34 protein-coding genes, 3 tRNA genes and 1 riboswitch are annotated in these 41,788 nt (G+C 63.6%); of the genes, 8 read left to right on the top strand and 29 right to left on the bottom strand.

Annotated elements, in window-relative coordinates:
• The 14 genes from ABH924_RS20665 to ABH924_RS20600 form a co-directional block, all read right to left on the bottom strand.
• A partial coding sequence (locus ABH924_RS20665) for a DUF3417 domain-containing protein (RefSeq protein WP_404501835.1) occupies nucleotides 1–725 on the bottom strand: 725 nt, incomplete at its 3' end.
• 543 nt (nucleotides 726–1,268) lie between these two features.
• On the bottom strand, nucleotides 1,269–2,285 hold the full coding sequence (locus tag ABH924_RS20660; protein ID WP_404501839.1) for a LacI family DNA-binding transcriptional regulator: 1,017 nt from the start codon (nucleotides 2,283–2,285) through the stop codon (nucleotides 1,269–1,271).
• Between the two features lie 292 nt (nucleotides 2,286–2,577).
• Nucleotides 2,578–2,653: transfer RNA gene (locus ABH924_RS20655), tRNA-Ala, on the bottom strand.
• A 142-nt stretch (nucleotides 2,654–2,795) separates the two neighbouring features.
• Nucleotides 2,796–3,194: a ribosome silencing factor gene (gene rsfS, locus ABH924_RS20650; protein ID WP_059389355.1), complete on the bottom strand. Its 399-nt coding sequence runs from the start codon at nucleotides 3,192–3,194 to the stop codon at nucleotides 2,796–2,798.
• 63 nt (nucleotides 3,195–3,257) lie between these two features.
• The gene (locus ABH924_RS20645) at nucleotides 3,258–4,502 is read right to left on the bottom strand and encodes a hypothetical protein (RefSeq protein WP_404501833.1); all 1,245 of its coding nucleotides are present in this window, start codon (nucleotides 4,500–4,502) and stop codon (nucleotides 3,258–3,260) included.
• 7 nt (nucleotides 4,503–4,509) lie between these two features.
• Complete coding sequence (gene nadD / locus ABH924_RS20640) at nucleotides 4,510–5,139, bottom strand: nicotinate-nucleotide adenylyltransferase (RefSeq protein ID WP_268818916.1); 630 nt, start codon at nucleotides 5,137–5,139, stop codon at nucleotides 4,510–4,512.
• A 46-nt stretch (nucleotides 5,140–5,185) separates the two neighbouring features.
• The gene (locus tag ABH924_RS20635) at nucleotides 5,186–5,419 is read right to left on the bottom strand and encodes a hypothetical protein (RefSeq protein ID WP_234749826.1); all 234 of its coding nucleotides are present in this window, start codon (nucleotides 5,417–5,419) and stop codon (nucleotides 5,186–5,188) included.
• A gap of 79 nt (nucleotides 5,420–5,498) precedes the next feature.
• Nucleotides 5,499–6,869 carry a glutamate-5-semialdehyde dehydrogenase gene (locus tag ABH924_RS20630; RefSeq protein ID WP_404501831.1) on the bottom strand — a complete coding sequence of 457 codons (1,371 nt, stop codon included), beginning with the start codon at nucleotides 6,867–6,869 and terminating at the stop codon, nucleotides 5,499–5,501.
• Nucleotides 6,866–8,056, bottom strand: a complete 1,191-nt coding sequence (proB, locus tag ABH924_RS20625) for a glutamate 5-kinase (RefSeq protein ID WP_404501829.1) — start codon at nucleotides 8,054–8,056, stop codon at nucleotides 6,866–6,868. The genes ABH924_RS20630 and proB overlap by 4 nt, the downstream gene beginning before the upstream one ends.
• Complete coding sequence (obgE, locus tag ABH924_RS20620; protein WP_404501827.1) at nucleotides 8,046–9,635, bottom strand: GTPase ObgE; 1,590 nt, start codon at nucleotides 9,633–9,635, stop codon at nucleotides 8,046–8,048. The genes proB and obgE overlap by 11 nt, the downstream gene beginning before the upstream one ends.
• A 144-nt stretch (nucleotides 9,636–9,779) precedes the next feature.
• Nucleotides 9,780–10,043 carry a 50S ribosomal protein L27 gene (gene rpmA / locus ABH924_RS20615; protein ID WP_003803426.1) on the bottom strand — a complete coding sequence of 88 codons (264 nt, stop codon included), beginning with the start codon at nucleotides 10,041–10,043 and terminating at the stop codon, nucleotides 9,780–9,782.
• Between the two features lie 61 nt (nucleotides 10,044–10,104).
• Entirely contained in the window at nucleotides 10,105–10,413 is a 309-nt protein-coding gene (gene rplU, locus ABH924_RS20610) for a 50S ribosomal protein L21 (RefSeq protein ID WP_028267456.1), read from the bottom strand.
• Between the two features lie 420 nt (nucleotides 10,414–10,833).
• Complete coding sequence (gene thiD, locus ABH924_RS20605; protein ID WP_404501825.1) at nucleotides 10,834–12,354, bottom strand: bifunctional hydroxymethylpyrimidine kinase/phosphomethylpyrimidine kinase; 1,521 nt, start codon at nucleotides 12,352–12,354, stop codon at nucleotides 10,834–10,836.
• A riboswitch (TPP riboswitch) is annotated at nucleotides 12,346–12,442 on the bottom strand. (Overlaps the previous gene by 9 nt.)
• A gap of 148 nt (nucleotides 12,443–12,590) precedes the next feature.
• Complete coding sequence (locus tag ABH924_RS20600; RefSeq protein ID WP_404501823.1) at nucleotides 12,591–15,731, bottom strand: Rne/Rng family ribonuclease; 3,141 nt, start codon at nucleotides 15,729–15,731, stop codon at nucleotides 12,591–12,593.
• 469 nt (nucleotides 15,732–16,200) lie between these two features.
• Here ABH924_RS20600 and ABH924_RS20595 point away from each other — a divergent pair, with 469 nt between their 5' ends.
• Entirely contained in the window at nucleotides 16,201–16,884 is a 684-nt protein-coding gene (locus tag ABH924_RS20595) for a vitamin K epoxide reductase family protein (RefSeq protein ID WP_404501821.1), read from the top strand.
• Nucleotides 16,885–16,974: 90 nt separating this feature from the next.
• Here ABH924_RS20595 and ndk read toward each other — a convergent pair whose 3' ends face one another.
• From ndk to ABH924_RS20565, 6 genes are all read right to left on the bottom strand, one after another.
• A complete protein-coding gene (gene ndk, locus ABH924_RS20590; RefSeq protein WP_404501819.1) occupies nucleotides 16,975–17,394 on the bottom strand; it encodes a nucleoside-diphosphate kinase in 420 nt (139 codons plus the stop codon).
• A gap of 53 nt (nucleotides 17,395–17,447) precedes the next feature.
• A complete protein-coding gene (locus ABH924_RS20585) occupies nucleotides 17,448–17,900 on the bottom strand; it encodes a DUF4233 domain-containing protein (protein ID WP_404501817.1) in 453 nt (150 codons plus the stop codon).
• 2 nt (nucleotides 17,901–17,902) lie between these two features.
• Nucleotides 17,903–19,264: a bifunctional folylpolyglutamate synthase/dihydrofolate synthase gene (locus tag ABH924_RS20580; protein ID WP_404501815.1), complete on the bottom strand. Its 1,362-nt coding sequence runs from the start codon at nucleotides 19,262–19,264 to the stop codon at nucleotides 17,903–17,905.
• Nucleotides 19,265–19,267: 3 nt separating this feature from the next.
• On the bottom strand, nucleotides 19,268–22,588 hold the full coding sequence (gene ileS / locus ABH924_RS20575) for an isoleucine--tRNA ligase (protein WP_404501837.1): 3,321 nt from the start codon (nucleotides 22,586–22,588) through the stop codon (nucleotides 19,268–19,270).
• Nucleotides 22,589–22,917: 329 nt separating this feature from the next.
• Nucleotides 22,918–23,691, bottom strand: a complete 774-nt coding sequence (locus tag ABH924_RS20570; protein WP_404501813.1) for an SDR family oxidoreductase — start codon at nucleotides 23,689–23,691, stop codon at nucleotides 22,918–22,920.
• A 1-nt stretch (nucleotide 23,692) separates the two neighbouring features.
• Nucleotides 23,693–24,631, bottom strand: a complete 939-nt coding sequence (locus ABH924_RS20565) for a hypothetical protein (RefSeq protein ID WP_404501811.1) — start codon at nucleotides 24,629–24,631, stop codon at nucleotides 23,693–23,695.
• A 251-nt stretch (nucleotides 24,632–24,882) separates the two neighbouring features.
• On the opposite strand from ABH924_RS20565, the gene valS reads away from it, so the two are divergent.
• On the top strand, nucleotides 24,883–27,561 hold the full coding sequence (valS, locus tag ABH924_RS20560) for a valine--tRNA ligase (RefSeq protein ID WP_404501809.1): 2,679 nt from the start codon (nucleotides 24,883–24,885) through the stop codon (nucleotides 27,559–27,561).
• A 372-nt stretch (nucleotides 27,562–27,933) separates the two neighbouring features.
• Nucleotides 27,934–28,809 (top strand): Fpg/Nei family DNA glycosylase, encoded by an 876-nt coding sequence (locus ABH924_RS20555; RefSeq protein WP_404501807.1) that lies wholly within the window; start codon nucleotides 27,934–27,936, stop codon nucleotides 28,807–28,809.
• 51 nt (nucleotides 28,810–28,860) lie between these two features.
• On the opposite strand, the gene ABH924_RS20550 is transcribed toward ABH924_RS20555, so the two are convergent.
• The 6 genes from ABH924_RS20550 to ABH924_RS20525 all read right to left on the bottom strand — a co-directional run bounded on the left by ABH924_RS20550 (nucleotide 28,861) and on the right by ABH924_RS20525 (nucleotide 34,085).
• The gene (locus tag ABH924_RS20550; protein WP_404501805.1) at nucleotides 28,861–29,475 is read right to left on the bottom strand and encodes a DsbA family protein; all 615 of its coding nucleotides are present in this window, start codon (nucleotides 29,473–29,475) and stop codon (nucleotides 28,861–28,863) included.
• A 79-nt stretch (nucleotides 29,476–29,554) separates the two neighbouring features.
• Complete coding sequence (gene clpX / locus ABH924_RS20545; RefSeq protein ID WP_059389365.1) at nucleotides 29,555–30,841, bottom strand: ATP-dependent Clp protease ATP-binding subunit ClpX; 1,287 nt, start codon at nucleotides 30,839–30,841, stop codon at nucleotides 29,555–29,557.
• A gap of 183 nt (nucleotides 30,842–31,024) precedes the next feature.
• Nucleotides 31,025–31,684, bottom strand: coding sequence for an ATP-dependent Clp protease proteolytic subunit (locus ABH924_RS20540; protein WP_234749864.1), 660 nt, complete (start codon nucleotides 31,682–31,684; stop codon nucleotides 31,025–31,027).
• Nucleotides 31,685–31,720: 36 nt separating this feature from the next.
• Complete coding sequence (locus ABH924_RS20535; protein ID WP_234749995.1) at nucleotides 31,721–32,332, bottom strand: ATP-dependent Clp protease proteolytic subunit; 612 nt, start codon at nucleotides 32,330–32,332, stop codon at nucleotides 31,721–31,723.
• A gap of 242 nt (nucleotides 32,333–32,574) precedes the next feature.
• Entirely contained in the window at nucleotides 32,575–33,942 is a 1,368-nt protein-coding gene (tig, locus tag ABH924_RS20530; RefSeq protein ID WP_234749868.1) for a trigger factor, read from the bottom strand.
• 68 nt (nucleotides 33,943–34,010) lie between these two features.
• Nucleotides 34,011–34,085: transfer RNA gene (locus ABH924_RS20525), tRNA-Pro, on the bottom strand.
• Nucleotides 34,086–34,239: 154 nt separating this feature from the next.
• Between ABH924_RS20525 and ABH924_RS20520 the strand changes: the two genes are divergently transcribed.
• Nucleotides 34,240–34,313: transfer RNA gene (locus ABH924_RS20520), tRNA-Gly, on the top strand.
• A gap of 82 nt (nucleotides 34,314–34,395) precedes the next feature.
• On the opposite strand, the gene ABH924_RS20515 is transcribed toward ABH924_RS20520, so the two are convergent.
• The 3 genes from ABH924_RS20515 to ABH924_RS20505 form a co-directional block, all read right to left on the bottom strand.
• Entirely contained in the window at nucleotides 34,396–35,337 is a 942-nt protein-coding gene (locus ABH924_RS20515) for an Fpg/Nei family DNA glycosylase (protein WP_404501802.1), read from the bottom strand.
• The gene (locus ABH924_RS20510) at nucleotides 35,337–35,819 is read right to left on the bottom strand and encodes a ribose-5-phosphate isomerase (protein ID WP_284984215.1); all 483 of its coding nucleotides are present in this window, start codon (nucleotides 35,817–35,819) and stop codon (nucleotides 35,337–35,339) included. The genes ABH924_RS20515 and ABH924_RS20510 overlap by 1 nt, the downstream gene beginning before the upstream one ends.
• Before the next feature lie 138 nt (nucleotides 35,820–35,957).
• The gene (locus ABH924_RS20505; protein ID WP_234749874.1) at nucleotides 35,958–36,959 is read right to left on the bottom strand and encodes a hypothetical protein; all 1,002 of its coding nucleotides are present in this window, start codon (nucleotides 36,957–36,959) and stop codon (nucleotides 35,958–35,960) included.
• A gap of 137 nt (nucleotides 36,960–37,096) precedes the next feature.
• Between ABH924_RS20505 and pepN the strand changes: the two genes are divergently transcribed.
• The 4 genes from pepN to ABH924_RS20485 all read left to right on the top strand — a co-directional run bounded on the left by pepN (nucleotide 37,097) and on the right by ABH924_RS20485 (nucleotide 41,577).
• A complete protein-coding gene (gene pepN / locus ABH924_RS20500; protein ID WP_404501799.1) occupies nucleotides 37,097–39,658 on the top strand; it encodes an aminopeptidase N in 2,562 nt (853 codons plus the stop codon).
• Between the two features lie 101 nt (nucleotides 39,659–39,759).
• The gene (locus ABH924_RS20495) at nucleotides 39,760–40,239 is read left to right on the top strand and encodes an OsmC family protein (protein ID WP_234749880.1); all 480 of its coding nucleotides are present in this window, start codon (nucleotides 39,760–39,762) and stop codon (nucleotides 40,237–40,239) included.
• Nucleotides 40,240–40,373: 134 nt separating this feature from the next.
• Nucleotides 40,374–41,102, top strand: coding sequence for a mechanosensitive ion channel family protein (locus tag ABH924_RS20490; RefSeq protein WP_234749882.1), 729 nt, complete (start codon nucleotides 40,374–40,376; stop codon nucleotides 41,100–41,102).
• Nucleotide 41,103: 1 nt separating this feature from the next.
• A complete protein-coding gene (locus tag ABH924_RS20485) occupies nucleotides 41,104–41,577 on the top strand; it encodes a globin (protein ID WP_404501797.1) in 474 nt (157 codons plus the stop codon).
• Nucleotides 41,578–41,788: the final 211 nt, after the last annotated feature.

Raw genomic sequence — 41,788 nt, 5'->3', positions numbered from 1 at the left:
CCGCCGTAGAGCCGGTCCGTGATCCCGCGCGCGGCGTCGTCGTTGGCCGGAACGTTCGAGTCGAGCAGCAGCAGCGGCACGCGCCCGACGTCGGCCCGCCAGATGTGCGCCCGCAGCGTCCGGTCACCGGGCAGGGGAAGTGTGACTAGCGCCGGCGAACCGTCTTCCTCACGCAGCATTGTCAGAGGCAGGCCGTCCGGGTCAAGGACCGGGTAGGTTTCCTGCTGCCAGGCGTCCCGGGAAAGGGACTGCTTGAAGTAGCCCGCCTGGTAAAGCAGCCCGACGCCGATCAACGGCACGCCCAGGTCCGAGGCGGCTTTCAGGTGGTCCCCGGCCAGGATCCCGAGGCCGCCGGAATACTGCGGGAGCACCTCCGTGATGCCGAACTCCGGCGAGAAATAGGCGATGCACGCCGGAGCATCCGGACCCAGTCCCTGGTACCAGCGCGGCTCGCTCAGGTACCGGTCCAGGTCCGCAGCCGCGTGCTGGACACGCTCAATGACTGCGCCATCCGCTGCGAGTTCATGCAGTTCTTCGCGGCTGACCAGGCCCAGAAAGGTCATGGGGTCATGATTGCTTTGCTCCCAGGCCTCGGGATTCAGCGCGGAAAACAGTTCACGCGTCGGCAAATGCCAGGACCAACGCAAGTTCTTCGCCAGTCGTGCCAATGGGGCGATTGCTTCCGGCAGAACCGTTCGGACCGTGAACCGTCGAATCGCTTTCACTTCCGGCCACCTTCGAACGCGGACAGGGCCGGTTTGGTCAACGTTTCCATGCGGTGTACCTCCAAGAGGTTGTTGTGATGATTAGGGTGATGTTGGCTAGGGGTGAGGCCACCAGGGCGCCGGGTGAGGAGGCTTCTACGGCTACCACCGGCACAGGGCAAGCGCTTACATACTGCGAGCGGGCGTCATTGTCCTCTCGGGCGCAGGGTCCTGAAACTCAGACGCAGGCGGCGGTCTCCGGGTCCTGTCCTCGCACTATTCCGGGGCGTGACATCGACCGCATCTTCAACACGCAGTACTGGTACCGAATGATTCCAAGCACGACTTACTTCCTTAGTCTCCGGGAACTCTGATCGGTGACCATCCGCCATGTTGTATCAGGAGGAATCTCATCGCCGTTCGTCGACGCGCCTTGTCGACGCGGGTCGATGGCTCGACAGTAGTTGGCGGCGCAATGGTGTGTCAAATGTCACAATCACGTGTGATCGGACCGCGTAATGATTGCGTCGAATTGGCGGATTACCCCCAACCGGCGAGGTGATTCTACGACTGGGTAGCGCGTGCCACGGCGGTGCTTTCGCGCAACGTCAGCACCGGTTCTGCCAGCCACTGCTGGGCATCCGTGCCTTCACTCTTCAGGCGTCGGGAAAGGAATTGTGCTGCCTCACGCCCCATTAACCTCGGTTCGGCGGACGCCGTCGTCAGGGCAGGCATGAAGCGCTCCGCGGAACCGGCACTGGTGTTGATCGCGACAAGGGAGAGAAACTCGGGGACTCGCCAACCGTGGGCCGCCGCAGCACCCAGAAGGCCAGCAGTAGCCGCTTCGTTGATCATCACGAGTCCGGTGGTCTCCGGGGACACTTCCAGAATTTGTCCGAACACCTCGCGGCCACCGGCGAGTGAGCTCGTGGTTGGGAACAGCCGAGCAGTGATGCCGTGCCGCGACGCGGCAGCTGCCACGGCATCCCAGGATCGGACCATCGGGCCGTAGCCGGTGTCCAGGGACTCACGCGAATGCGTCACGAGGCCGATTTCCGTGTGCCCCAGGCTGACGAGGTGCGAGACTGCCAGCTCGCCCATGGCTTCAAAATCCGCGTCGACGAATGTCAGGCCAGCGGCATCCGCTGGCCGTCCGATCGTGACGAATGGAACACCCGTTTCCAGTAGGACTGGAATTCTTTCGTCGAATGACCTGACTTCCATAAGGAGGATTCCATCGACCAGGCCCTGGGCAACGATCCGCTGCATCTCGCCTAGGTCGTCGGGGTCCATTGGCCACAGAAGAAGATGGTATCCGTCGACGCGCGCTTGTTCGGCAGCACCTTGAACGTATTCGAATTCCGTGGTGTTCATGCCTTGCTCCCCGACCGGGAAAATCAAGGAGACGATGCCCGTCCGCTTGCCGGCCAAACCCTGGGCGAGCAGGTTCGGCGTATAGCCAAGGTCGGCCATGGCCTTCAGGATGCGCTCGCGCGTTTCGGGTGCAATCGGCCGAACACCACTGAGGGCGTAGGACACGGTGCTCCTGGAAACGCGGGCTACCCGCGCAACATCGGCCATAGTTACCAAGGACTATCCCCCTGTATTGTCGGTGGCTGCTCGGCGATGGACCCTCGAATGACCGCGATCCGCCGGACGGTAATGCCTCATAGTAAACCGTAATCGGTTGGCAAAGTGTTGCAGGCGTGCTGAGCCCACTGTTGCATACACTCAACAGCCAAGCGAGGACGGGTCCGGGCCTTCCGCGTCCACGGCACGAAAAAGGGAACCACCCGCTAAGGTGATTCCCTTTCACAAAACTGAGGCCCTGCCCGGAACATGAATCTAGTTCACGTTCCAGGCAAGGCCTCCATGGTGGAGCTGAGGGGACTCGAACCCCTGACCCCCTGCATGCCATGCAGGTGCGCTACCAGCTGCGCCACAGCCCCATATTTTCGCTGCTCCGCGAACCGTGAACTGGCTTGAAATGCCGTCCAGTTTTCGGATTCCTCCGAAGCAACTCAAATATCTTAGAACAGCATTTCCGAAAATTCCAAATCGGGCATATTCAGTTGGTTTGCGGCCTGGAGCCTAGGATTCCTCGACCGCGGGAGCCTTCGCCGAGGCGTCGTCACCGAGCTCCAGATCCACTACCGGGCAGTCTTTCCACAGGCGTTCCAAGGCGTAGAAGACCCTGTCCTCGGAGTGCTGGACGTGCACCACGATGTCAGCGTAGTCCAATAGGACCCAGCGCCCCTCGGAACGCCCTTCGCGGCGGACGGGGCGCAGATCCTGCTTGAGCAGTTCTTCCTCAATGCCGTCGACGATGGCATTGACCTGGCGTTCGGTCGGGGCCGAGGCGATCAGGAAGACGTCAGTCAGGGCCAGACGTTCGCTGACGTCCAAGGCGATGATGTCCTCGGCCAGCTTGTCCGCTGCCGCGCGGGCGGCGTGGCGGGCCAAGAGGACGGATTGTTCATGTGCAGTCACGGGACTCCTTGTATGCGGCTTCGAGAATAAACGAAGCCTGTTTGGTGGCAAAAGCCGTTATGGTCAGCGGGAAAGTCCGCTGGTGATCATGATGATGCCCGCAATCAGGGCGATGGCTCCGATGCCAACGAGTCCCAGGACCAGAAGCCGGGTACGCTGGGCGCGCCCAAGTCCCGCCGTCGCGGCGTCGAGCGGTTCAAGTCCGTAAGCCGAACTTGCCGAAATGGGCGGATGCTCGGCCGCTTCCGCGAACGCTTCGCCATCTGGTGCGGAGTCCGACGCCGGGCGTCGACCTGCCGCTTTCGCAGCGGCCTCCGCGCGCGCCAGCACTCCTGCGCGGCCGCGCAGGCTGCGCGGCTTGCCCGACGCCGACTGCCCGGGCTTCAGTTTCGGCGCAGGGGAGGTCACGAGAGGAACAAAGGTGGTGCCGGGCGGTTTCATGACGGGACGCTCGAGTCCCGGAACCTTCACGAATTCAAGGGGCGTCACCATGGCCAGGTTGCTGGCCACGGAAGGTTCGGCACGGACCGGACCGGAAGGACGGCTGTTCTGCTCGGCTAGCTTCTGCTTGGCGATCGCCCTCTTGTTGAGGATCGCCTCGCGTTCAGCCTGGGCGATTTGTTCGGCCAAAGCCTCTGGGTCCGCCGGCTCAGCGTCGGCACCGGAAACCCCGGATTCAGCGGCCGGGACTTTCTGCACCGCTGATTCCATTGCGGCGATGTGCTCAAGTTTGTTGGACTGATTGTTCGCTTGGGCGGCAAGGAGCTCACGGGCCATCAAGGCCTGCTCCACGGTCATTTCCGGCGCACCGGGAGGAGGGCCCGCCGTAACGCGGACACCGCCGCCAGGCGATATGCCCGGGCGATCCGGGCCAGCCTGCTGCCTGCCGGAAGTCTGGACGGGGACGCTCGATGTCCTCGGCCCGGATCCTGGTGCCGGGACAACGGGGATCGCCGAGGTGCCCGGGGCAACTTCTTCCTGCAATTCCTGGAGGCGCAACTGACGGCGCGTGGGCGGGCCGCCGCGGGAAAGCTGCTGCTCCTTATCCGCGAGTTCCTTGATGGCGCGGAGGGCGGCACGGTCGCGTGCACGCGCCTGGGAAGAACGTTCCGAGGCAGGTTTGGCGTCCAGAGGAGCATCGGCCACCCGGCGCACCCGATTGACCGAAGCGCCACCGGACGCATGGTTGGGATCGTCGGAGGCAACGGCCTCGGCTACTGCGGGACGTGCGCCGGTTTCTTCCAGGCGCGCGTCCCGGGCTCGTCGAAGCTCGCGCCGGCTAGGGATGGGGGGCTGTTCCTGGCTCATTCAAAACTCACTCGGTACGGGCTTGGTGTTCTGGTCCGGTCATAGCATGCAGAGGCTCCCCCATGCCGGGTTTGCCCGAGTACAGCCTGTATTTGGCGATGTACTGCACTACTCCGTCAGGTACGAGGTACCAGACCGGATTGCCTGCACCCACGCGGGCACGGCAATCCGTCGAAGAAATCGCCATGGCGGGCACTTCCAACAGACTGACGTCCTCCCTGCCCATGCCATCAAGAACATGACCGGGCCGGGTGACACCGACAAAATGCGCCAAGGACCAAAGCTCATCGACATCTTTCCACGACAGGATCTGCGCCAAGGCGTCAGCGCCCGTGATGAAGAACAGGTCCGCATCCGGCCGCTGGGTCCGGAGATCCCGCAGTGTATCGATCGTGAACGTGGGACCGGGGCGGTCCACGTCCACGCGGCTCACCGTGAAATTGGGGTTCGAAGCCGTGGCAATGACCGTCATCAAGTACCGGTGCTCGGCTTCGCTGACCTGCTTGTGCGATTTCTGCCAAGGCTGTCCGGTGGGCACGAAGACCACCTCGTCCAAGCGGAACTTGGCAGCAACCTCACTGGCAGCAACCAAGTGGCCGTGGTGAATGGGATCGAAGGTCCCACCCATCACGCCCAAGCGAAGTCGGCGCCCCGTTTCCTCGAAGGGTTTTGCGGCGGAAATGTTAGTGACCCAGCCCTGGGTGCTTGGCCGGGTGCTGGCGGTGCGGATCCGAGTGCTCGTCAACGGCGTCGTGACGGTTGCCAAGGTTCGTGTAGGAGACTGCCACAAACATCAGGACCAGGAGGATGGAGAAGATGGTGATGCCGAAGACGAAAGGAGGAGCCCACAACGGCGCCGGCGCCTCGCTCTCGCCCCCTTGAGTGAGAATTGAAATGGCGATCTGCTGAAACTGCATTTTCTCCCCTAGCGGTTCAAAGGATTTCGACGGCGGATCCTCCCACCGTTCAGGACTTCTGTTCTATGTTACAGCGTCGCTAGCCGCGGACCTGGCCTTCACCCTGGACAATCCACTTGGTGGTGGTCAACTCCGTGAGGCCCATCGGACCGCGTGCGTGCAGCTTCTGGGTAGAGATTCCTACCTCGGCACCGAGGCCGAGCTCGCCTCCGTCGGTGAAACGCGTGGAAGCGTTCACAATGACCGCCGCAGAGTCGATGTCCGCAATGAACTTCTCGGCGTTCGCCAGATTGTTCGTCAGGATGGCCTCCGTGTGGCCCGTCGACCATTTACGGATGTGCGCGACTGCCTCGTCGAGGTTGTCCACCATGGCAACGGCGAGGTCAAGGTCCATGTATTCCGTGGCCCAATCGACGTCGTCGGCAGGGACTGTGTCCACGGAACCGGACAGCGCCGCTTGAATCCGGGAGTCGACATGCAGGGTGACCCCGGCAGAGCGCAAGGCGGTGGCGACAGCGGGCAGCACGGTGGATTTCGAGTGCACCAGGAGAGTCTCCACAGTGTTGCAAACGCTGGGACGCTGGGTCTTGGCGTTAAGCAGGATATCGACGGCCATCTCTTCGCTGGCGGACTCGTCGATGAAGATATGCACATTTCCTTCGCCGGTCTCAATGACGGGCACGGAAGAGTTGTTCACCACAGTCTGAATCAGCTCGCGTCCACCACGGGGAATCAGCACGTCCACCCGGCCGCGGGCACGCATCAGGACGTTCGCGCCCTCGCGGCCGAATTGGTCCACGCTCTGAACGGCGTCGGCGGGAAGGCCCACGGATTCCAACGCATCGCGGAGGATGGTCACCAGGGCTGCGTTGGTGTGGGCAGCAGCCGATCCGCCGCGCAGGATCACCGCATTTCCGCTCTTCAAGGCGAGCCCGGCGATGTCGACCGTGACGTTGGGGCGGGCCTCATAGATAGCCGCGACTACTCCCATGGGCACATTGACCTGGCGCAAGCGCAGTCCGTTGGGGAGGGTCTGGCCTCGGACGACATTGCCCACGGGATCGGGCAGGCCCGCCAGGTTTTCAAGGGCCGCGACAAGGCCGTCGATGCGGGCGGAAGTCAGGGTGAGACGGTCCAGCATGGCTGCGGAGGTTCCGTTGTTGCGGCCGGACTCAACATCCTTGGCGTTGGCAGCGAGAATGGACTCCTGCTGTTCCCGGAGGGCTGCGCCGATCGCGTGCAGGGCGCGGTCCTTCCAGGCACGGTTCGCCTGGGCCATGTGCCGGGCGGCATGCCGTGAGCGGTCCGCAATCGAATGCACGGCCGCCTCTACTTGCTCGGGGGTGAGCGGCGCGTTTCCCGTCTCCGGAGTTTCCGGCACCTGGGCGGCATTGCCGGAAGCCAGGGCGTCAGTCATCAGAGGAGAATCAGGGGTAAGGGCCTCAGTCATTCTCCCAGTTTAGTGGAGCGGGCCTGCTGGACCAGTACGAGGTCGTCAACATGAACAACTACGCGGTCATATCCGCGGCCAAGGTCCTTCGCGAGCTCCTTGGTTGAACGGCCAAGCATACGGGGAAGCTCTTCCGCCGAGTAGTTCACCAGTCCCCTGGCAATCACTGTGCCCTCGGCGGAAACCATCTCCACGGGGTCGCCCGGCTCGAAGTCTCCCTGCACCGACGATATTCCGGCGGGCAACAGCGAGGTGTGGCGGTCGCGCACGGCCTTGACGGCGCCGTCGTCGAGCACCAAACGGCCCCGAACCGAAGCGAGGTGGGCCAGCCACAGCAGCCGGACGGGTTTGCGGTTGCCGTTGATGGCGAACCACGTTCCCACGTCCTCGCCTGCCAGCGCGGCGGCGGCATTGGCCGTGGACGTCACAAGGGCGTGGATACCGGAGCCTGCGGCGATGGACGCCGCCTCCACCTTGGTGGTCATGCCGCCGGTTCCGACGCCGGCCTTGCCGGCCTTGCCGATAGTCACCCCGACGAGGTCATCGGGACCGGTGACGAGCGGAATGCGCTTGGCACCCAACGACGGCGGACCGTCGTACAGGGCGTCGACGTCGGAAAGCAGGACCAGCGCATCCGCCCGCACAAGGTGCGCCACCAAAGCGGCCAGACGATCGTTGTCACCGAAGCGGATTTCGTGCGTTGCCACGGTGTCGTTTTCGTTCACGACGGGCACGACGCCGAGGTTCAGCAAACGGTCCAGCGCCCGGTATGCGTTGCTGTGCTGCGTGCGCCGCATCAAGTCATCCGCAGTCAACAGGACTTGGCTGACCGTGACCCCGTGCGCAGAAAAAGCCTGCGAATAGCGCGCCATCAAAAGCCCTTGACCCACACTGGCCGCAGCCTGCTGCGTGGCGAGGTCTTTGGGACGCTTGGCGAGGCCGAGCGGTGCCAGGCCCGCCGCGATGGCACCGGAAGAGACCAGGATGATCTCCGTCCCGGAATTGCGCTTCTCGGCCAAGGCGTGGACGAGTGCCGTCAGCGCTTTCTCCGAGATGCCGCCTTTGATGCTGGTCAGCGAGGACGAACCTACCTTGACGACGATCCGCTTGGCGCCGGCCAGTGCCTGGCGTTCGGCGGCGTCGTCGCCTTCAGTGACGTCAGCGATTCGGGCCGTGCTAGTCGTCATTTTCGGCTTCCAGGCCGCTTTCCTTCAGGGGCTTGGGTAGACGACGACCGCTGACGGACTCAGTCCAGATGCCCGCCTTGCGCTCGGCTTCAAGCTCGGCCCGCGCTGCAGCCTTTGCCTCGCGGCGCTCGAGCTGCTCATCGCGCTTCTGCGATCGCGTGGGGCGGTCGCCGATGTCGGCAACCCGGATGTCGGTTCCTCGAGGCGTCGCCAGGAGTTCGGCGCCCGCCATCATGGTGGGCTCCCAGTCGAACACGACGCCGTCCTCTTCGCCGATCACGACGGTGTCGCCCGGGATCGCACCCATCTTGAACAGCTCGTTTTCGATGCCGAGCTTCGCCAGGCGATCGGCAAGGTAGCCGATGGCTTCTTCGTTGGTGAAGTCGGTCTGCTTGACCCAGCGGACCGGCTTCTCCCCCAGCACGCGGAAGAGCGGCTCAAGGTTCTTTTCCTCGCGGCGGATCTTGAAGCCGGACTCATTGACCGCACGAGGGCGGAGGACGGGCGCTGCGACCTTGGGAGGCGCAGTAGCAACGGCCTTGCGGGCGGCCATGACGATCTCGCCCATGGCGAAGCTCAGTTGGCGCAGGCCTTCATGGCTCGTGGCGGAGACTTCGAAGACGTGGTAGCCGCGCTGTTCCAGTTCGGGACGGACGAACTCGGCCATGTCCCGACCATCAGGCAGGTCCACCTTATTCAGGACAACAAGCTTGGGCCGTTCGTTCAGGGGGACCACTTCGCCGTCAACGCCGGCGTAGCTCATGTCCACCGCGTACTTGTCCAGCTCTTGCTCGATGATCGCAAGATCCGAGAGCGGATCCCTGTCCGCTTCCAAGGTTCCGCAGTCCAGCACGTGCACCAGCGCGGCACAACGCTCCACGTGGCGCAGGAAGTTGTGGCCGAGGCCCTTGCCCTCGCTCGCGCCCTCGATCAGCCCGGGAACGTCTGCAATGGTGAACCGGACCTCACCGGCCTGGACCACGCCAAGGTTGGGGATCAGGGTAGTGAACGGGTAGTCGGCGATCTTGGGCCGCGCCGCTGACATCGCCGCGACAAGGCTGGACTTGCCTGCGGAGGGGAAGCCAACCAGCGCGATGTCCGCGATGGACTTCAATTCCAGGACGATGTCGCTGGAGTCGCCTTCAGTGCCGAGGAGGGCGAAACCGGGAGCCCTGCGCTTCTGCGAAGACAACGAAGAGTTACCAAGGCCGCCCAGGCCGCCTGCAGCGGCGATGAACTCGGTGCCTTCACCTACCAGGTCAGCAAGGACAACGCCGTCCTTGGTCTTGACCACGGTGCCGTCCGGGACGGGAAGCACCAGGGTTTCACCGTTCTTGCCGCCGCGCCAGTCGCCCATGCCGGGGCCACCGTTGGTTGCGTGGCGGTGCGGTGCGTGGTGGTAGTCAAGCAAAGTGGTGGTCTGGGCATCAACGCGCAGGATGACGTCGCCGCCATTACCGCCGTTGCCGCCGTCGGGTCCGCCGAGGGGCTTGAACTTCTCGCGCTTAACAGAGACACAGCCGTGGCCGCCTGTTCCGCCGGATACGTGAAGTACTACCCGGTCTACGAAGGTCGCCACGTGTTTCTCCTCTATGTGGAAATTACTGCTTGAAGTGCGTGTTGCGGGCTGATGCGCCGCCGCCCGCCCTAGTAAATTCTAGTGCGGTTAAAAAGACAGATGGAGCGGGCCATACGGCCCGCTCCACCCGTTCAGAACGTGTTATTACTCTGCAGCTGCAGCAGCAACGATGTTCACTACGCGACGGCCGCGGCGAGTACCGAACTCAACCGCACCTGCCTGCAGGGCGAACAGGGTGTCGTCGCCACCGCGGCCGACACCGGCGCCCGGGTGGAAGTGGGTGCCGCGCTGGCGGACGATGATCTCGCCCGCGGAAACGACCTGGCCACCGAAGCGCTTTACGCCGAGGTACTGGGCGTTGGAGTCACGACCGTTGCGAGTGGAGCTCGCGCCTTTTTTATGTGCCATTTGAAATGCCTGCCTTTAAAATTCTGGGGAATCTGTTGAAAACCTGAACAGCAACCAGTGGTTACTTGATACCGGTGATCTTGATCTTGGTCAGTTCTTGACGGTGACCCTGGCGCTTCTTGTAGCCGGTCTTGTTCTTGAACTTCTGGATGACGATCTTCGGACCACGGAGGTCTTCGAGGATCTCAGCCGTAACCTTGACCTTGGCCAGATCCGCAGCAGCGGAGGTGACCTTGTCACCGTCCACCAGGAGCAGTGCGGGCAGCTCAAGGGTGCTGCCGGCTCCACCGGGGACGCGGTTCAGGGTTACGTAGTCTCCAACGGAAACCTTTTCTTGGCGGCCGCCTGCGCGGACAATCGCGTACACCACTTGGGCACTCACTTCTCTCGACGTTTATTACTAAATTTGCGTGCGGAACCCCGATCCGAAAACGGGCCTGGTTCACGCTGTGCCTCAACGCCGTGGACTCCGGTACGGAATCCATGAGTCATCCCTCGAATAGTTCCAAATGAAAGGTCAGTTCCAAATGAACGGTTTCTGGGGGCATAACCCAAGTGTTGGCGTAAGCACCGAAGATCTAGATTACGCTAGTTTCGCCTTCGGCTGCAAATGAGGCCAGGTCCGGGGGCTGCCACGTGATGACTGCCACAGACTGGCTATGCGCCACCCGGTACCGTGCCCGTCCACCTTACCCTGCCGGCCGGGAAAAGCTCGGATCCTCAGTCCGACACGCTGCAGCGCCCGCCGGAACGGGCGCTTCATCCTGTCCTTCCCCGGCAGGAACCGGGTTCAGCCGTGCAACCTTGGAGCATCGAAGAACGCCGTTTCGTAACGGCAGGATTGGGCAAACGCCTCCATCATGGCGGCACGCTCCGCAGGTGTTGCGGCCTGCGCGGCGGCGTCTGTGATGTCGATCGCCTTGCGCGTGGCCTCGGCGAACGCCTCGTCTGCGTAGGTACGCAGCCAGTCCGCATAAGGGTGCTCGTCCGACGCTCCCGCCTGTATATAGCCATGGTGGAGCTGCTGTCCCACCTCGGCGTACAACCAGTAGCAAGGCAGCACGGCAGCCAGCAGGACGGCATAGCTGCCCGACGCCGACGCCGCAAGCAAGTGGTCCACGTAGGCCTTGGTGACCGGGCCCAGCTCTCCGCTTACCTGGCGTCCGCTGAGCCAATTCCGATGCAGCTCGGACTCGACTTCAAGGCACATCTGCGAGCCGCGGGCCCAGAACAGCTGTTCGGTTTCGCTTGGGGCGAGGGCGCTTGCCCGCGCCAGGACCCGGGAATAGCCGTTGAGATAGATGGCATCCTGCGACAGGTAATAGCTGAATTGCGCTTCGCTGAGCCCACCGGATTGCAAATCCTGGATGAAGTCCAAGCCATAAATGGCCCCAAGTTCCGTTTGGGCGGCGTCCCACATCCGGACGGCAAAATCGCCCGGTTGAAGGGCGTGCTGGAGCGCGTGGAAATGATGGATCGGCCCGTTGCCCTTCCCCACTTCCAGCACCTCGGACTGGGACAGCGCCTCCTGAAGCCAAGGCTTGACCACACGCAAGGCGGACTCCCAATCGCCGAGCCGCGCCTTGGCCGTCGCCATCGCCGACGACAGGGAACACCCCGTGCCATGGCTGTTGCGGGTCTCCACGCGTTGGCCGGCGAATTCCACCACGTCCTGGCTCAGGACTCCCCCGGTGTTGACCAGGGCGTCGGGGCAGCCGGCTCCCTGAAGATGGCCACCCTTCACCAGGACGGTGTTCCCACAGGCGGCAGCCAGGCGTTTGCCTTGCTCCAACGCCGATGCCCAGTCAGTGGCTTCAGGTTCGCCAAGCAGCATGGCCAATTCAGGAAGGTTGGGGGTCACCAAGTCAGCGAGGGGCAGAAGTTCCCGCAGGGCAGTTTCAGCAGACTCCGCCAGGAGCCGGTCGCCGCTGGTGGCGATCATCACCGGATCCAGCACGACGACGGCGGGACGCGCCTCGCCGAGCCAGCGGCGGACTTCGTGGATGACCGCCGCGTCCCCGAGCATGCCGATCTTGACGGCATCAACCGTGACGTCGTCGCTAATGGCGTCCAACTGCTGGCGCAGGAACTCCACGGGAGGCACGTGGACGGCAGTGACTCCCTGGGTGTTCTGCACGGTGAGCGCCGTGATGACGGCCATGCCATAGCCGCCGTTGGCCGCGATGCTCTTCAGGTCTGCCTGGATCCCGGCACCACCCGAAGGATCCGAGCCGGCAATGCTGAGGACCCTCGGGATAGGTCGCCGGACGGCCTTGAGCGGGTAGACGGCTGATTGCGCCGAAACTGTCATGCGAGACATCCCTTCGCCGGTGCTAACCGGACAGGTTCAACGGGTCTGGTCTCAGCCGGCTTGGTGCGCGGCACCCCGTGTCAGTCCCCTAGCTTAACCCGGATCACACCTCGCCCGCTGAAATCCCCCTTTGCAACCGCACTGTGGGGAGGTCCGGTGGATTGGCCGGCAACGCCGAAGCCCCGGCGGTTTCCACAGGAGCGGAAACGGCCGGGGCTTCGGACAGGGTACTGCGCTTAGAGTTCGGACTTGGGCACGCCGACTCCGAGGATGATCGGTTCCGCTGCCGCCGTCGCCTTCGCGGGAGCCGCGTCCGTCGCCTTGGCCTCGTGCGCGGCCCCACCGGAGGCAGCCGCGGCAACCTCGTGGTGCTCCACGTTGGTGGCGTTGGCGGAACCCTGGGCCCGGCTGGCACTACGGTTGCGGCGGCCTCGGCGTCCACGCGAACCCGATTCCCCGGATTCTCTGCTTGCAACGCCCGCGGGGGCACCTGCGGGCGCTTCCTTGGCTTCTGTTGCCGTCGCCGCGGTGTCCGGAGCTTCTCCAAGGCCCGCGAATGCCTGTGCCAACAGATCCAGGCTCATGGCAGGTGCACCACTCGCCGGCTCCTCTTCGTGGTGGACGAAGGGCAACGCAACTTCCTCGCCGCCGAATCGCAGCACAGGCTTCGAACGTTCCTCGCTACTCGAAGCAGCGGCGGGAGCCTGGACCGGGGCCGCCGGGGCCTGGACCGGGGTGGCTTCCGCTACGTGCCGGTCGGCGAGCAATTCCGCCGCGTGGTGGAGCTCGTCGTCGTGCAGGTGGGCAGCGTGGGCTGCAGCCGCGATGGTGGCAAGGGCTGCGCGGGTGGCCGCCTGGCGATTCGGATCAGTGGATTCCACTGTATGGACCGGAACAGGAGGGGTGATCGGAAGCTCGGCCGTCCCCTGCCCTGTCCCCCTGCCGCGGCGACGCTTGCGCTGCTCCGGGCGGACGGCCGGCTGTGATTCCGTCCGCGGGTGGTGGTGTTCAGCGGCCACCACGTTGGCCCGACGGTGCTCCACAGGCTCGTCGTGCGTGACGATTCCACGACCGGCGCACGTTTCGCACTGCTCGCCGAAGACCTCAAGCAGGCCGGTGCCCATGCGCTTGCGGGTCATCTGCACCAATCCAAGCGACGTCACTTCGGCGACCTGGTGCTTGGTGCGGTCCCGGCCGAGGCACTCGACCATGCGGCGCAACACGAGATCGCGGTTGGATTCCAGGACCATGTCGATGAAGTCGATGACGATGATTCCGCCGATATCGCGCAAGCGAAGCTGGCGCACCACTTCCTCGGCAGCCTCAAGGTTGTTCTTGGTGACGGTTTCCTCAAGGTTGCCACCGCTGCCGGTGAACTTCCCAGTGTTGACGTCAACAACCGTCATGGCCTCGGTGCGGTCGATCACGAGCGAACCACCGGAGGGCAGGAAGACCTTGCGCTCCAATGCCTTGTGGATCTGTTCGTCCACGCGCCATGCCGAGAAAATGTCCTGATCCGAGGTCCACTTTTCGAGGCGTCCCACCAGATCGGGCGCCACATAGGTGACGTAGGCCTCGATGGTGTCCCAGGCTTCATCGCCGGAGACGATGAGCTTGGAGAAGTCCTCGTTGAAGACGTCGCGGACAACCTTGATGGTGAGGTCCGGTTCGCCGTACAGCACTTCCGGGGCCAGGACCTTGGTGGAGGTGGACTGGCTTTCGATGCCTTCCCACTGGGCCCGCAGGCGGTTGATATCGTGCGTCAGCTCTTCCTCGGAAGCACCCTCGGCGGCGGTGCGGACAATGACGCCCGCGTTCTCCGGGAGGCGATCCTTGAGGATCTTCTTCAGACGGTTGCGCTCGACGTCGGGCAGCTTGCGGGAAATACCGGTCATTGAACCGCCGGGCACGTACACAAGGTAGCGGCCAGGAAGCGAAATCTGGCTCGTCAGGCGTGCGCCCTTGTGGCCCACGGGGTCCTTGGTGACCTGGACCAGCACGGAATCGCCTGATTTCAGGGCGTTTTCGATGCGGCGAGGTTTGCCTTCCAGGGTAACGGCATCCCAGTTGACTTCACCGGCGTACAGCACGGCGTTGCGGCCGCGTCCGATGTCCACGAACGCAGCTTCCATCGACGGCAGCACGTTCTGGACCTTGCCCAGGTAGACGTTGCCGATCAGGGAATCCTGCTGTGTCTTCGACACGAAGTGCTCCGCGAGCACGCCGTCTTCCAGGACGCCGATCTGGATCCTGTCGTCGCGCTGGCGGACGATCATTTGGCGGTCGACGGACTCACGGCGGGCCAGGAATTCGGCCTCGGTGATGACCTGGCGGCGGCGGCCGGTCTCGCGGGACTCGCGGCGGCGCTGCTTCTTGGCTTCAAGGCGGGTGGAGCCCTTGACGCTCGTCACGCGGTCGGAGCCGGTGGTGGACTCAACGTGCGCGCGGGGAGCGCGGACACGGGTGACGGTGTTGGGGGGATCGTCGTCTCCGCCGCCCGTCAGCTCCAAGTCCTGATCGCCACGACGGCGACGCCGACGACGGCGGGAAGTCACGCCTTCTTCGAGGACTTCCTCAGTACCGGCTTCTGCCTCGTCCTCGGACTCCGCGGACGTTTCTTCTCCCGCGGCTTCATCACGCTCGTTGCCCCGGCGTCCACGACGCCCACGGCTGCGACGCCGACGGCGGCTGCCGGCTTCGTCCAGTTCGTTGTCCTCGGAAACTTCTTCAGCGTCAGCCTGCGGTTCTTCTTCGACGACGGCCGGCCTGGCAACTGCGCTCAAGTCCGGTGCCTGGAAGATCATGGAGGTGACGGACCCAGGTTCCAGGAACAGCGAAGCGATCGGGCTTGCAGCTTCCGCCTCGACGGCCGGCTCCTCGGTGCTTTCCTCGGGCGCAATCTCCGCAGCCTGCGGCTCCGCAGTGGTTTCCTCGGCCGCAACCTCAGCAGCCGGCGTTTCAACCGGGGCTTCTTCAGCGACGGGCTCGGCGCTCTTTGCCCTCGTCGTACGACGGCGGCGGACTGGCTTTTCGGGGGCAGCTTCGGCCCCCGCCGCCATTTCAGCCTCGACGACGGGAACCTCCGGCGCCTCGCGACCTTCCGTGGAAGCTTCTGCAGCGAAACCTGGCAGCGGCTCGGGAGTTTCGACCTTCTTTCGAGCCCTGGTGCGCCGGACAGGAGCCTTGGGCGCTTCGATGTCCGTCGCTTCGGCGAGGGGCTCAGCGGCGGCTGCGGCAGCTCCGGCGTCGGGGGCTTCATCCGCGGCGACCGTCTTCGGTGCCGCCTTGCGGCGGGTGCGGGTAACCTTTTTGGGTGCTTCGGTGGTCTCGGTGGACGCCGCATCTTCGGCGGCGGCTACAACTTGCTCGTTATCCATATGTGGCAACACTCCTGCCCTTGCGCAACCGCCACATCCGGTGCCCAGAGGGGCAATATTGTCAAAACCCGCAGGCGTTGACAGAAGTCAGTAGTAGTCTTTCCGGTTCGCACCAGCATGGGGGTGCGGCATCCACGGAAAGCCGGCTTCGCTCCAAACCCGTTGTTCTAATGCCACAACCAGGTGCCGTCCATTGCCACTGCGGCCCTACCGGGGATCATTGGATCCTGGGCATGCCCTGCATATGACTGGCGGTCTTGGGAACAAGATACCGGACCGGATTCCGCATGTGGATCGGCTTCCGGCCATGTTCATTCTCTCACACGCCCGCACTCCCGGCAGGAAGCACGCCCTGAAAGCTTCCGTGCCGCCGCCCTGGCTGGACGCGTCCTCCAGCCGTCGCGGCTAGAATCCTCCCAAGAGCAGTCCCCGGTCCTGCGCCGGGCCATCCAGAAAAGGACAGCCAACCATGCCGAGCCCCGCCAGCCCGAACCTGGCCAATAACGATGCCCGCTCCGTCCGGCAGGAGAAAACCGGGAGGAACGCCGCCGACGCAGCCATGCCCCGCATGGTCCGCGACCGCCCCTTTGCGTGGCTCTTGCTCGCCACCGGCGCCATAGCGTGGCTGGCATCAGGGGCGCTCGTGCTGGAAAAGTTGCAGGTCCTGATCGACCCCAACCACATAACGGCCTGCGACCTCAATCCGTGGGTGTCCTGCGGCAGCGTCATGAAGACACCGCAGAGTTCGGTTTTCGGTTTCCCCAACATGTTCATCGGCATTGTTGCCTTCACCGTGATCATCACCACCGCCATGGCGATCTTTGCCGGGGCCAAGTTCGCCCGCTGGTACTGGATCGGACTGCAGACGGGCGTCACACTGGGGTTCATCTTCATCGTCTGGCTGTGGTCCCAGGCACTGTATGTCATTCACATCCTGTGCCCGTTCTGCATGGTGGTGTGGGCATGCATGATCCCGCTCTTCGTCTTCGTGACTATCAGGAACGTGACGCACGGGGTCATTCCAGCCCCCGCAGGCCTGGCCAGGATCCTCAGCGAATCCGGTTGGATCATTTCCGCACTGCTCTACGTTGCCGTGATCGCGAGCATTTTCTTCGCCTTCATCAATGTCTTCATCGGCACGTCCGGTTACTGAGCACTTATCCCTTAACTGAGGCATTAACAGCAGAAGGGGCCCTTGTTCACCTTGAACAAGGGCCCCTTCCGCTTTCGCCTTGGCGGTAAACTACGCGCCGAACCAGATCTTGATCTCGCGCTCGGCGGAATCCACCGAGTCGGAACCGTGGACCAGGTTCTGCTGCACAGCCAGGCCCCAGTCGCGGCCGAAGTCGCCGCGGATGGTGCCCGGTGCCGCCGTCGTCGGGTCCGTGGTTCCCGCAAGGCAACGGAAGCCTTCGATCACGCGGTGGCCCTCGAAGATGGCAGCGACAACCGGGCCGCTGAGCATGAACTCAACCAGCGGCTCGTAGAACGGCTTGCCCAGGTGCTCTTCGTAGTGCTGCTCCAGCAGCTCGCGGCTGGCGTTGACCTTCTTCAATTCGACCAAAGAGTATCCCTTGGACTCGATGCGGGCGAGGATGCTGCCGCTCAAGTTTCGGGCGACGCCGTCGGGCTTGATCAGTACAAGGGTGCGCTCAATGCTCACGGTTGCTCCAATGTTGAGTGTGTGGGTTTCCCAGCCAGTTTACGGGGTTTCGCTCAGGCGGACTGCCCGGCAGAGTCTTCCCCGTGCGAAGCGTTCCACTCGGCTTGCTCACGATCGCGCTGGGCGTTCTCGCGGTCGATCCGCATGCCGGCACGGATGCCGTACCACCAGCAGGCCGCGAAGAGGATTCCCACCACGAACATCGTGGGCTCGACGAAGCCGGACAGAATCAAGACCAGCTGCAATACCCAGCCGAGACCGATGCCCCACGGCTTGCTGAGGACGGCACAAGCCAGGATCAGCACAAGGCTCAGGGTGATTCCGAAAGTCAGGATCAGAGCCGGCTGCACCTCGCCACGCTTCAGTCCGAAGACAGCCAAGGTGGCGAAGAACGCCACGAAGGCCTCCAGAAGCAGAACGGTCGAAGCGAACATCACCTTGGTGGAGCGGCGCTTCTTGGGCATCCCGGGCCGCCATTCGCGCTGGGCTTTGGTGAGTTTGGCCATGCTCAGGAACCAACCTTCCCGAGGAGCATGCGGGCTTCGGCCACCACGGTGATGGAACCCGTGACGAGTACCCCGCCGGCCAGGTCATCGTTGGCTTCGGCGCGCTCCACAGCCCACTCGATCGCGTCATCCAGCTTCTCGGCAATGTGGACGTTGTCCGCACCGAAGCCAAGGTCGACGGCGAGATCGGCCAGTTGGGCGGCCGGGATGGCCCGCGGCGAGCTCGACTGCGTGAAACAGAATTCCTCTGCCAGTCCGCCCAGGGATTCCTTGAGCTGCCGCAGGATTTCTTCCGCGTCCTTTTCCTTCAGGACACCGAGGACCACCACCAGCTTGCTGAAGCTGAAGGCCTCTTCGATTGCCTCGGCTGAGACGCGGATGCCATCAGGGTTGTGTGCCGCATCCACGATGATCGTGGGAGCGGTGCGCACCACCTCAAGACGGCCGGGCGACGTGACGTTGCCGAAAGCCTCGCGCAGAAGGTCGCCGTCGAGCTCTTTTTCGCCTCCACCGAAGAAGGCCTCCAGGGCAGCGACGGCGACTGCCGCGTTCTCGGCCTGGTGGGCGCCATGCAAGGGCAGCAGCAGGTCCTCATAGCGGCCCGCGAGCCCCTGGATGGTCAGCACCTGGCCTCCGACGGCCACGCTGCGGGACTCGACGCCGAATTCGACACCTTCGAAACGGAACGGCACCCCAACCTCGCGAGCCTTCTCCAGGAGCACCTGGGCGGCGTCCACGGGCTGGGCCGCGCTGACCAGGAAGCCGCCAGGCTTGATGATTCCAGCCTTCTCACGGGCGATATCCTCGGTGGTGTCGCCGAGGAGATCCGTGTGGTCGAGCGAAATCGGCGTCACCACGGAGACCTGCCCGTCGCCTACATTCGTGGCATCGGTGATGCCGCCCAGCCCCACTTCAATCACGGCGACGTTGACGGGTTGGTCAGCGAAGATCGCGAAGCCCAGGATGGTGAGGCACTCGAAGTACGTGAGCCTGGGCTGGCCATCGGCTTCGAGTTCCTTGTCCACGATCTCGAGGTACGGACGGATCTCGTCCCAGATCCGGACAAAGGTCTCATCCGACACCGGCTCGCCGTCGATGCTGATGCGCTCGGTGACCTTCGACAGGTGCGGACTCGTGTAGCGGCCAGTGCTCAAGCCGTGGGCGCGAAGCCCCGCTTCGATCATGCGGGCGGTGGAGGTCTTGCCATTGGTGCCCGTGATGTGGATGATCGGGAACGCCTTGTTGGGCTCCCCCAGCACATCCATCGCCCGGTAGAGGGGCGCCAGCCGCGGCTCCATTTTGTTTTCCGGGGCGCGGCCCAGGAGTTCGGCGTAGACGCTTTCTACGGAGAATTCGTCGCTCATGTACTAGGCCTCGATCTTGGTAACGGTGATCTGCGGCTCGGCGGCGTCGCCGGAGACGACGGGGTCGAGCTGGAGGGACAGGGTTTCGGTCTTGACCAAGTCTTCATTGGCGCGCAAGGCATCAACAACGTCGTGGACGGCCAGGACCGTGGTGTGGATGCGGTCGCTCACGTTGAGTCCTGCGTCCTTGCGTGCTTGCTGGATGGCACGGACCATGTCGCGCGCCAGGCCCTCGGCAGCCAGTTCCGGAGTGACTTCGGTGTTGAGGACCACGAAGCCACCGCCCGGAAGGACAGCGACGGCCGCGGACGAACCGTCAGCAGATTCCGCGACGACGGTCTCAAGCGTGTACTCCTGCGGTTCCAGCTCGAGTCCACCCGCCGTGACCACTCCACCATCGGAAACAGACCAGTCGCCGGACTTGGAACCCTTGATGGCCTGCTGGACATTCTTGCCCAGTCGCGGACCTGCCGCGCGGGCATTGACCACGAGTTTCTGCTCGATGCCGAATTCCTCCGGCGACGCCGTAGCGGCATCCAGGAGCCGGACGGAACGCAGGTTCAGTTCATCCGCGACGACGGCGGCGAAGCCTTCCAGCGCATCCGCACCGGGTGCCACGACCGTGAGCTCCTGCAGCGGCAGGCGAACGCGAAGGTTGGCGGCCTTGCGCAGGCTGGAACCGGTGGAGCAGATCTGCTGGACCCGGTCCATGGCTTCTACAAGTCCCGGGTTGGCCGGGAACAGCGAGGCCTCGGGCCAGTCAGCCAAGTGCACGGAGCGCCCGCCGGTCAGGCCTCGCCAGATCTCCTCGGAAACGAGGGGCAGCAGCGACGCAGAGACACGGCAGACTGCTTCGAGGGCCGTGTGGAGCGCATCGAAGGCGTCGGTGTTCTCGTCGAAGAAGCGCTGACGGCTGCGGCGGACGTACCAATTGGTGAGCATGTCCAGGTAGCTGCGCAGTTCATCGCAGGCTCCGGAAATGTCGTATTCGTCCAGGCTGGAGGTGATGTTGCGGACGAGGTCGCCGGTGTTTGCCAGCAAGTACTGGTCCAGGGTGTCCGTGTAGCCGTCGTAGCGCAGTTTGGCGTCATAGCCGGCGCCGCCATTGCTGGCGTTCGTGTACAGCGTGAAGAAGCTGTAGACGTTCCAGAGCGGCAGGATGACCTGGCGGACGCCGTCGCGGATTCCTTGTTCGGTGACCACGAGGTTGCCGCCACGGAGGATGGGGCTGGACATCAGGAACCACCGCATGGCGTCGGAGCCGTCGCGGTCCAGGACCTCGGAGACGTCCGGGTAGTTGCGCAGGCTCTTGGACATCTTCTGCCCGTCAGAGCCCAGGACGATGCCATGGCTGATCACATTGCGGAAGGCCGGCCGGTCGAAGAGTGCCGTGGACAGGATGTGCAGCATGTAGAACCAGCCGCGGGTTTGCCCGATGTACTCGACGATGAAGTCGGCCGGGTTGTGGGTGTCGAACCATTCCTCGTTCTGGAACGGATAGTGCACCTGGCCGTAGGGCATGGAACCCGAGTCGAACCAGACGTCCAGGACGTCCTCGACTCGGCGCATGGTGGACTGGCCCTCTTCAGGAGAGCGCGGGTCGTCCGGGTTGGGCCGGGTGAGTTCGTCGATGAACGGGCGGTGCAAGTCAACCTGGCCGTCGTTGTTCATCGGAAGGCGGCCAAAATCGGCCTCAATCTCGGCGAGCGAGCCGTAAACGTCCGTGCGCGGGTACTCGGGGTCATCTGACTGCCACACCGGGATGGGCGAGCCCCAGTAACGGTTGCGGCTGATGGACCAATCGCGGGCGTTGGCTAGCCACTTGCCGAACTGTCCGTCCTTGACGTTGCCCGGGATCCAGTTGATCTCCTGGTTCAGTTCGGACATCCGGTCCTTGAACTTGGTGACCTCCACGTACCAGGAAGACACGGCACGGTAGATCAAGGGGTTGCGGCAGCGCCAGCAGTGCGGGTAGCTGTGCTCGTAGCTGGCCTGGCGAACCAGGCGACCGCCGGAACGCAGTGCCTGCGTGATCGGCTTGTTGGCGTCGAACACCTGCAATCCGGAGATTTCGGCAAGGGGTCCGTGCGCGAACAGGTGGAGGAATTTGGCGCCTTCGTCGACGGAAAGCACCACGGGGATGCCCGCGTCCTCACAGACTTTCTGGTCGTCCTCGCCGTAGGCCGGAGCCTGGTGGACGATGCCCGTGCCGTCGGTGGTGGTGACGTAGTCCGCCACGAGGAAACGCCAGCCGTTCTGCGTTCCGTACTTCTCGGTGTCGGAGAAGTAGTCCCACAGCGGCTCGTACTCCAGGCCGGCCAACTCGGTGCCCGTGAAGGTGGCGGTGACAGCGGCGGTGGCGGCAGCGCCGTCGTCGTACCCTAGGTCCTTGGCGTAGGTGCCGAGGAGATCGGCAGCCAGCAGGAAGCTGCCCGTCACCGGAGCCTCCGCGGAGGCGGCCTTGATGCCGTGGGGACCGGCCGGAACCACCGCGTAGGAGATGTCAGGCCCGACGGCGAGCGCCAGGTTGGTGGGCAGTGTCCAGGGGGTCGTGGTCCACGCGAGCGCCTGCACACCCTCAAGGGACTTGGAGAGTTCCGACTCCCCTGCCTTGATGGGGAAGGTCACCGTGACGGTCTGGTCCTGGCGGTTCTTGTAGACATCGTCATCCATGCGCAGTTCATGGTTGGACAGCGGCGTCTCGTCCTTCCAGCAGTACGGCAGGACGCGGTACCCGTTGTAGGTGAGGCCCTTCTCGTGGAGCTGCTTGAAGGCCCAAAGGACAGACTCCATGTACTCGACGTTGAGGGTCTTGTAGTCGTTGTCGAAGTCCACCCAGCGTGCCTGGCGCGTGACGTAGCTCTTCCATTCGTCTGCGTACTTCATGACCGAGGCACGGCACGCGTCGTTGAACTTGTCGATGCCCATCGCTTCGATCTGGGTCTTGTCCGTCATGCCCAATTGCTTCATGGCTTCGAGTTCGGCGGGCAGGCCGTGGGTATCCCAGCCGAAGCGCCGTTCGACGCGCTTGCCGCGCTGGGTCTGGTAACGGCCTACCAGGTCCTTGGCGTAGCCGGTCAGGAGGTGGCCGTAGTGGGGCAGCCCGTTGGCGAAGGGAGGACCGTCGTAAAAGACGAACTCGTTGCTGCCGTCGTGGCCCGGATCGCGCTGGTCGATGCTGGCTTGGAAGGTGCCGTCTTCATCCCAGTATTTGAGGATGCGCTCTTCGATCTCCGGGAACTTCACGGAGGCGGACACTCCCGTGGAAGCGCCGGACGGAGCTGTGCCTGAAAGTGCCGCGGAGGCCTTGGGGTAATACGTCATCTCTTCATCCTGGGTTGAGCCGGTGAACACAAAGTTTCATTCAGGATGCGAGGACGGCGCCAGGCCGTTGTTTCCAACAGCGCCGGTACCGCGGTACCACCTCACTTACCGTCGCGCGTCCTGCTCCTCGTGAAGAGGAGCTGTTCCGGCGCCGGCCGCTCATTGCTGCTGTGACGGGCTTACCCGTCCGGTTCTACTGACTCCCATGGTGGCGGGGCGTTCTTCCGGAAGCTCACCGGTGATGTCCGGGTCAAAGCTTGTGCCACAAGTCTAACGGCAGCGGCGCCGCTAGCTCCACTTGAGGGCATGGGGCGCGCGACGCCGGGACCTTAGCCCTTGCGGATCAACTTGTGGGTCGCGGCCTGCGCCACCGGGCGGACGATGATCTCGTCCAGGTTGATGTGGTGCGGCACTGAGACGGCGTACTTGACGACGTCGGCGACGTCCTCCGGCGTGAGCGGCTTCTCGACGCCGGCGTACACCTTGGCTGCAGCAGTGGCATCGCCAAGGCGGTTGAGCGCGAATTCCTCCGTGTGGACGAGGCCGGGCGCCACCTCGATGACGCGGATGTTGTTCTCGGCTTCCTCCAGGCGCAGGGCGCCGGTCATGGCGTGCTGGGCAAACTTGGCCGCGTTGTAACCGCCGCCGCCCTCGTAGGCCGTGAATCCCGCGGTCGACGTCAGGTTCAAAACTGTGCCCTCGCCGTTGGCCCGGAGCATCGGGAGGAAGGCCCGGGTCAGCTTCAGGGTACCGAGCACGTTGACTTGGTACATCCAGTCCCAGTCTTCGGTCTGCGCATTGGCCAGGGTGTCTGCGCCCCGTGCGCCGCCGGCAATGTTGATGAGCGTGTCCGCTCCCCCTGCCTCGGTGACGGCCGAGAGCAAGGCCGCGACGTCGTCGTCGTTGGTGATGTCCGCGGCGAACGGCACGGCGCCGCTCTCGGCGCCGAGTGTCTCGAGCCGCTCCGCACGGCGGGCGACAGCGAATACCTTCCATCCATCGGCGGTGAGGGCCCGCACTGTGGCTTCGCCGATTCCCGTGCTGGCGCCGGTCACTACTGCGATCTTCTGGGACACCGTGGATGACGTTTCAGGAGCAATCATGTCACCAGCCTATCGCCGCCCCCTCCCCCTCCCAGTTGTCCCACTCATTGTTTCCCCTGTGCTGGACGTCAACACCTCGCGCACCAACTCTCTCTGCCTTCACTAAGGCTGGGACAGATGGCGCGGATTTCATCGCCGAGAGTGCCTCGGACACAATGGGCAACACAGAATTCGGATCTTGGAGAATCCACCTCGCCGGAATACGCACCACTGGGATGCCCTGCATGATCAAGGAATTCCAACGCCTGCGGTCGTTCTCGAATTCCTGTGGCCCCGAGTGGAACTTCCGACCATCGACTTCGTAGACAAGTCCTCCATTGACGACACCATCCACTCTTCCCACTCCGGCGATCTGCACCTGCGTGTTCACCTGGAATCCTGCGTCTTCCAGGGCAAGACGAGCCAAGGTTTCCGGCATAGACTGTGAATCGGCGCGGATCCTGCCGATCAGGAGCCGGATCCGCCAGTCGCGGGAACCGGAGAAGTGCGACTCGAGGTCCCGCAGCATGACCCGTCCGCCCGCAACGGCCCCTTCTGCGACTACAAGCGCCTGCCACGCCGGAGCGCACCTGAAGGCCTGGCACACAGCGTCGAATTCCGAAACCACAAGCTGTCTGGCTGAACGTTTGCCCCGATGGACCACGCAGCCGGGAATCTCCTTGGCGCTGTCCCTGACAACGTGGGGCACGGCGGCCGGTTTCCAGACCCATAGGCCCCGGGCCGATGCCGCAGAAAGGCACGCCAAGGACACATTCTGCCCGGCTGCTTTGACAATGTCGGGTCTGGCCGACGGAAGCGCGTAGGTACCTCGCGCAGTCTTCATCAAGAGCCCGTGGTCGACAAGCTCCCGGATTTGGAACCTGTCCAGGCCTATCCGCCGTAAATGGCTGAAACGGCATATACCCCAATTGCGCTGCAGCATGCGCTGTATCTCGTCCATGGCTCAACCGTGCTTCGCGCCGACAAGGCAATTCCAGCCTTCAATTGCCGTATGTGGACATCGCGCAGACCGTGTTCCTCCCCCAGCTGTCCCATCGCCGGTGACGGGTGTGGGCCCCGTCAACACCATGCGCCCCACACTCCTCCCGGGACGCAGACAATGGGACAGCTGGGAGAGGGAGCAGTGGCGGCCCGCATGCTACGGCACGTCCGTGTGCCACGGAACAAAGGGTGCCATGAAACAATTGGCCCATGGCTGAATCAACGCAGGGTACAGACACGCCCGCCACCGCCCCCATCAACGTTCCCGACAAGCCGGCCCTTGAAGGCCTTGAGGCTGCTCTGACGCAGCGCTGGCTTGACGAAGGAACCTACAAGTTCAACCCGGACACCACCCGGGAGCAGGTCTACTCGATCGACACTCCCCCGCCCACCGCATCCGGTTCGCTCCACGTGGGCCACATGTTCTCGTTCACGCAGACGGATGTCCAGGCCCGCTACATGCGCATGACCGGCAAGAACGTCTTCTACCCGATGGGCTGGGACGACAACGGGCTGCCCACCGAGCGCCGCGTCCAGAACTACTACGGCGTCCGCTGCGATCCCGCCATTCCTTACAACGCCGACTACCGGCCGCCGGCACAGCCGGCGAAGAACCAGCGCGACTTCGACGTCGTCTCGCGCCAGAACTTCATCGAACTCTGCGAGGAACTCGCCGTCGAGGACGAGAAGGTCTTCGAAAACCTGTTCCAGACCCTCGGCCTGTCCGTTGACTGGGACCTGACGTACCGCACGATCGACGACACCTCGCGCGCGGTGTCCCAGCGCGCCTTCCTCGCCAACCTGAACGCCGGGGACGCCTACATGGCCGAGGCCCCCACCTTGTGGGACGTGACGTTCCGTACCGCCGTCGCGCAAGCCGAGTTGGAGGACCGCGAGGTTGCCGGCGCGTACTACCGCTACCCCTTCTTCACCGCTGACGGCGAGAAGATCTACATCGAGACAACGCGTCCGGAACTGCTCGCCGCGTGCGCGGCGCTGGTGGCGAACCCCGACGACGAGCGCTACCAGCCGCTGTTCGGCAAGACCGTCACGTCCCCCCTGTTCGACGTCGAACTCGAAGTCAAAGCCCACCCGCTCGCCAAGGCGGACAAGGGCTCCGGCATCGCGATGGTCTGTACCTTCGGCGACCTCACTGACGTCACCTGGTGGCGCGAACTGCAGTTGCCCACCCGCGCCATCATGGGCCGCGACGGCCGCATCATCTCAGAGACACCTGAGTGGATCACCACCGACGCCGGCAAGGAAGCCTACGCGGCAATCGCCGGCAAGACGGCGTTCTCTGCCAAGGAGGCAGTGGTCGAGCTTCTCATTGCCGCCGATCTGCTGGATGGCGAGCCCAAGAAGATCACGCACCCCGTGAACTTCTTCGAGAAGGGCGACAAGCCCCTTGAAGTTGTTACGTCGCGCCAGTGGTACATCCGCAATGGCGGCCGGGACGAGGACCGCCGCGAACGGTTGATCGCGCGCGGACACGAGATCGAGTTCCACCCGTCCTTCATGCGCTCCCGCTACGAGAACTGGATCTCCGGGTTGAACGGTGACTGGCTCGTTTCACGCCAGCGCTTCTTCGGCGTGCCGATCCCCGTCTGGTACCCGCTGGATGCCCAGGGCAACCCGGACTACGCAAACCCCATCCTGCCGTCCGACGAGTCCCTTCCGGTAGACCCTGCGGCAGACGCGGCCCCCGGCTTCGACGAGTCCCAGCGCGAGCAGCCCAACGGCTTCATCGGAGACGCCGACGTTCTGGACACCTGGGCCACGTCCTCGCTGACCCCGCAGATCGTGGGCGGCTGGAGCCGTGACGAGGAATTGTTCGGCAAGGTCTACCCCTTCGACCTCCGCCCGCAGGGACACGACATCATCCGCACCTGGCTCTTCTCCTCGGCTGTGCGGGCCGATGCGTTGCAGAACAGCGCGCCGTGGAAGCACGCCGCCATCTCGGGCTGGATCCTGGACCCGGACCGCAAGAAGATGTCCAAGTCCAAGGGCAACGTGGTTGTTCCCACCGACGTCCTGAACGAGTTCGGTTCCGACGCCGTCCGTTACTGGGCCGCGTCGGCCAAGCTCGGTGCGGACACCGCCTACGAGATCGCCCAGATGAAGATCGGCCGCCGCCTGGCCATCAAGCTTCTCAACGCCTCCAAGTTCGTGTTGAACCTGGGCGCTACCGAGAACTCGGTGGTCGGTGCGGATCTGTCCGTCCTGACCAACCCCGGGGTTGGTCTCCCCCACGCGGAAAAGACGCCCGCGTGGGGACCCCTGACCAACCCCTTGGACCGGGCATTATTGGCCCAGCTGGCCGACGTCGTGGCCCAGTCCACCAAGGCGTTCGACAACTACGACTACGCGCGCGCCCTGCAGATCACGGAATCGTTCTTCTGGCAGTTCACGGACGACTACGTGGAACTCATCAAGGACCGCGCCTACGGTGCGGCCGGCGAGACCGAGCAGGCATCCGTGCTTGCTGCCCTTGCCACCACGCTGGATTCGCTGTTGCGCCTGTTCGCGCCGTTCCTGCCCTTCGCCACCGAGGAGGTCTGGAGCTGGTGGCGCACGGGTTCGGTTCACCGCGCGGCATGGCCGGCAGCCGTGGAAATCGTCGACGGCGACACCACCATGCTGGGCACCGTCGGCGTCGCGCTAAGCGGCATCCGCAAGGCCAAGTCCGAGGCCAAGGTCAAGCAGCGCACCGAGGTCCTCTCCGCCACGATCACCGCTACCGAGTCGTTTGTTGCACAGCTGGAAGCCGGGCTGGGAGACCTGAAGGCCGCGGCCAACGCACAGGAGATTTCACTGGTAGCCGGCGACGGCGAACTCACGGTGAGCGACGTGGTCCTGGCACCTGCCGAGGAGCCCGCTCAAGCGTAGTTTAGGAGAGCCCGGGAGTTCCCGGGCCGCCCGGGAGTTTCCGGGCAAAGGGGAAGCCCCATCAGCGTTTAGCCGTTGGTGGGGCTTCGACTTTCGGCTGCCTGATGACGTCTTGACAGTCTGGCGGAATCCTCGGACTTTCAGGTCTTCCTACCTCGTCACTGGTAGCTTGCATCCAACTTTGCCGAAGGCTGCGTCAGATGCATATCACTGAATCTCTGGTTTCCGTGTCCCTCTTCTTTCGAAGTGGGTAAGTTCTATTCTTGACCCGCTCCCCGGCCAGCACAACCCCTCTCCAGGAACTACTGGCATGTAATTCGGGCACCTCGTGGCGGGGTTCTGGGGTTGGGTGCTTTGTGGCACAGTGTTGCTATGCCAGAACTTCCCGAAGTGGCCGGGCTGACTGCCTTCCTGGGCAGGAATCTTCTCGGTGCTGAACTGACGAAGATCCAGATCACGTCTTTTGCCGTGCTGAAGACAGCCGATCCTCCTTACTCAGCCCTGGAGGGTCGCAAAATCGTCGGCGTGGAACGCTTCGGAAAGTTCGTCAGTCTCGACGCCGAGGGCATCCATTTCGTCTTCCACCTCGCCAAGGCCGGGTGGATCCGCTACACGGAGCAGCCATCGCAGACCCAGCTGCGGATGGGCGGCAGCAATATTGCCGCGAGGCTCGGCTTCACCAAGAGCGACGGCTCAACCCACGTCGGCGTGGACCTGACGGAGGCCGGAACGAAGAAGAGCCTGGCCGTATACGTGGTGCGCAGCCCCTTGGACGTTCCCGGGATCGCGGCACTCGGTCCGGACCCGCTGAGCCCTGCGTTCACGGAAGAAACTCTGGCCGGAATCCTTTCCACAAGCGCGCACCAGATCAAGGGACTCCTTCGGAGCCAAAGTGTCATGGCGGGCATCGGCAACGCCTACAGTGACGAGATCCTTCACGCAGCCAGGATTTCACCGTTCGCGATCGCCAAGTCGCTGGACAAGGACACAACCCGTGTGCTTTATGAGTCCATCGAAAGTGTCCTGGGTACGGCTGTCGCCGCCGCCGTCGGGAAAGCCTCAAGCGAACTCAAGGACACGAAGCGGAACACCATGCGGGTCCACGGCAGGGCGGGCCAGCCTTGCCCTGTGTGCGGGACCACCATCCGCGAGGTGTCCTTTGCCGACACTTCGTTGCAGTATTGCCCTGGCTGCCAGACAAACGGGAAGATCCTCGCGGACCGTAGAACGTCGCGGTTCCTGAAATAGCTGTGACTGCGGCACGAACGACCGCCGCGGCGCCGGCTGGTTGGATTCAGGCTAGTTGAATTCCGGGCTTTCCGTACGGCTGCGCTTGAGCTCGAAGAAGTGCGGGTAGCCGGCCAAGGTGACGGTGGCGTCCCAGATCCGGCCGGCTTCCTCGCCACGGGGAATACGGGTGAGGACAGGGCCGAAGAAGGCCGTGCCGTTGACCGCGACCACGGGGGTGCCGACGTCCTGGCCCACCAGGGAAATACCGGATTCGTGGCTGGCACGCAGTTGCACGTCGTATTCCTCGGAATCGGCGAAGCGGGCCAATTCGGCGGGCAGGCCGGTTTCAGCCAGTGCCTTGGAGATGACCTCGGCGAAATCCTTGATGCCTTCGTGGTGGATGAGGGAACCCATCGCGTCGTACAGCGGCTTGATGTACTCGTTTCCGTGCAGCTCGCGGGCGGCAATGATGACACGGACGGGTCCCCAGCCCAGCTTCATTTTCTCGGTGTACTCGGCAGGCAGCTCGCGGCCTTCGTTGAGGACAGAGAGACTCATGACGTTCCAGTTGGTCTCAATGCCGCGAACGTCTTCCACTTCACCCATCCAGCGGGATGTCACCCAGGCAAAAGGGCACATGGGATCGAACCAGAAATCGACCTTGTTGGCGGTCTGCTCGGGCACAGGGAACTCCTTCGATAGGCGTAAGGGGGCGCGCTAGCCGGACGAAACGATGTCCGGCGCCAATGATGCCAACCCCAGGCTAGGCGGACTTATTCCGACGCTTCGCAATGACCTCGTGCGCGATCATGGTGGGCTGGCCCTTCTTGTTCACGGCGTCGGCAGTGATGACGACGCTGGCGATGTCATCCCTGCTGGGCAGGTCGAACATGACCGGCAGCAGCACCTCCTCCATGATGGCACGCAGGCCGCGGGCTCCGGTGCCACGTTCAAGGGCCTGGTCCGCAATCGAGTCAAGGGCGTCGTCGTCGAACAAAAGCTCCACGCCGTCCAGCTGGAACATCTTCTGGTATTGCTTGATCAGGGCGTTCTTGGGCTTGGAGAGAATCTGGATGAGGGCGGAACGGTCAAGGTTGGACACGGTGGTGATCACAGGCAGGCGTCCGATGAATTCGGGAATGAGGCCAAACTTGAGCAGATCCTCCGGCATCACCTCGCCGTAGCTGTCCGCGTTGTCCTTGACCTCGTTGAGCGGGGCCCCGAAGCCTATGCCCTTCCGGCCGGACCGCGATCCAATGATGTCCTCGAGCCCGGCGAAAGCACCGGCCACAATGAACAACACGTTGGTGGTGTCGATCTGGATGAATTCCTGATGCGGGTGTTTACGTCCGCCCTGCGGCGGAACCGAGGCCACGGTGCCCTCAAGGATCTTCAGGAGCGCCTGTTGCACGCCTTCGCCGGACACATCGCGCGTGATGGACGGGTTCTCGCTCTTGCGCGAAATCTTGTCGATCTCGTCGATGTAGATGATGCCTTGTTCGGCCTTCTTGACGTCGTAGTCTGCGGCCTGGATGAGCTTCAGCAGGATGTTTTCGACGTCCTCGCCAACGTATCCGGCCTCGGTCAGGGCCGTGGCGTCGGCGACGGCGAAGGGTACGTTCAGCCTGCGGGCCAGGGTTTGTGCCAGGTAGGTCTTGCCGCAGCCGGTGGGGCCGATCAGCAGGATGTTGGACTTGGCGATCTCCACGTCTTCGTGGTGTCCACCTTCGCCGAGGCCGGTCTTCGGTGCGTGGCCCGCCTGGATGCGCTTGTAGTGGTTGTAGACCGCGACGGCGAGGGAGCGTTTCGCGGGCTCCTGGCCAATGACGTATTCCTGGAGGAAGTCGAAGATCTCCCGCGGCTTGGGCAACTCGAAGCTGCCAAGATCCGATACTTCGGCGAGTTCCTCTTCGATGATCTCGTTGCAGAGTTCGATGCACTCGTCGCAGATGTACACGCCGGGCCCGGCAATCAGCTTCCGCACCTGCTTTTGGCTCTTTCCGCAGAAAGAACACTTCAGCAGATCCGTGCTCTCGCCAATCCGAGCCATGTGGGAATCCCTTCGTTTCATGCGGGTGGTGCAGCCCCGTACCTATCCGCAATTTCGCAAGATCGCAGCGGGGGCGCCACCATGACAACTTCCACTGTAGGACACAATGGGCTGCTTGGGTTGAAACAGAACGCCGATGCGGTCCATATTTCCTGAACCGCACCGGCGTCGAGTTTTGGCCAGTTACCTGGCGATCGCCTGGGGCTTGATCTTGCGGGAATCGAGCACCTGGTCGATCAATCCGTAGTTCATTGCCTCGGCAGCGGTGAGGATCTTGTCGCGCTCGATATCGTTGTTGACCTGCTCCGGCGTCCGCCCGGAGTGCTTGGCCAGCGTGTCCTCAAGCCATGAGCGCATGCGCATGACTTCTGCGGCCTGGATCTCAAGGTCGGAAGCCTGGCCTCCTTGGCCGCCGGACAGCGACGGCTGGTGGATCAGGACCCGGGCGTTGGGCAGGGCGAGGCGCTTGCCCGCAGTACCTGCCGCGAGCAACACGGCCGCGGCGCTGGCCGCTTGGCCCAGGCAAACGGTCTGGATCTCCGGGCGAATGTACGTCATCGTGTCGTAGATCGCCGTCATGGCCGTGAACGAGCCACCCGGGGAGTTGATGTACAACGTGATGTCGCGGTCCGGGTCCGTGGACTCGAGCACCAGCAGCTGGGCCATGATGTCGTCGGCAGAAGCGTCGTCAACCTGTACACCGAGGAAGATGATCCGGTCCTCGAAGAGCTTCGTGTACGGGTCCTGGCGTTTGAAGCCGTAGGGCGTGCGCTCCTCGAATTGCGGGAGGACGTAGCGGCTGGACGGGAGATTACCGGCAGACCATCCAAAGTTGTAGTTCATGTTATTGCTCCTGATCTGAATGTTTCTTGGTGCCGGTTAGTTCTCTGAGTTCGAGGCGTTGGCCGTTCCGCCACCGCCGGCAACCGAGCCTGCGTGGGCGGCGATCTTGTCGAAGAAGCCGTACTCGAGAGCGTCGACGGCCGTGAACCACTTGTCGCGGTCATTGTCCTTGAGGATGGTATCGACAGTCTGCCCGGTCTGTTCGGCAGTCAGCTCAGCCATCACCTTCTTCATGTGCAAGATCAATTCGGCCTGGATCTTGATGTCCGACGCCGTGCCACCGATGCCGCCGGAAGGCTGGTGCATCAGGATGCGGGCGTTGGGCGTGGCGTAGCGCTTGCCCTTGGTGCCCGAGGAAAGAAGGAACTGGCCCATGGAGGCCGCGAGTCCGGTGGCAACCGTCACGACGTCGTTCGGGATGAACTGCATGGTGTCGTAAATGGCCATGCCGGCAGTCACGGAGCCGCCAGGAGAGTTGATGTACAGGTAGATGTCCTTCTCCGGGTCTTCAGCGGAGAGGAGGAGGAGCTGGGAGCAGATCGCGTTGGCGTTTTCATCGCGGACTTCGGATCCGAGCCAAATGATGCGCTCTTTCAGCAGGCGGTTGTAGATGTAGTTGTCCTGGGCCGCTGGATCGACGGTTGCCATCCTGGGCGTCTCTGCGTGCTGTGACATAAGTACTTACCTCTCGCTGGTGACAGGGCCATTGCTGAACTTGCCATCCCTGATCTTCACTACTTGGACACTAACCGTTTTCCACGGCGATTTGTTCTCCCAAATCGCACTGTTCGCTGACGGCGCACGATTGCGGAAGGGGGCGCTTTCCATGCTCCCCGGGCTTAAACCAAGCCGCCCCCGGATCAAGGATCCGGGGGCGGCGAGAGTTGAAACTAGAACTTCACGGCAGCGGGGTCGTCGCTCGGAACAACAGCTGCTTCTGCGGCTTCCTCGACTGAAACCTCTTCGCCGGCGGGGCGCACGAAGTCGCTGAGGTCGACCTTGTTGCCTTCGGAGTCGACAACCTCGGCCTGGCCGAGGACAACTGCGAGAGCCTTACGGCGACGTACCTCGGAAACCATCATGGGAACCTGGCCGCTCTGATCGATGATCTGGGCGAACTGGTTCGGGTCCATGCCGTACTGGCTTGCCGTGCTGACGATGTAGTCGATCAGCTCGTTCTGGCTGACGCTCACTTCTTCCTTGTCGGCAATGGCGTCAAGGATGATCTCGTTCTGGAAGGCGCGGGCAGTGTTGGCCTTGACCTCGGCGCGGTGTTCCTCGGTGTCGTGCTCGCCTTCGCCGTGGGCGTTCTCCGGGTTGAAGTGCGCTTCGAGCTGCTCTTCGACCACAGAATCCGGAACCGGAACCTCGATGAGCTCTACGAGCTTGTCCAGGACCTTGTCGCGGGCTTCGACGCCCTGGCCGACGACCTTGGAATCAGCGGCCTGCTTGGCAAGGTCTTCACGCAGTTCAGCGAGGGTGTCGAACTCGGATGCCAACTGGGCGAAGTCGTCGTTGGCCTCAGGAAGCTCGCGCTCCTTGACGGTCTTGACGGCAACCTTGACCTGGGCTGCCTCGCCGGCGTGCTCGCCGCCAACCAGCGTGGTGTCGAAGATTGCTTCTTCTTCGGCAGAAAGGCCGGTAACGGCCTCGTCGAGCCCCTCAAGCATGGTGCCTGCGCCAACCTGGTAGGACAGGCCGGTGGCGGAGTCGATCTCGGCGCCGTCGATCGTGGCGGTGATGTCGATGGTCAGGAAGTCGCCATCGGCGGCCGGGCGGTCAACGGACTTCAGCGTGCCGAAGCGGCCGCGGAGCTCGTCGAGGGCCTTGTCGACGTCGGCGTCGGAGGAATCGGCTGCAGCAACCTCTACCTTGATGCCGGCGTAGTCAGGGAGCTCAACCTCGGGACGGACGTCGATCTCAACCTGGAACTTCAGTTCGCCGTCGGTCGAGGACGGGTCCGGAACCTCGGTGATCTCAACCTCGGGACGGCTCAGCGGGCGGAGGCCGGCTTCCTGGACGGCGGCCTGGTACCAGCCGTTGAGGCCATCGTTGATGGCGGTCTCCAAGACGTAGCCGCGGCCGACGCGCTGGTCAACCAGCTTGGAGGGAACCTTGCCCTTGCGGAACCCGGGAACCTGGATCTGCGAAGCAACGGTCTTGTAAGCGGCATCGATGCTCGGCTTCAGTTCCTCAAAGGGAACCTCAACGTTGAGCTTGACCCGCGTGGCGGTGAGGTTCTCGACAGCGCTCTTCACAGTCTAAGTACTCCTGGTTTTGTGGGATGGGGTTCTGCCGCGTTCCGGATCGGAACAGGCACACAGAGTCGGGGTGACAGGATTTGAACCTGCGACTTCCTGCTCCCAAAGCAGGCGCTCTAGCCAAGCTGAGCTACACCCCGTGAATGCACAGGACAGTCTACGGGCATCTCGGCGGAGAATGCACATTTGACACTTGGCCCCTGAATTAGGTTTAGTTATATCCGGCTTCAACAGCCACCGGAAAGGTGCGAGGAACACTCTGAGAGGTTCATAGAGATCCATGCAGTCTTGCCCGGGGACGTAGCTTAATGGTAAAGCCTCAGTCTTCCAAACTGATTACGCGGGTTCGATTCCCGTCGTCCCCTCCAAAGAACGAAGGGCCCCTCATCGAGGGGCCCTTCGTGTTTCCGCGCGTTGCACCCGCCAGGGGCGAACTTTAGCGCCTGACTTTTAGTTCTGGCAGCCCGGGCACCAATAGAGTTTGCGTGCACCGATCTCGGCCATCCCCACTACTTCGCCGCATCGCCGGCACGGCTGTCCCTGCCGCTTGTAGACAAAGTGCGCCTCGCCGTCGAGCGCTCCGGCGTTCCCGCCGCTCCCGCCGCTCCACAAAACCGACGGGGTCGTAACAATCCGCCCGTCACGGACGCCGTCGGACATCGCCGCCACGGTGTCATCCCACAGGCGACCGGCGGTTTCGGCGTTCAAGGAGCTGCCCGGAGTCCACGGATCAACGCGCCGGCGGAACAGCACCTCCGCGCGATAGATGTTGCCGATCCCGGCCACGACCGACTGGTCCATGAGGAGGAGCCCGACGGCGGTCTTGCGGCGCAGCAAGCGGCGGATGAACTCCTCGCGGTCGCCAGGGCGGTTGTGGAGGGGATCGGGACCTAAGCGCGCCAGGACGGCCGCGGCCTCCGCCTCGGTGATCGCTGCGCACGTGGTGGCGCCCCTCAGGTCTGCCCAGCCGTTCGCCGAAACGAGGCGCACGCGCACGGCACCCACCGGCTCGGGCGGACCCGCGTAGCTGCTTATGGGGCTCGCTGCACCGGGACCCGCACCCAGGCCAGCATCCTGTTTTGCGTCTTGTGAGAAAGTCTCGCGTTCGCCGATACGGCGCGGCGCCCCGATGCTCGACGCCCCGCGGAAGGATTCATCGCCACCGAAACTCCACGCACCGTAGAGACCCAGATGGACATGCAGAAGCACCCCATGGTCAAAACGGAGGAAGAGCTGCTTGCCGTGCGCCGTCGCTTCGAGCAGTTCGTGGCAGTCCAAAAGCGCCGCGCCCGCAGTGAAGCGGCCTTGGGGGCTGGAGACCTCCAGCACCTGGCCGGCAAAAACATCCTGGAACTGGCGTGCCAGGCGATGGATGGAATGCCCTTCAGGCACTACGCAACGATTTCGCCGGTGTTCTCATAGACGGCGATTTTTCCGATGCGGCGAACGTGGCGTTCGTCGTTGCTGAACGGTTCTTCCAGGAAGGCCTCGATCAGTTCGGTGGCTTCCTCGACAGTGTGCTGGCGGCCCCCGACGGCAACCACGTTGGCGTCATTGTGCTCTCGGGCCAGTTTCGCAGTGGAGAGGTTCCAGGCGAGTGCGGCCCGGACACCCTTGACCTTGTTCGCGGCAATTTGTTCACCGTTGCCGGATCCGCCCAGGACGATGCCCAGTGCGTGAACGCCGGCCTCTTGGTCGGCAACTACGGCCGCGGCCGCGTTGATGCAGAACGAAGGGTAGTCATCCAGGGCGTCGTACACCTTGGGGCCGTGGTCAACAACGTCGTAGCCTTTGGCAGTCAAGTGGCTGACGAGGTGGGCGCTGAGCTCCATGCCGGCGTGGTCCGTGGCAATGTGGACGCGGGGTGTGGTCACAGGAAGTCCATTCAGTCTGGCACGCGAACGCGGCAATGCCGGGCGCGGCGGTGAGGGATGCGGTTCCTAGGTTACTAGGATCGGGCCCCGGCTCACCTCTTAAGACGAAGCCAGCAGGCCGGACAACCTTCCCGCCGCTTAGGGGGCCGGAGGCTGCTCGCCGCGCTGGGCCCGCGCCGCGACGCGGTTCAGGATTCCTGCGAGCCGGTCCGCAGTGGCCGAGGTCCCGGCGCTGAACGCCACCCTGCGGCCGCTGAGCTGACGGACGACGACGGCGGGACCGCTGCTTACGAGCATGGCCGTCGCTCCTCCGTGGTGCCGGAGTCCCCAGCCGCCAAAGTCGGCGGCCCTGACTTCCTGCGCCGCAGCGCCTGCGATATCCACGGCAGGCACCGTGAGGACCCTCAGAACCCCCGCGACAAAGACCTGCACGCCTCCCCTGTCCGCCCTGACCCGGACGAAGAGGAAACACGCTCCTATGACGGCGACCACTGCGAGCAGTGCGCCCAACCACGGGAGCGCAATCGCGATCAACATGGCGGGGAACAAGGTGGCCACGCAGATCATCACGAACACCGAACTCCGCGCGTGGACCCACAGCAACATGGAATCCTCCGCCAGGCCGGGGTCTTCCGTCCGGATCCTTTCGTCCTCGAGGGCGGCGTCGTCTTCCGGTGTCCAATGCGGGTCAGGCTTGAAAGCCATCATCATGACCACGCCCAGCGGCAGGGCCGCGCCCGCGCCCAGCGCGAGGACCGTGGCATCGACGTGGGAGCTGCGGGCGTCGGTGAGGCCGGTTTGCCCCACGAGGCCGGCGGCCAGCACGGAGGTGATGAAGAGGGTCACCATAAGGCCCATGCCCATCATGACCCGGCGCATGATCACGGGCCGGGCAAGGGGAACCGCCTGGATGAACACCAGCCAGCCCGCGACGACCAGGAAGCCTCCGCCGCCTAAAACGTAGGTGAGGAACGGCGCAAAGCTGATTCCGCCGTCGGCGTTCCACGCGATGGCGACAGGATCGGGAAGGTTGTTGCGCAACATGAGTGCGCACACAGCAAATGCGCCGGCCAGCAGCACTGGAAACGCCACCGCAAAGCGGAGTGCCCGGAGGTCCAACGAGTCGCGCATCTTTCCCATATTCCAACGCTACCCCGCGCCGGCGACACTGTGATCGAGCGTCCTTGCCAAGCCGGAATCAAGTGAAAGAATGACTTCACAGCGCCGGCGCTGGCTGAAACCAACCGGCTTCTCGAAACCATTCTTGGAGGCAAACCTTGCCAGGCCTGAACTTGACGCGCGCCGAAGCCGGACAGCGCGCAAAATTGCTCAGCGTGACCTCGTATGACGTCACGCTCGACTTGACCAAGGGCGCCTCGGTCTTCGGCTCCACCACGGTGGTGAAGTTTTCCGCCGTCGAGGGCTCCTCGAGCTTTATCGACGCGATCACGGAGACCGTGCACAGCGTGACGTTGAACGGCACCGAACTCGATCCGGCGGTGGTGTCCGACGGCGTGCGCATCCAGTTGCCCGGGCTCGTCGCGGAGAACGAACTCAGGGTAGTTGCCGATGCCCCCTACATGAACACCGGTGAGGGCCTGCACCGTTTCGTGGACCCGGTGGACAACGAGGTCTACCTGTACACGCAGTTCGAGGTGCCCGATTCCCGCCGCATGTTCGCTGTGTTCGAGCAGCCGGACCTGAAGGCCGCATTCACGTTCACGGTCACTGCACCCTCGCACTGGGACCTGATCTCCAACTCGCCCACTCCGGTACCGGTGGAAACCACTCCCGCGGACGACGGCGGCGCGCGCTCCGTCTGGCATTTCGCCCCGACTCCCCGCATCTCTTCCTATGTCACCGCCTTGATCGCGGGACCGTACCAATCGGTCCGCAGCGAGGTCCGCAGCTCCGATGGCCGCGTCATCCCGCTCGGGGTGTTCGCCCGCAAGTCCCTCATGCAGTACCTGGACGCCGACAACATCTTCGAACTGACCCGCCAGGGTTTTGAGTTCTTCGAGGCCCAGTTCGGCTTCCCGTACCCCTTCGAGAAGTACGATCAGCTGTTCGTTCCCGAGTTCAATGCCGGCGCGATGGAAAATGCCGGCGCCGTGACCATCCTCGAAGGCTACGTCTTCCGGGGCAAGGTCACCGACGCCCAGATCGAACGCCGCGCCATCACTGTGCTGCACGAGCTGGCCCACATGTGGTTCGGGGACCTCGTCACGATGCGCTGGTGGAACGACCTCTGGCTCAACGAGTCCTTTGCCGAGTACATGTCCCACCTGGCCGCGGTCGAGAACACCGAATTTGACCGGGCGTGGACCACCTTTGCCTCGGTGGAGAAATCCTGGGCGTACCGGCAGGACCAATTACCCACGACCCACCCGATTTTCGCCGAGATCAACGATCTCCGGGACGTCGAGGTCAACTTCGATGGCATCACCTATGCCAAGGGAGCTTCCGTGCTGCGGCAGTTGGTTGCCTGGGTGGGACCGGAGCAGTTCATGGCCGGCGTCGGCGAGTACTTCCAGAAGCATGCGTGGCAGAACACCGAACTGGTGGACCTCATGAAGGAACTCGAAGCTGCCAGCGGCCGCGATCTGGACCAGTGGGGCAAGCTCTGGCTCGAGACTGCCGGCGTCAATACCCTCTCCCCCGAGCTCGAGGTCGACCCAGACGGCACCATCACGTCTTTTGCGATCGTGCAGACGGCTATCGTCGAGCAGCCCACCTTGCGGCCGCACCGCCTCGCCGTGGGGTTCTATGACCTCTCAGCCGAAGGCAAACTTGAGAGGACCCACAGGGAGGAGCTCGACGTCGACGGCCCCCGGACCGACGTTCCCGCCCTTGCCGGAATGGCGCGTCCGGACCTGGTCCTGCTCAACGACGACGACCTCGCCTACGCCAAAGTGCGCCTCGACCCCAGCTCCTTGGCCACCGCGAAGGCCCACCTGAAGGACTTCGCCGGCAGCCTGCCCCGCACACTCGTATGGGGCTCTGCGTGGGATGCAGCCCGCGACGGCGAAACCCCGGCCCGTGGCTACGCCGAGCTGATCCTGGCGAACATCGCGTCCGAGACCGATTCCTCCGTAATCCAGACCCAGCTCCGCCAGCTGGCCACTACTTTGACTTACTACGTCGCGGTCGAACACAAGGATGCCGCCACGGTGGCCGCCGCTGACACGCTGTGGGAACTTTCGAAAACCGCGGCTGCCGGATCGGACGCCCAGCTGCAATTCGTGAAAACTTTCGCCTTGCTCTCCGCCAGCAGCTCCCAACTGGAGACAATCCAAGCGGTCCTGGACGGCAGCATTGTCCTGGACGGACTGACCGTTGACCAGGACCTGCGCTGGGAGCTCCTCACCGCGCTGGTGGTGGGCGGGCGCGAAGGCCAGGACCGGATCGACGCCGAACTCGGGCGCGACCACACGGCCAATGGCCAGAACGCCGCCGCCTTGGCGACGGCTGCCCTTCCTACACCCGAGGCCAAGGCCGCCGCGTGGAAGAAGATCGTGGTCACGGGCGAGCTTTCCAACGCCATTCAAAGCTCCGCCGTCACGGGCTTCACCCGGGTGCTGGACACCTCCCTGCTGGAGCCGTACGCCGAGGTGTACTTTGAGGCCGTACCTGAGATTGTCGCCAGCCGCACCTTTGCGCTGGCCCAGCAAATCGTCGTCGGGCTCTACCCGGCGCAACTGACCACGCAGGCCACGGTTGACCGCACGGACAAGTTCCTCGCTGAGCTGCCGGCGGACAGCAGCGCCCTGCGCCGCATGATGCTCGAAAACCGCGACGGCGTTGCCCGTGCCTTGAAAGCCCGCGCGGCAGACGTCTAAAAACCATCGGATAAATCACCGTCCGGCCCCGGTTCCGCTTCAATGGAACCGGGGCCTTTCCGTATGCCGCCCGCGAAAGCACCCCCCGCTAGACTTTCCCCATGAGCCTGGACGAACACCGCTACTCCCTGACCGTGCGCTGGACCGGAAATCTGGGCACCGGGACTTCCACCTACCGCGGCTACACGAGGGACCACGACGTCGAGATCCCCGGCCTGCCCGTCCTGAAGGGATCCTCGGACCCCACCTTCCATGGCGACCGCAGCCGGTACAACCCCGAACAACTGCTCCTCACCGCACTCTCCCAGTGCCACATGCTGTCTTTCCTGCATGTCGCGGTCAAACACGGGGTGGTGGTCACGGATTACGTGGACCACGCCGAGGGCTTGATGAGGCTCAATCGCGATGGCAGCGGCCAGTTCGAGAACGTCACCTTGAAGCCGCAAGTCACGGTTGCCGACCCGGCGCATATTTCCCTCGTGGACGAACTGCACCATGAGGCCAACCAGGTGTGCTTTATCGCGAGGAGCGTCAATTTTCCCGTTCTGCATGAGCCAAGCACGATGGCGGCCGTCAGCTAGCCAGGCTGTTCAGCCAAGAACCAGGATGCACGACCGGCCACGCTACGGCGATAGGGTTGACCGTGGACAGAGTGTTCAGCGCCCGGCAAAAGGGCCCGGCGAACAATTGGATCCCGTGAGGAGCATTCCCGCACATGAACGTCGCCTCGTCGACCGACAACATCGTGGCCGATGCAGCCAAAATCGATTACGCGTCAATCTTCGTGACGCTGGGCATTGGGTTGGTGGTCTGGGTTGTGGCCCGGTTCATCATCCTGCGTATTACCCGCCGAGTGGCCGAGGGCACCAGCTTCTTCAAGAAACCGCATTTCAGGTGGGTCCAGCCGGCCTTCCGGGCGCTCGACCATGAACGGCGCGCCCAACGCGCCCACACGATCGGGTCGCTGCTGACAAGCGTGCTGAGCGTGGTTGTGGTGGTCATCGTCATCATCTACGTCCTCAAATACCTGAATGTGGATATTGCACCGCTGCTCACGAGCGTCGGGATTTTGGGTGTGGCCATTGGCTTCGGCGCCCAACAGCTCATCCGCGATTTCCTGTCCGGCATCTTCATCACCATCGAGGACCAGTTCGGAATCGGCGATGTGATTGTGACCACCGAAGTGATTGGCACCGTTGAATCTGTAGGCCTCCGGATCACCCGGCTCCGGGCCGAAGACGGTGCCATCTGGTATCTGCGCAACGGGGAAATCCTTCGGGTGGGCAACCGCTCGCAGGGCGACTACGTGCCGGAGGAACCCGCCGTCCCGGACGACGTTCCGCCTGCACCCCCGGGTACTGCGCCTGCCGAAACCGCTGCATCCGGTGCGCCTCAATCTTCAAAGGAATCCCTCAAGATTCAAGAGCAGAAAGCAGGCGAGTGACATGGCCAGCCAGCCGGAATCAGCAACGCCGCAGCCTGCCGAACGGCGGCAGTTGATGCAAAACGATCCGTTCAGCCAGCCTGCCTACACCGACAGCTTCTATGAGGCCATCGGTGGCCACGGGACTTTCGTGAAACTCATCGATGTCTTCTACGACGGCGTCGCCGGAGATCCTTTGCTCCGGCCCATGTACCCCGAACAAGACCTCGCCCCGGCAAAGCGACGGTTCCTCATGTTCCTTGAGCAATATTGGGGCGGTCCGGGCACCTACAGCGAGGAACGTGGACACCCCCGGCTGCGGATGCGGCACATGCCGTTCCAGGTGACGCCCGAAGCCAAGGACCGCTGGCTCTTCCACATGCGCGCGGCAGTGGATTCGCTCGGCTTGTCGCCGCTACACCAAGGGACGCTGTGGGACTACATGGAGCGGGCCGCACTCACGATGGTCAACAGTCCGTCGGTCCAGCAGCCCTGAGCTTGTAAGACGGCGCCATGTGCCGGCCCTGAGCTTGTAGCCCGGGCCTGCCCCAGCCTAGAGTGGGGCAGCAGGGTCCCTACGTAGCGCGGAACGCGACACGAAAGGGCCTGCCTAGAGTGGGGCAGCAGGGTCCCTACGTGGCGCGGAACGCGACACGAAAGGGCCTGCCTAGAGTGGGGCAGCAGGGTCCCTACGTGGCGCGGAACGC

The organism is Arthrobacter sp. GAS37 (genome assembly GCF_044908325.1).
GTDB classification, from domain to species: Bacteria; Actinomycetota; Actinomycetes; order Actinomycetales; family Micrococcaceae; genus Arthrobacter; species Arthrobacter ramosus.
The sequence above is the reverse complement of the archived record's forward strand: the minus strand, read 5'-3'. Positions and strand labels throughout refer to the sequence as shown.

Coding starts and splice junctions, on each gene's coding strand:
- clpX (WP_059389365.1), bottom strand. CDS start 30,841: ATGGCTCGGATTGGCGAGAGCACGGATCTGCTGAAGTGTTCTTTCTGC.
- ABH924_RS20540 (WP_234749864.1), bottom strand. CDS start 31,684: ATGAACTACAACTTTGGATGGTCTGCCGGTAATCTCCCGTCCAGCCGC.
- ABH924_RS20565 (WP_404501811.1), bottom strand. CDS start 24,631: ATGGACGAGATACAGCGCATGCTGCAGCGCAATTGGGGTATATGCCGT.
- ABH924_RS20570 (WP_404501813.1), bottom strand. CDS start 23,691: ATGATTGCTCCTGAAACGTCATCCACGGTGTCCCAGAAGATCGCAGTA.
- ABH924_RS20580 (WP_404501815.1), bottom strand. CDS start 19,264: ATGAGCGACGAATTCTCCGTAGAAAGCGTCTACGCCGAACTCCTGGGC.
- thiD (WP_404501825.1), bottom strand. CDS start 12,354: ATGACAGTTTCGGCGCAATCAGCCGTCTACCCGCTCAAGGCCGTCCGG.
- ABH924_RS20555 (WP_404501807.1), top strand. CDS start 27,934: ATGCCAGAACTTCCCGAAGTGGCCGGGCTGACTGCCTTCCTGGGCAGG.
- ABH924_RS20485 (WP_404501797.1), top strand. CDS start 41,104: ATGGCCAGCCAGCCGGAATCAGCAACGCCGCAGCCTGCCGAACGGCGG.
- ileS (WP_404501837.1), bottom strand. CDS start 22,588: ATGACGTATTACCCCAAGGCCTCCGCGGCACTTTCAGGCACAGCTCCG.
- ABH924_RS20495 (WP_234749880.1), top strand. CDS start 39,760: ATGAGCCTGGACGAACACCGCTACTCCCTGACCGTGCGCTGGACCGGA.
- ABH924_RS20600 (WP_404501823.1), bottom strand. CDS start 15,731: ATGGATAACGAGCAAGTTGTAGCCGCCGCCGAAGATGCGGCGTCCACC.
- ABH924_RS20505 (WP_234749874.1), bottom strand. CDS start 36,959: ATGGGAAAGATGCGCGACTCGTTGGACCTCCGGGCACTCCGCTTTGCG.
- ABH924_RS20595 (WP_404501821.1), top strand. CDS start 16,201: ATGCCGAGCCCCGCCAGCCCGAACCTGGCCAATAACGATGCCCGCTCC.
- valS (WP_404501809.1), top strand. CDS start 24,883: ATGGCTGAATCAACGCAGGGTACAGACACGCCCGCCACCGCCCCCATC.
- proB (WP_404501829.1), bottom strand. CDS start 8,056: ATGACGACTAGCACGGCCCGAATCGCTGACGTCACTGAAGGCGACGAC.
- rpmA (WP_003803426.1), bottom strand. CDS start 10,043: ATGGCACATAAAAAAGGCGCGAGCTCCACTCGCAACGGTCGTGACTCC.
- ABH924_RS20585 (WP_404501817.1), bottom strand. CDS start 17,900: ATGGCCAAACTCACCAAAGCCCAGCGCGAATGGCGGCCCGGGATGCCC.
- ABH924_RS20490 (WP_234749882.1), top strand. CDS start 40,374: ATGAACGTCGCCTCGTCGACCGACAACATCGTGGCCGATGCAGCCAAA.
- ABH924_RS20660 (WP_404501839.1), bottom strand. CDS start 2,285: ATGGCCGATGTTGCGCGGGTAGCCCGCGTTTCCAGGAGCACCGTGTCC.
- ABH924_RS20630 (WP_404501831.1), bottom strand. CDS start 6,869: ATGACTGAGGCCCTTACCCCTGATTCTCCTCTGATGACTGACGCCCTG.
- ABH924_RS20645 (WP_404501833.1), bottom strand. CDS start 4,502: ATGAGCCAGGAACAGCCCCCCATCCCTAGCCGGCGCGAGCTTCGACGA.
- ABH924_RS20535 (WP_234749995.1), bottom strand. CDS start 32,332: ATGGCAACCGTCGATCCAGCGGCCCAGGACAACTACATCTACAACCGC.
- ABH924_RS20635 (WP_234749826.1), bottom strand. CDS start 5,419: ATGCAGTTTCAGCAGATCGCCATTTCAATTCTCACTCAAGGGGGCGAG.